The sequence below is a fragment of the Rhizobium deserti genome, assembly GCF_004358025.1.
Lineage (GTDB): Bacteria > Pseudomonadota > Alphaproteobacteria > Rhizobiales > Rhizobiaceae > Neorhizobium > Neorhizobium deserti.
Window position 1 is genome coordinate 1 of sequence record NZ_SMTL01000009.1, and the last position, 57,671, is coordinate 57,671.

51 protein-coding genes, 6 pseudogenes and 1 CRISPR repeat array (1 of these 58 running past the window's edge) are annotated in these 57,671 nt (G+C 57.2%); of the genes and pseudogenes, 31 read left to right on the forward strand and 26 right to left on the reverse strand.

Annotated elements, in window-relative coordinates; translation table 11 throughout:
* Positions 1-274: 274 nt before the first annotated feature.
* A pseudogene (locus tag E2F50_RS21610) lies at positions 275-1,699 on the forward strand (ISNCY family transposase); the annotation flags it as partial.
* Positions 1,700-2,248: 549 nt separating this feature from the next.
* Here the strand turns inward: E2F50_RS21610 and E2F50_RS21615 are convergent.
* Together E2F50_RS21615 and E2F50_RS21620 are read right to left on the reverse strand one after the other, a co-directional pair.
* Positions 2,249-2,674, reverse strand: a complete 426-nt coding sequence (locus tag E2F50_RS21615; RefSeq protein WP_202615498.1) for a BLUF domain-containing protein — start codon at positions 2,672-2,674, stop codon at positions 2,249-2,251.
* Between the two features lie 12 nt (positions 2,675-2,686).
* Positions 2,687-4,324: a sensor domain-containing protein gene (locus E2F50_RS21620; RefSeq protein WP_133318271.1), complete on the reverse strand. Its 1,638-nt coding sequence runs from the start codon at positions 4,322-4,324 to the stop codon at positions 2,687-2,689.
* A gap of 170 nt (positions 4,325-4,494) precedes the next feature.
* Between E2F50_RS21620 and E2F50_RS21625 the strand changes: the two genes are divergently transcribed.
* Positions 4,495-4,806 (forward strand): hypothetical protein, encoded by a 312-nt coding sequence (locus E2F50_RS21625; protein WP_133318272.1) that lies wholly within the window; start codon positions 4,495-4,497, stop codon positions 4,804-4,806.
* 456 nt (positions 4,807-5,262) lie between these two features.
* On the opposite strand, the gene E2F50_RS21630 is transcribed toward E2F50_RS21625, so the two are convergent.
* On the reverse strand, positions 5,263-6,186 hold the full coding sequence (locus tag E2F50_RS21630) for a sensor domain-containing diguanylate cyclase (RefSeq protein ID WP_133318386.1): 924 nt from the start codon (positions 6,184-6,186) through the stop codon (positions 5,263-5,265).
* A 368-nt stretch (positions 6,187-6,554) separates the two neighbouring features.
* Here E2F50_RS21630 and E2F50_RS23580 point away from each other — a divergent pair, with 368 nt between their 5' ends.
* The 3 genes from E2F50_RS23580 to E2F50_RS23040 all read left to right on the forward strand — a co-directional run bounded on the left by E2F50_RS23580 (position 6,555) and on the right by E2F50_RS23040 (position 9,907).
* Positions 6,555-6,683 (forward strand): hypothetical protein, encoded by a 129-nt coding sequence (locus E2F50_RS23580; protein WP_281029224.1) that lies wholly within the window; start codon positions 6,555-6,557, stop codon positions 6,681-6,683.
* A 216-nt stretch (positions 6,684-6,899) separates the two neighbouring features.
* Entirely contained in the window at positions 6,900-8,867 is a 1,968-nt protein-coding gene (locus tag E2F50_RS21635; protein ID WP_133318273.1) for a HAMP domain-containing methyl-accepting chemotaxis protein, read from the forward strand.
* Positions 8,868-9,760: 893 nt separating this feature from the next.
* Positions 9,761-9,907 (forward strand): hypothetical protein, encoded by a 147-nt coding sequence (locus E2F50_RS23040; protein ID WP_161974302.1) that lies wholly within the window; start codon positions 9,761-9,763, stop codon positions 9,905-9,907.
* A 104-nt stretch (positions 9,908-10,011) separates the two neighbouring features.
* Here the strand turns inward: E2F50_RS23040 and E2F50_RS21640 are convergent, their stop codons facing one another.
* On the reverse strand, positions 10,012-10,254 hold the full coding sequence (locus E2F50_RS21640; RefSeq protein ID WP_133318274.1) for a WGR domain-containing protein: 243 nt from the start codon (positions 10,252-10,254) through the stop codon (positions 10,012-10,014).
* A gap of 802 nt (positions 10,255-11,056) precedes the next feature.
* On the opposite strand from E2F50_RS21640, the gene E2F50_RS21645 reads away from it, so the two are divergent.
* The 4 genes from E2F50_RS21645 to E2F50_RS21660 all read left to right on the forward strand — a co-directional run bounded on the left by E2F50_RS21645 (position 11,057) and on the right by E2F50_RS21660 (position 15,943).
* Positions 11,057-11,299, forward strand: coding sequence for a helix-turn-helix domain-containing protein (locus E2F50_RS21645; protein WP_133318275.1), 243 nt, complete (start codon positions 11,057-11,059; stop codon positions 11,297-11,299).
* Between the two features lie 485 nt (positions 11,300-11,784).
* Positions 11,785-12,432, forward strand: a complete 648-nt coding sequence (locus E2F50_RS21650; protein WP_133318276.1) for a tyrosine-type recombinase/integrase — start codon at positions 11,785-11,787, stop codon at positions 12,430-12,432.
* Between the two features lie 1,271 nt (positions 12,433-13,703).
* Positions 13,704-14,633, forward strand: a complete 930-nt coding sequence (locus E2F50_RS21655) for a hypothetical protein (protein WP_133318277.1) — start codon at positions 13,704-13,706, stop codon at positions 14,631-14,633.
* Positions 14,634-15,034: 401 nt separating this feature from the next.
* Positions 15,035-15,943, forward strand: coding sequence for a hypothetical protein (locus E2F50_RS21660; RefSeq protein ID WP_133318278.1), 909 nt, complete (start codon positions 15,035-15,037; stop codon positions 15,941-15,943).
* 237 nt (positions 15,944-16,180) lie between these two features.
* Here the strand turns inward: E2F50_RS21660 and E2F50_RS21665 are convergent.
* The 3 genes and pseudogenes from E2F50_RS21665 to traI form a co-directional block, all read right to left on the reverse strand.
* A pseudogene (locus E2F50_RS21665) lies at positions 16,181-16,545 on the reverse strand (TrbC/VirB2 family protein).
* Positions 16,535-17,504: pseudogene (gene trbB / locus E2F50_RS21670) on the reverse strand (P-type conjugative transfer ATPase TrbB). The pseudogenes E2F50_RS21665 and trbB overlap by 11 nt, the downstream one beginning before the upstream one ends.
* Positions 17,501-18,139, reverse strand: coding sequence for an acyl-homoserine-lactone synthase (gene traI, locus E2F50_RS21675; protein ID WP_133318280.1), 639 nt, complete (start codon positions 18,137-18,139; stop codon positions 17,501-17,503). Before traI ends, trbB begins: the two are co-directional and overlap by 4 nt.
* A 376-nt stretch (positions 18,140-18,515) precedes the next feature.
* Here traI and repA point away from each other — a divergent pair, with 376 nt between their 5' ends.
* From repA to E2F50_RS21720, 9 genes are all read left to right on the forward strand, one after another.
* A complete protein-coding gene (repA, locus tag E2F50_RS21680) occupies positions 18,516-19,706 on the forward strand; it encodes a plasmid partitioning protein RepA (protein WP_133318281.1) in 1,191 nt (396 codons plus the stop codon).
* 84 nt (positions 19,707-19,790) lie between these two features.
* Entirely contained in the window at positions 19,791-20,786 is a 996-nt protein-coding gene (gene repB / locus E2F50_RS21685) for a plasmid partitioning protein RepB (protein ID WP_133318282.1), read from the forward strand.
* A gap of 156 nt (positions 20,787-20,942) precedes the next feature.
* Positions 20,943-22,187: a plasmid replication protein RepC gene (repC, locus tag E2F50_RS21690; protein ID WP_133318283.1), complete on the forward strand. Its 1,245-nt coding sequence runs from the start codon at positions 20,943-20,945 to the stop codon at positions 22,185-22,187.
* 216 nt (positions 22,188-22,403) lie between these two features.
* Positions 22,404-22,676 (forward strand): hypothetical protein, encoded by a 273-nt coding sequence (locus E2F50_RS21695; protein WP_133318284.1) that lies wholly within the window; start codon positions 22,404-22,406, stop codon positions 22,674-22,676.
* Positions 22,677-22,934: 258 nt separating this feature from the next.
* Positions 22,935-23,486 carry a hypothetical protein gene (locus E2F50_RS21700; protein ID WP_133318285.1) on the forward strand — a complete coding sequence of 184 codons (552 nt, stop codon included), beginning with the start codon at positions 22,935-22,937 and terminating at the stop codon, positions 23,484-23,486.
* 385 nt (positions 23,487-23,871) lie between these two features.
* Complete coding sequence (locus E2F50_RS21705; protein ID WP_133318286.1) at positions 23,872-24,162, forward strand: hypothetical protein; 291 nt, start codon at positions 23,872-23,874, stop codon at positions 24,160-24,162.
* A gap of 509 nt (positions 24,163-24,671) precedes the next feature.
* A complete protein-coding gene (locus E2F50_RS21710) occupies positions 24,672-24,923 on the forward strand; it encodes a hypothetical protein (RefSeq protein ID WP_133318287.1) in 252 nt (83 codons plus the stop codon).
* Positions 24,924-25,197: 274 nt separating this feature from the next.
* A complete protein-coding gene (locus tag E2F50_RS21715; protein ID WP_133318288.1) occupies positions 25,198-25,479 on the forward strand; it encodes a hypothetical protein in 282 nt (93 codons plus the stop codon).
* Entirely contained in the window at positions 25,476-26,102 is a 627-nt protein-coding gene (locus tag E2F50_RS21720; protein WP_133318289.1) for a Shedu immune nuclease family protein, read from the forward strand. Before E2F50_RS21715 ends, E2F50_RS21720 begins: the two co-directional genes overlap by 4 nt.
* A gap of 184 nt (positions 26,103-26,286) precedes the next feature.
* Here E2F50_RS21720 and E2F50_RS21725 read toward each other — a convergent pair whose 3' ends face one another.
* The 11 genes and pseudogenes from E2F50_RS21725 to E2F50_RS21775 form a co-directional block, all read right to left on the reverse strand.
* Entirely contained in the window at positions 26,287-27,237 is a 951-nt protein-coding gene (locus E2F50_RS21725) for a hypothetical protein (protein ID WP_133318290.1), read from the reverse strand.
* Positions 27,238-27,265: 28 nt separating this feature from the next.
* Positions 27,266-28,450: a radical SAM/SPASM domain-containing protein gene (locus tag E2F50_RS21730; protein ID WP_133318291.1), complete on the reverse strand. Its 1,185-nt coding sequence runs from the start codon at positions 28,448-28,450 to the stop codon at positions 27,266-27,268.
* 641 nt (positions 28,451-29,091) lie between these two features.
* Positions 29,092-29,745, reverse strand: coding sequence for a tyrosine-type recombinase/integrase (locus E2F50_RS21735; protein ID WP_161974304.1), 654 nt, complete (start codon positions 29,743-29,745; stop codon positions 29,092-29,094).
* Positions 29,746-30,057: 312 nt separating this feature from the next.
* Positions 30,058-30,327, reverse strand: a complete 270-nt coding sequence (locus E2F50_RS21740; RefSeq protein WP_133318293.1) for a hypothetical protein — start codon at positions 30,325-30,327, stop codon at positions 30,058-30,060.
* Positions 30,328-30,553: 226 nt separating this feature from the next.
* Positions 30,554-32,335, reverse strand: coding sequence for a hypothetical protein (locus E2F50_RS21745; RefSeq protein WP_133318294.1), 1,782 nt, complete (start codon positions 32,333-32,335; stop codon positions 30,554-30,556).
* Positions 32,336-32,739: 404 nt separating this feature from the next.
* A complete protein-coding gene (gene cas2, locus E2F50_RS21750) occupies positions 32,740-33,180 on the reverse strand; it encodes a CRISPR-associated endonuclease Cas2 (protein ID WP_133318295.1) in 441 nt (146 codons plus the stop codon).
* 3 nt (positions 33,181-33,183) lie between these two features.
* Positions 33,184-35,160, reverse strand: a complete 1,977-nt coding sequence (gene cas1, locus E2F50_RS21755; RefSeq protein ID WP_133318296.1) for a CRISPR-associated endonuclease Cas1 — start codon at positions 35,158-35,160, stop codon at positions 33,184-33,186.
* Between the two features lie 46 nt (positions 35,161-35,206).
* Positions 35,207-35,582: a CRISPR direct-repeat array (repeat unit 37 nt; unit sequence GGTTCAGTCCGCTGTGAAAGAAGCGGTCATGCTGAAC).
* Positions 35,583-35,720: 138 nt separating this feature from the next.
* Entirely contained in the window at positions 35,721-39,992 is a 4,272-nt protein-coding gene (gene cas13a / locus E2F50_RS21760; protein WP_133318297.1) for a type VI-A CRISPR-associated RNA-guided ribonuclease Cas13a, read from the reverse strand.
* A 310-nt stretch (positions 39,993-40,302) separates the two neighbouring features.
* Positions 40,303-40,430 (reverse strand): annotated as a pseudogene (locus tag E2F50_RS23735) (IS110 family transposase); the annotation flags it as partial.
* A 69-nt stretch (positions 40,431-40,499) separates the two neighbouring features.
* Positions 40,500-41,135: an IS110 family transposase gene (locus E2F50_RS21770; protein ID WP_161974306.1), complete on the reverse strand. Its 636-nt coding sequence runs from the start codon at positions 41,133-41,135 to the stop codon at positions 40,500-40,502.
* Positions 41,136-41,266: 131 nt separating this feature from the next.
* A complete protein-coding gene (locus E2F50_RS21775) occupies positions 41,267-42,412 on the reverse strand; it encodes a site-specific integrase (protein ID WP_133318300.1) in 1,146 nt (381 codons plus the stop codon).
* Positions 42,413-42,535: 123 nt separating this feature from the next.
* Here E2F50_RS21775 and E2F50_RS21780 point away from each other — a divergent pair, with 123 nt between their 5' ends.
* On the forward strand, positions 42,536-43,489 hold the full coding sequence (locus E2F50_RS21780) for a DUF1403 family protein (RefSeq protein ID WP_133318301.1): 954 nt from the start codon (positions 42,536-42,538) through the stop codon (positions 43,487-43,489).
* A 2-nt stretch (positions 43,490-43,491) separates the two neighbouring features.
* Positions 43,492-44,175, forward strand: a complete 684-nt coding sequence (gene scpB, locus E2F50_RS21785; RefSeq protein WP_133318302.1) for an SMC-Scp complex subunit ScpB — start codon at positions 43,492-43,494, stop codon at positions 44,173-44,175.
* A gap of 71 nt (positions 44,176-44,246) precedes the next feature.
* On the opposite strand, the gene E2F50_RS21790 is transcribed toward scpB, so the two are convergent.
* Together E2F50_RS21790 and E2F50_RS21795 are read right to left on the reverse strand one after the other, a co-directional pair.
* Positions 44,247-44,762 carry a hypothetical protein gene (locus tag E2F50_RS21790; RefSeq protein ID WP_133318303.1) on the reverse strand — a complete coding sequence of 172 codons (516 nt, stop codon included), beginning with the start codon at positions 44,760-44,762 and terminating at the stop codon, positions 44,247-44,249.
* Between the two features lie 245 nt (positions 44,763-45,007).
* A pseudogene (locus E2F50_RS21795) lies at positions 45,008-45,460 on the reverse strand (helix-turn-helix domain-containing protein); the annotation flags it as partial.
* Positions 45,461-45,954: 494 nt separating this feature from the next.
* Here E2F50_RS21795 and E2F50_RS21800 point away from each other — a divergent pair.
* From E2F50_RS21800 to E2F50_RS21815, 4 genes are all read left to right on the forward strand, one after another.
* Positions 45,955-46,443, forward strand: a complete 489-nt coding sequence (locus E2F50_RS21800) for a winged helix-turn-helix transcriptional regulator (protein WP_133318304.1) — start codon at positions 45,955-45,957, stop codon at positions 46,441-46,443.
* Between the two features lie 8 nt (positions 46,444-46,451).
* Entirely contained in the window at positions 46,452-46,676 is a 225-nt protein-coding gene (locus tag E2F50_RS21805; protein WP_133318305.1) for a DsbA family protein, read from the forward strand.
* A 78-nt stretch (positions 46,677-46,754) separates the two neighbouring features.
* Complete coding sequence (locus E2F50_RS21810; protein WP_281029225.1) at positions 46,755-47,039, forward strand: DsbA family protein; 285 nt, start codon at positions 46,755-46,757, stop codon at positions 47,037-47,039.
* A complete protein-coding gene (locus tag E2F50_RS21815) occupies positions 47,036-47,734 on the forward strand; it encodes an SDR family NAD(P)-dependent oxidoreductase (protein WP_133318307.1) in 699 nt (232 codons plus the stop codon). Before E2F50_RS21810 ends, E2F50_RS21815 begins: the two co-directional genes overlap by 4 nt.
* 49 nt (positions 47,735-47,783) lie before the next feature.
* Here E2F50_RS21815 and E2F50_RS23045 read toward each other — a convergent pair whose 3' ends face one another.
* A complete protein-coding gene (locus E2F50_RS23045; protein ID WP_161974308.1) occupies positions 47,784-47,930 on the reverse strand; it encodes a hypothetical protein in 147 nt (48 codons plus the stop codon).
* Between the two features lie 32 nt (positions 47,931-47,962).
* On the opposite strand from E2F50_RS23045, the gene E2F50_RS21820 reads away from it, so the two are divergent.
* The 5 genes and pseudogenes from E2F50_RS21820 (at position 47,963) to E2F50_RS21840 (ending at position 50,606) form a co-directional block, all read left to right on the forward strand.
* On the forward strand, positions 47,963-48,346 hold the full coding sequence (locus E2F50_RS21820; RefSeq protein WP_133318308.1) for a tautomerase family protein: 384 nt from the start codon (positions 47,963-47,965) through the stop codon (positions 48,344-48,346).
* Between the two features lie 320 nt (positions 48,347-48,666).
* Positions 48,667-49,261: pseudogene (locus E2F50_RS21825) on the forward strand (IS66 family transposase); the annotation flags it as partial.
* 189 nt (positions 49,262-49,450) lie between these two features.
* Complete coding sequence (locus E2F50_RS23765; RefSeq protein ID WP_483475618.1) at positions 49,451-49,675, forward strand: LysR substrate-binding domain-containing protein; 225 nt, start codon at positions 49,451-49,453, stop codon at positions 49,673-49,675.
* 257 nt (positions 49,676-49,932) lie between these two features.
* On the forward strand, positions 49,933-50,187 hold the full coding sequence (locus E2F50_RS21835; protein ID WP_133318309.1) for a type II toxin-antitoxin system Phd/YefM family antitoxin: 255 nt from the start codon (positions 49,933-49,935) through the stop codon (positions 50,185-50,187).
* Positions 50,184-50,606: a type II toxin-antitoxin system VapC family toxin gene (locus tag E2F50_RS21840; RefSeq protein ID WP_133318310.1), complete on the forward strand. Its 423-nt coding sequence runs from the start codon at positions 50,184-50,186 to the stop codon at positions 50,604-50,606. Before E2F50_RS21835 ends, E2F50_RS21840 begins: the two co-directional genes overlap by 4 nt.
* A gap of 317 nt (positions 50,607-50,923) precedes the next feature.
* Here the strand turns inward: E2F50_RS21840 and E2F50_RS21845 are convergent, their stop codons facing one another.
* From E2F50_RS21845 to E2F50_RS21860, 4 genes are all read right to left on the reverse strand, one after another.
* Positions 50,924-51,592, reverse strand: a complete 669-nt coding sequence (locus E2F50_RS21845; RefSeq protein WP_133318311.1) for a response regulator transcription factor — start codon at positions 51,590-51,592, stop codon at positions 50,924-50,926.
* A 30-nt stretch (positions 51,593-51,622) separates the two neighbouring features.
* On the reverse strand, positions 51,623-51,991 hold the full coding sequence (locus tag E2F50_RS21850; protein ID WP_245515540.1) for a response regulator transcription factor: 369 nt from the start codon (positions 51,989-51,991) through the stop codon (positions 51,623-51,625).
* 70 nt (positions 51,992-52,061) lie between these two features.
* Positions 52,062-53,945 carry a PAS domain-containing sensor histidine kinase gene (locus E2F50_RS21855; protein WP_245515542.1) on the reverse strand — a complete coding sequence of 628 codons (1,884 nt, stop codon included), beginning with the start codon at positions 53,943-53,945 and terminating at the stop codon, positions 52,062-52,064.
* Positions 53,946-54,102: 157 nt separating this feature from the next.
* Positions 54,103-54,981: a helix-turn-helix transcriptional regulator gene (locus E2F50_RS21860; protein ID WP_133318314.1), complete on the reverse strand. Its 879-nt coding sequence runs from the start codon at positions 54,979-54,981 to the stop codon at positions 54,103-54,105.
* 376 nt (positions 54,982-55,357) lie between these two features.
* Between E2F50_RS21860 and E2F50_RS21865 the strand changes: the two genes are divergently transcribed.
* Positions 55,358-56,395, forward strand: coding sequence for an alpha/beta hydrolase (locus tag E2F50_RS21865; protein WP_133318315.1), 1,038 nt, complete (start codon positions 55,358-55,360; stop codon positions 56,393-56,395).
* A gap of 50 nt (positions 56,396-56,445) precedes the next feature.
* On the opposite strand, the gene E2F50_RS21870 is transcribed toward E2F50_RS21865, so the two are convergent.
* Positions 56,446-57,348 (reverse strand): LysR family transcriptional regulator, encoded by a 903-nt coding sequence (locus E2F50_RS21870; protein ID WP_133318316.1) that lies wholly within the window; start codon positions 57,346-57,348, stop codon positions 56,446-56,448.
* 123 nt (positions 57,349-57,471) lie between these two features.
* Between E2F50_RS21870 and E2F50_RS21875 the strand changes: the two genes are divergently transcribed.
* A protein-coding gene (locus tag E2F50_RS21875; protein WP_133318317.1) for an SDR family oxidoreductase crosses the window boundary here: on the forward strand, positions 57,472-57,671 show its 5' end (the start). Its footprint extends 538 nt past the window's final position; 200 of the gene's 738 nt are visible here — the first part of the coding sequence; it begins with the start codon at positions 57,472-57,474; its stop codon lies off the right edge, out of view.

The window sequence follows — 57,671 nt, forward strand, 5'->3', positions numbered from 1 at the left end:
ACCCGCCCCGATCTGATCTTGCAACCGGGATCAGCCGCTCAGATCGGGGCTGATCCTCGAGCCGTAGAGCGCTGAAAGTGACATTTCTACTTTGCACCACGGCGGACAATTCAACCTTGCAGCCACAGTTATTGTAAGGGCTATTTAGTAATGCGACAGTTGGACCAGTTAGAGATGCGACAGTCTCGCCTCTCGACGCACTGGTCAAAGCCAACGTTGGGAGCAAGGATGACGATCTTCAGCCTGGTCGAGACCATGAGCGGTTGGAGTCGTCATGTCCTTTATGATCACCATGTCGCAGAAAGAATTGCATCGGCTCGAAGCCATCCAGAAGATCCGTGACGGACGCCTGAGCGTTGTCCAGGCTGCCGAACAGCTCGGCCTCAGTCGAAGTCAGGTTCATCGGCTGCTGCAGGCCTATGACCAGAATGGTCCGGCTGGCCTTGTTTTTATGAAACGATCGCAGCCGAGCAACCGGCGCCACAGCGAGGAATTTCGCAATGCTGCGCTGGACCTGGTCCGCGAGCGCTACCTGGATTTCGGTCCAACGCTGGCGCGTGAGAAGCTGATCGAGTTGCACCGGATTTCTGTCGCCAAGGAGACGCTGCGACAATGGATGACGGAGGCTGGCATCTGGGTTTCACGCAGAGAACGCAAGAAACGGATTTTCCAGCCACGCGGCCGACGTGATTGCTTTGGCGAACTGGTGCAGATCGATGGCTCGCATCACTGGTGGTTCGAGAATCGCGGGCCCAAATGTGCCCTGCTCGTCTATATCGACGATGCGACCGGCAAGCTTCTGCATCTGCGCTTTGCCGGATCGGAGAACACATTCGACTATCTGCATGCGACCAAGGCCTACCTGCAGCAATGGGGCAAACCGCTGGCCTTCTATAGCGACAAGCACGGCGTCTTTCGTTCGACCCATGCGTCGGACAAGGACCGGACGAGCGGCCTAACGCAGTTCGGTCGGGCGCTTTATGAGCTCAACATCGACATTATCTGCGCCAACACTCCGCAAGCCAAGGGCCGGGTGGAACGTGCCAACCAAACGCTGCAGGATCGGCTGGTCAAGGAGATGCGCCTCCGCGGCATCGATACGATTGAAGCTGCCAATGCTTATGCGCCTGAGTTCATTGCGGATTTAAACGCGCGTTTCGGCAAACAGCCGCGCAATCCGAAGGATATGCACCGGCCGCTCGCCGCCCATGAGAACCTCGATGGCGCCATGTGCCGTAAGGAAGTCCGCACGTTGTCGCAAGCCCTGACGCTGCGCTATGACAAGGTGCTGTTCATCCTTGATCCGACAGATCTTTCCAGGTCCCTGGCGGGTAAGAAGGTCGTCGTTTGCGACTATCCGGACGGGCGTCTCGAGATCATGCACGAGAGCTTTGCCCTGCCCTACAGAACCTTTGACACGTTACGCTCCGTGCATCGCGCGGATGTCGTCGACAACAAGCGGTTGGACGACATGCTGTCGGTCGTTGCCGAGATGCAGGCCGGGCGCGAGCAGCAGCGCAGCAAGAGCGGCCCTCGGCGCACCGGCCAGAAGGATCATATGTTCGGCATTCGCGACGGCAGCCAAAGCAACGGTTATCAGAAGCGTGGCCGCAAGCCCGGTCGGCGGACGGACTTCATGAACGATCCGGAAGTGATTGCCAAAAGGCAGAAGGCGCTGGCGCGCATGGAGGCCGCGGAACGATCGCCTGCATTCAAAGTCTCAAAGCTAAAGCCGAAGGCGTGCGTCTCACCCGCCCCCGCTCCGCCCTTTCAACCCGAACCAGCCGGTCGGACCGGGGGCTAATCGTCAGAGCCTGTGTCGCATTTCTAACTGGCCAGCGGCGTCGCACCTGCAATTAGCTTTGACAGTTATAGTATTAACGTTACGTCCAGGAAGTCATGCACCCAGTTCCGCCTTCTAGCCTAACTTTGCACTCACCTGCCGGAGCGCCGCGCACGATCTTCAATGATTAGCTCCGGAACGAAACTCCTGGTTTTGCGCAGAAAGGCGGTCACGTTGCGCGACTAAACAGATGTCTCAAAATTCCATGAACTTGTCACCGTGGGCACTGATATGAACGACGCTCTGTCTGACTATCCACCAAAGAGCTAAAAACTGCGCCCGGCCTGGTCCGCTCACGTATGCGACGCCTCCGAAGTAGGTTATCAGCAGTTTGAGACGCGACGCGCAGATGTCGCCAGTTCTATGCCAACGCTCAACGCGAACACCGAGAAGCGGCTGCAAGCCTTAAGCTGCAAGAGATGATTTTGCGACGAGCGAATGAAGTTTTGACAGCAACTCTTCGCCACTTACCGCAGACATGTTGAAGTCGGTGCTCTGCCACCCGTCGAGATCTGCGTCGGCAGGCTCACCCACAAAAGCCATGGCCCAGCTTTCAAACGTTCGAGTTGCTATTGGGACGAACTCCAACAGCGAGACGTCAGCGTGCCGAGCATCCTGCTGAATCCGCTCGAATGTCATCTCGATTGCAGCCTGCGGTCCCTCCAATACCTGTCCGAAGTAGCCAGCGCTGAACATCAAGGCTCCGGTTACGCCCACCAGCGCGTTGTTGCGGCGGCTTGTTTCCAGGATCTGGTCCACCTCTTCGCGGAGCCTGGCAGTCGATCCTGCTATCTCATTGGCACTGAAGTATACCAGGCGGTGCAATGACATGTTGATTTCTCCCTAGTTCATTTGTTCTACGAGAAGCGTTGCTTCGTGCTGTGGCACAGGGCGCCCTGTGAGGTATCCCTGAACCTGCTTGCAGCCGTCATGCGTGATTTGTCGCAGCTGGCTTTCGGTTTCGACGCCTTCTGCAATCGTCATCATTCCCAGGCTCTCGCCCAATGCCGTAACCGCACGCACGATCGCCGCGCTATCAGGGTTGGTTTCCAGGCTCCGGATGAAGGACTGGTCGATCTTAATCTTGTCGAAAGGAAACTTCTGCAGGTAGCTTAAGGACGAATATCCTGTCCCGAAATCGTCCATGGAAACCTTGATCCCCAGCGCCTTGATCTGCTTCAAGATCGCTACCGTCGCGTCGGTGTCGTCCATTAGCGCACCTTCGGTGATCTCGATGTCCAGGCGGTGAGGAGGCAGGCCCGCGCTCGCAAGTGCCGAAACGATTACGTCAATAAGCTTCTGGTTCTTGAACTGCAGTGGAGACAAGTTGACAGAAACTGAGATTGGTTCAGGCCATTGTGCAGCATCTTTGCAAGCCTTCCGCAGAACCCATTCCCCCAAGGAACCTATCATGCCGATGTCTTCCGCCAAGGGAATGAACTGTGCCGGCGATACGGGGCCTCGCGCCGGCGTCGACCAGCGAAGAAGCGCTTCAAAGCCAACGAGCCGCTTGCCGTCGATCTGATACTGCGGTTGGTATGCCAGCGAGAACTGTTCCAGCACGAGCGCTCGCTGCAGGTCTATTTCCATCGACCGTCGCGCTTGCATCTCCTGATCCATTGCTTCTGTGAAGAAACGGAAGGTCGATCGCCCTGCAGATTTAGCTTTGAACAGCGCTAGGTCAGCGCTCCGTATCAGGTCCTCCGGCGTCTTCCCGTCCAATCCAGCCAAAGCGATGCCGACACTGACGCCAACTTGCACTGAGTGACCCTGGATCAGGTATGTTCGCCCGATAAGATCGATCGCTCTCGATGCCAGAGCTTCAGCGGCGGTAGGCTGTTCGCCAGCCGCCTGAAGAATGACGAATTCGTCTCCCCCAAGACGTGCCAGAGAATCCTTTGGCCCGAGTATCTTGGACAGTCGGTCACTGACAAGCTTAAGAAGGGTATCTCCGATGGGATGTCCCAGAGTGTCATTCACCAGCTTGAAACGATCGAGATCCAGATAAAGCACGGCAATTTCATCATTGGCTGGAGAAGCCAGTCTCTCTTCCAGCTGACGAACAAGCTCCAGGCGATTGGGCAAGCCTGTCAAAACGTCACGCTGTCGACTGAGTGTCACCTGCATAACATAGGAAACATCTGTGAAGGACAGGACCTGCAATCCAGGGCCGTTGGTGAGGCTAGAGAGCAAAATGGCTCGGCCGTCGCGCATTTCAAACAGGTGCTGGGGTCGTCCCGCCAACAATGCATCGAAAATGGTGGACGCTATGCCATTGCTGAGGAACCCGAATTTCTCTGCCTCGTGCAACAGATCCTTGAATGACTTTCCTGGTGTGACCAGGCACGGAAAAAGCGCCCGCGCTGAAGGATTACTTGATACCACTGCGCCTTGTGGATCGAGGTGCAGCTCAGGTAGAGACGGAGAAAATGGATCTTCGCGCAGAGAAGCCGGCTCGATGATGTTGTTCCGTTGCAGCATTGCTTAAACTCGATCAAGTCACCGTTGCATTACGCCGCAGGTTTATTAACAAAAGCCAGTTGTGAGACGGTAAAGAATGAGTAAGCGCCGCATCCAACGCGCGGTCGCAATCTCAACTGCGCTTTCGGGCGGCACGGAAATGATCTTGGAAAGATAGTAGCAGGCAGGGCATGAGCAGCATTACCGACTTCATCGTGGAGCTAATCAAGGCAGCCAACGACGACTATAAGACCACAGACCAGGAGAAGAAGCGGCTGCTTGAGCGGTCTGTCTTGTTCATACGGGACATGAGGGACACCGTCGGTTTTCCCGCAGCTCAAACAGATGCTGACCGTGTCTATGACATACAGAAGGAAGTCGCGGCAATGGGAATGGGATCTAGTTCAACAGATGAGATCCGCCAGTGCCTCCTGCTTTCGGCAACGATGATCAGAGACCTGCGCGTCGTGCTCGATACAGGCACCGAAATCCGGATCGGTTAGTCGACAGCGTTGTTTCATCCTCGACTTCACGGTCTGATGCCACGATCATCTCACCACCGCTCCTGATGTGTCCGTGATATTATTCCTCGGTGGTAGATTTCTACATACTGATCGACGTTCATTACGCAGCTTCCGTTTGGTCCGGTCGCCATCCAAGATCACGACACTTCGCCTCGCCTGCGGCGATTGCCTCTCTGCGTGTGGCAAATGGTTCCAAGCAGGTAGTGAAACCTGCCTCGAAAGTCGATGAACGTGCTCTTGCTCACAACGTCGTAAAGGATGGTCATGCCTGACTCGTAGGTCTGCATGCGATATCCGCTCGTTGCCCTGTTGTCCTGAAATAACACAAGGGCACATAGCCAGCCACTCAGCCTAGGCTCGGTTCATGCGAAACTCCGTATAAGCCCAAAAAAGGTTCAAGGGCCGGGGCGGTCGCGCGTGCTGTGCAGATGATGGTCATGCACGGCGTTGAATAAGGCTTCGAGCCATTGGATCAACGGCGACCTGATCTCGTCCCCTCATCTTGGCAGCGTATAGCGCCAGATCAGCCCGCCGGTAAAGCGCACTTGCCTCTTCTCCACGCGTGAAACAGGCAATGCCCGCCGAGAAAGTATAACGAAAGCTTGCCTCATCTGGTAACGGCCTTGAATATCTGACAGACAGAAGCATTCGGCTAAGAACCGTTTCAGCCTCGGCGAGCGACGTGTTGGGCAAAAGGAGCACGAACTCTTCTCCGCCGACACGTCCGAGAACGTCCGTCTTTCGAACTTCATGTTGAATGGTTGCGGCAAAGTCCTTGAGCACCGCGTCGCCGACTGAATGTCCGAAGCGGTCGTTGATATATTTGAAGTTGTCGAGGTCGAGCACGGCGATACACCCAATCAGATCCTCGCCTTCGTGATCGTTCTGGACCAGCTCCTCAAGCTTTGACATGACGAAGCGACGACTAGGCATGCCAGTCAGCTCGTCGGTTTGTGCTGCTTTGACTGCATTATCACGGTCTTGCCGCAACGAGCGTTCGTCGGGTCGGATTGATGTGATGTCGGTTGCAATGCAGAGCATCCAACCATCCGCTTGCGTGGTTTCTGTCATCCAGACCCAGCGCCCGTCGTGGAGGTCGGTTTCGAATGCTTTGCTCGAGCTTTTCCCTCGCCGGGACTGCGTCGAAAGCAGCCAAGCCTCAAAGTCCGGCGTACTGATGACGGTGCCCCGCTTGGCATGAAAATTCCGGCGCATCAAATCGGTCCATAGGGGTTCTTCGCCGGCCTCTATCCACCAGGCGTCGCGGAAGGCTCGGTTGGCATACCGTAGCCGGTCGTTTTGGTCGTAAACGGCCACCATTGCGTTGGCGCTTTCCATTAGCTGCGCCGCCTGAACCATTGTTTCTACGTCACCCAAGGCTATGCTGTCCCAAGTTAGATGCAGTTACTCTCAATTACCTCCTCACGATGAAGAACATCTTACAGTCACCTTGCTGACGTGAGGCGTCCGCCAGCACTTTGCAGCAAGCTCCGCTCCAGTAGAGGAAGCTAAGCAAGAGATCTCGAACAGGAGGCGATCATGTTCTATGAGTGGGACATCCATCAGTTTGTTGAGCAATAGGCGAGGAAGCGAAGCACGACCGCAGCGCTGATCGTCATGCTGCTGCTATGCTACTTTAGATGGTTTTGAGCGGGCTGTTGCGGTCGTGCACTCGACTCGCTGGATGGTCTCCCACAGTCTCAGTTCCGGAGTACAGGAGGAGCGTTATGACTTACGAATGGGATGCCGTGAAAGCAAGGCGAGCGTATTTGATCAAGTTTGCAGTTGCTTGTGTTGCAGCACTGGTCATGGCCAGCGTTCCCGTATGGTTCGCCTTCAAGGCAGGTGCGATCTGATCAGCATCCGCAGGTTGGCTTCCGGTCTTGATAAACGAACACGCGGATAGCAAGAATTACCGGGTTCGAAGGGGCTCAGGGAACGCCACGGTCAATCCCTTTACGTCGTGTCAATGAGATACCCCTAAAAACTGAGGGGTCTGGGATGAAGAGCCAGGCTCCACAGCTTCCTCGTGAGTAGATGTATGCTCCGATGCGCACCGTCACGAGCACAAAATGACACGCCCCAAGATTAAGACCGCGCTGCCTGCGCTGTTTACTGCTATCGCCATAGTTCTTACTATATTCTCAGCGTTTGCGTTAAACCGCATGGCAGTGATTGATCAAAGCACTGCTGACATTGCAGGCGATTTGATGCCGAGCCTCGGGCTTGCCAAAGAGGCTGATAACGCCTTCACTGATTACAGACTTGGCTGGCGTAACCACGTCATAGCGCGCTCCCCAGAACGTATTTCAAAGGTAGAAAGCGCACTTGCGGAATCCAGAAGCCGCTTCACGAAGGCCCTCGACAGTTATGATGCCATGGGCCCGACGGCCATGGAACGGGCAATTACTGCTGGCTTGCGTTCAACATTGGCGGGGTATGATCTTGTTGCTGAGAAGCTCAGGAAAGCAAGCGATGCCAACGACGACGACGAATGCGAGCGTCTGCTTTTTGAGGAAATGACGCCAATTTCAGCCAAGGTTGATCAAGACCTTTCTAAATTGATCGAGTTCAACGAGAAGGGTGCGGCTGAAGCTTATACGTCCAGCCAAGAGGTCTACAGCCTCTCCATAAAAATCGCCGTTGCTCTCCTATCCGTTGCAGCCCTTATCGTGGCAGGTGCGATCTGGTATGCATTTGTTGGCATTGCCAAGCCTATCGAGAATATCACCCAGTCGATGAAGAACCTGGCCGGCGGCGACGCCGAAAGCGCCATCCCTTATCCCGGCCGCCAGGACGAAATCGGCGAAATGGCTGCCGCTGTGGGGGTCTTCCGCAGCAATGCGCTCGACAATCGCCGTCTTGAGCAGGAGACTTCCGCCCAGCGTCATCAGTCGGAAGAACAGCAGCGTCGTGCGGCCGAGCAGGATCGTGTTCGCGCCGAAGCCATGGCTCAGGCGACAAGCGGTCTCGCCGACGGCCTGAAGCAGCTGTCCGCTGGCAACCTCAGCTTCCAGCTCAGCCAGCCCTTCGCTGCCGATTTCGAAAGCCTGCGCGCCGACTTCAACATGGCCGTGGAACAGCTGCGCGGCACGCTGGGTGCCGTTTCCCAGGCAACCAGCTCGATCGACAGCGGTTCGCGCGAAGTCAGCCAGAGCGCCGACGATCTCGCCAAGCGCACCGAACAGCAGGCCGCCTCACTGGAAGAAACGGCCGCCGCTCTCGACCAGATCACCGCCAATGTGTCGAACTCCTCCAAGCGCGCCGAAGAAGCCCGCACGGTGGCCATCCAGGCCAATGAAAGCGCCCGCCATTCCGGCGCCGTGGTGGCCAATGCCGTCGATGCCATGGGCAAGATCGAGCAGTCCTCCAGCCAGATTTCCTCGATCATCTCGGTGATCGACGAGATTGCCTTCCAGACCAATCTCCTGGCGCTGAATGCCGGCGTCGAAGCGGCGCGTGCAGGCGAAGCCGGCAAGGGCTTTGCGGTGGTTGCCCAGGAAGTGCGCGAACTGGCCCAGCGGTCCGCCAAGGCGGCCAAGGAGATCAAGGACCTGATCCGCAATTCCTCCGTCGACGTGGAAAGCGGCGTCAAGCTGGTCAGCGAGACCGGCGACGCCCTGAAAACGATCGAAGGCTATATCGTCACCATCAACCAGCATATGGACTCGATCGCCACCTCGGCGCGCGAGCAGTCGGTCGGCCTGTCGGAAGTCAACACAGCCGTCAACCAGATGGACCAGGTGACGCAGCAGAACGCCGCCATGGTCGAGGAAGCCAATGCCGCCGGCGCAACGCTGGCCAATGAAGCCGCCCGCCTGCGAGAACTGATCGGCCGGTTCGATCTCGGCGCCGGCGCAAGCCTGTCGCAGTCCAACCAGCTGCGCCGCACGGCGCAGGTCATGGCTGCCTCGCCGCAGTCCAGGCCTGCCGCTTCGCCGGCCCGCAGCATGGTCGGCAAGATCGCCCAGGCCTTTACCGGCCGCAGCAGCGCCGCTGCCGCGCCATCGGCTGCCGCCGACAGCTGGGAAGAATTCTGATCCCGCACAGGCGGCAAACAAAAGAAGAAGGCGGGGCCGAAAGGCCCGCCTTTTCTTTTGGTTCGCTATCAACGATGGACTGCCAGTGTTACGGGGCGCGTTCTCGGCTACTTTGATCGCGCTTGCGGAATGTAGGTTTGGAGCATGTCCATCACGCCCTTATATACGGAAGGCTTTTGCCGGGGGAAGTCGGTCCCGGCTTCCGCTTTGCGTCTGGGGCGTGCCGGCGCTATACTGAAAGCTCCGATGCTCTTCATTTCTTTCTCGGATCGTGGCCTGACGCCGGATGATCCGAGCGGAAGGTGAGGCAAAGTAGACCTCGGAACTCCTTTAAACCCGACCATTTGGTCCGACAAGGGCTTGCTCAACGCAAGGGTTGAGGCTCTTGGGTCGAGGCGCTTGCAAATACTCGTGGCTCTCTCAGGCTTCCTGAGCGGGCACGTCTTTTTGTGAAGCTGCAGTGTTGGCATTTCAGGATGAAGCCACGTACACGATTTATTCTGGATCGCGGTCGTGCAACTGGCCTGGTTGGACAGAGCGGAGCCTGACGGGAGACATTCTCAACCGAACTCCCTGTCCTTGACCTCAGGTGGATGGCGCGGGAAAAGCCTATGCACAATCGTGCATGGTCGGATGATGCCATTAGCCTGATCCCTCAGCTGCCAGCTGGCACGTCTCCTGCGATCTCCATCAGGCATGTCTGATCGAAGATCACCAAGCTGAAGCTTGGCTCGACCGGCATCCGCAACGGCCGGATCGTTTTCTTCCCCTGTGCGCCTGAGCGCTCATTCCTCGCGGGACAAAGCCTCTCCTGTGGCCGCCTTCCACTGCGTTTCAGCCTTTCAGGTGCAGTCCGATCGTCGTCGATGTGTTCGACAGCCATCGAGACCGCGATGGACGCGGGTCGAGCAATCGCGAAGGAACAGAACAATGGCAATCATCGGCTGAAGGCGAAGAAGGCTTCACTGAAAGCTCGCAAGCGCGACGCGTCACTGACGCTCTTGGCGGTGGCCCTTGTCTGGTACTTTGGTTATCTCTGATCAAGTGTGCGCGGTAGTGCGTACGACCGCCGTTTCCTGGTGAAATCTCATCGACCGTTGGTCGGCATACATCTGCTTAGACTAAGGGCGCCATGTCGCGTGAGTCATCCAGGCCGGTACCCCCTCCCCTTCTTCTGCTTCATCATTCCAAGAAAGTGCTGAAGCGCGGCTTTCTCATCGGCGAACAAATCGATGCGCACACGGCCATGGGTGCCGATGCGTCCCCAGTTCCTCGCGACCGCGAAGTCGCCGAACAAGGACGGCTCGAGTGACAGGTGGTAGAAGCGTGCCATGCGACGGCTTCGATCAACCCGGACAAGATGGACCTGAAATTGCTGTGTGCTCATGCTTGACAGATTCAAAGGTCTTGATGCGCACGTCCAACAAGAGTTTTGAATCGAAAGCCGCTGATTGATTCACGCCGTGAATCGGTTTGGCAGCAGCACGACGCTTACCTTGCTATGTTCCTCCCCGCAACCAATATCACGAGCGGGTAACGCGCCGCGAAAGCTTTTATAGACGGGGGTGTTCACTGCCAGAATACGGCTAGTGGGGACCCTGAAGATTCATCCGGGTTTTTCAAAATTCTGGAGCAATTTTTGCTACCGGCTGGCGTGACCGTTCCTTATACAACATTGGAACCGTCAGGCAGTTTTCACTGCCCAGCGATAACCATAGTGGGAGGCCGCTGCATTTGCTGAGCCGCTGCTGGCATGGCTTGTGTTCGACGGTATTGCGGTCCCCCTGCCCTCACCGGCCTTCCCCTGCCCTGCCTCCAGCCGTTCAGCACCATGCAACGCTTGATGAACTCCTGGCGCCTGATTTCATTGCCGATGGCGTTGCCGAGTTGAGCACCCAGTACATAGCCAGGCGTCCCCATGGCGAACATGCCCTGCTCTGTTGAGGATGCCATCAGCTCACAGCGCGCCAGAGCGTATTTTAGCTCAGGACCAGGACCAATACGGCTATAGGAACAGATGTCTGGCAGCCGCTAAGACATGCAGCAAGTAGCAGCATCAGCGTCTTTGAGTTTCTTCCACCGTTTCTCATCGCGCGTCCCCATCACCTGTTGGGGACGATGCCGCAGAATATCGAATTTTTGGATAATCCGAAAACTGCATTAGCGCCGATCAGACTGATTGGTGAGTGATGACCAAGACGCTCTACACAAACAGGCACAAGAAGCTGGTGGAGCTCCTGATCGAGCATCGCAAATCTATGGGCAAGACCCAAGCCGACGTTACCAAAGCGCTGAACCGCCACCAGTCGTACATTGCCAATATTGAGAACGTGGACCGGAGGGTGGACGTGATCGAACTCTTGGACCTGGCAGAGGCTATTGGTTTTGACCCGCATCAGGTCCTGGACGCGGTACCGGTCGTCAAAAATTAGGACAGGAGGATGGTTCCTCCATTGCCCAGCCCGGCAGCAGCGGCTGATCTTGCAGCGCGCAAGCAGCTTGTGGCCCAACGTCTTGTGGATCAAGAAGTCTAGCGAAATCACGTGGTGGGACCCTGGAATTCAGCTCGGACTTCGAAAAATCCTTGGCAATTTTTATAGTCGGAGCTGAGACATCTAGAGCTAGCTTCGCGCCTGCATTGGGCGGACGAGCTGGGCGGGACGCGGGGCAGGTAGCGCCACCACCTTGAACAATTTCAAAGCGTGTAGTATTGTTGAGAAAATCTTGACACCTTAACCATACCGATTTAGGTTAATTCTCCATATTATATATTATAGAGCAATAGCGCGCAAATGCAATTGCTCATTCGGTAAAGCATCCATGCATAACAAGGCATTGATGATCATTAATTTTTCCGAGACGTTGATGGAAACCGTGTGACTTCACGGTTTTAAGTTTTAACCTCTGGGAGAATACCATGAGATTTCCGCCGAGACGTTTTCAAAAAACGAAGCCCCGCGTCACACGTCGCCGCTCTACGCACTCTGGGCCACTTGGCAAAGCTAAGGTACTGACGGCACAACAGTTCGATCAGGCCGCCGAAATGGCTCTTTCCAAAAGCCTTTATGGGCCACGCGATCAATTGTTCATCATGCTGTCTCGCTATGGCGGATTGCGTGCCCGGGAAATCGCAACATTACACGTGGAAGATGTTACAGACGCTACTGGAGCATTGGCTGACAAGATTGCCATCTCGAAGCGAGGTGCCAAATATGGTAAGGCTCGGACGGTGCGTATGCACCCCAACCTAAAAGCCGCCCTTGAGAAATATCTCTTGAACTCGAAGATCACTTCGGGCCCGATCTTTTGGAGCTACCGCGGTGGGCCGGCGACATCCAACATGGTCCAGAAGCAGATCAAGAGCGTCTACACCCTGTGCGGCTTTGAGGGCGCTCGTTCGCATTCCGGTCGTCGTTACGTGATCACGACGATGGCGCAGGCAGCAAACATGGTTGGCGCTTCCTTGGAAGATGTTCGCATCTTCGCAGGGCACTCGGACATCACGACGACTGCGGCTTATGTCGAAGAATCCATGTACGCCGACAAACTTGTTAACTTGCTCTAAACGAGTGGACACTTGAGGTCAGCAATGCCTCGCCTTAAGCTCAATCAGGAGCGCACCATGAGGCCGTCGCCTGCAGCTTTTGAAAGCTTAGGAACATATTCCATTGCTGAACAGGTTCTCGGCAGCTTTTGCTATTGCCACGCAAGCCATTGCCGCAGTTATTTATTTCTGGTCGCTGCGGCAAAGCTCAAATAACCGCATCCGTTGTCCGTCAAGCTGAGCATCTCCCATGCTCTTGGTAGCCGAACCTTTTCCGTCGTACGACACTGAAGCGAGTGCCGGCATTGAAGGGCGGAAATGCTCCATTGTGCGAGCAGGCTTTCCTCCCAAGTGGAACTACTCTCAGTGAAAGAGCTTGGTTCGATGGTCGCCCAGGCGACTCGTCGACGCCACTTTCACTCACACGCATTGCTCATCCCTGATCAACCGATGCTGGCTCCCGTCGCTGTTCGACGAGGGCGCGGCGGCATGTTGCAGCGGCCCCTATCTGCTCGGTCGCGCCGCCACGGCGTCGGATGTACATATTCGTTGGCAACGCTCTTCGCAATTCATGCTGCTTCGGACCTTCATCAGTCCGCCGCGCATCGCTATCCCTCAGGCCCTTACATCCTCCTCAAACGAATGATTGGCTGGCAGCAGCTCTGCGCATTCAAACCGCCTCGGCAACGATGCCTGTTCCCACAGTTGCGTAGAACATGCTTAGGTAGGTTTTCACCTAAGCATGTATAGACTGCATTCACTGAAGGTCGTACGAGCCTTGCGCTTGCGTATCCAGTATATAATCGACTGAAGGAACGGTGTTCCGATAACGTCTAAATATAAGTATCTATTTTCTATTTAAAGGCTGTCAAGAAAAACTTGACAGATGCGAAAACGATTATTGTGAATAGATTTTCTATTGACATCGGTGGGGCTGTCACTATTTTTCATTACGAAGTTGACGTGTCGGACGCCCAAGTCGTGGTTCTCGCATATGGCTTATGCGCTCTCCCCGCTTCAGGACGTCTGCATTAGACAGCGTGGAAATAAGATGTCTTTTCACCCGATTTAAATGATGCTGTTCGCGCACCATCATTCAGGAGGCTTAAATGATCCTAGCGAGCAGCGGAGACCGTAATGCCTCCTCGTAATGGGCGGATCGACAGCTTGTAAGTCGAGAAACCCGGTTCTGCAGGCCGCTCCTGACCTGCTGCCGCTCCGTTTAAGAATAGCGAGCGGTACTATCCATCGTCGTGAATGAAGCAACTTGCATCAAGCAGGAAGGAATTTCTATGACTAAGAGACCCCTCAACGACGTCGCAACCTTCGACCGGTATCACTTTACTGCCGAAGAGCATGTAAATGAGCTGAAGGCGGGCATGTACCCAACCATCGAAGTCCTTTACGAGCGGAATGGAATTACATCCAAACCGGCGGCACATTTGCTCCAACTCCTAAAACCATCATCTACCCGCTCAGGCATCTTTCGTCAGGATACCATTGCCACCTACTCGCTTTCTGGCTCAGATATCGATGCCCTTGGCCCGGTCCTTGAGCAAGTACAAGGCTCGCTCCCGGTGCGAGCAGCTTGCACTAATGAGCCATTTCCAGAAGATGTCGTACCAGTCACAGCGCATGAGTTGACGGAAGCCCTTAACGCCACTCGTCACCAGTTTCCGGAAATGCCGCCCCCAAGGCTTGGCACGAGGGAACTGCTGGTGGGAACACTCGACAGAGTATCCTGCTTGTCCCCTGGGACAGCCGAAGTATTCGACAACGGCGGGCGGCAGACGGACTTTGAGTTCCTAAAGAATGACCGTTTCGGAACTGACCCCGAGCAAAACATCTTCCTCAAGCTCTCGGTGAACGGGTGCGTTACAGGCATCGCGATGCCCTTCATGCTCTGGATCGAGAATGGCAACTATGCTGCACCCTCTTTCATAGTCGAGGGAAGCGTCGGGCCGGCATGGGTCGTTTTCCTTGTATATGGCAGAGATCAGGAACTTGACCGCATGAGGGAAGAGTTGGTTCAACATTTAGACCTTCCAGGAGCAGATCTTGCTGGCCTGATTTGCCCCCTCCCCTGCGGGCAATACCGTCTCTCAAAAGAAAGCGCACAAGTTATTGAGTTCGATTCTCCCTTCGGCTTTTACGCAGCCGACGAACTGCTTGATGTTTTTCTGCCTCCTGCCTCGACCATGAAAGCGCGGAACCGTCTGTAGCGACCGGCCGATGACGGACTAGATGGGTACGGGGTACATTTACAAGCACTTCGTTGTGGCAGCTGATCCTCAAAACCTGCGCTTGTTCGAGGACTTGCTCAAACTCACAGTCGCGAATTCGAATACTTGCAGGAATAACTGCAGGATCGAGCAAATAGGCTTCGCTTTCCAATCCCTGAAAACATGAGCAGCGAGACAGATTGTCTGGCCGAGGAGCACATGTGTGCCTGTCGTTTCGAACCACAAACTTTGGCCCTGCCGGGCCATTGCAGCCGCTTGCAAAGGCCTACGCTCTTGCAGGCATTCTGACGGATAGCTGACCGCCCTGAGGCGGCCATCAGCTTCACAACACACCAAACCATTGGAATGCGCGCGACTAGGCTCCGCGCAAAGGAGATCACATGACTGAATTTCGCCTGAACGAAAGCCGTTTCTACATTGATCCGCGCCACCCCTACCCCGCCTACACCATCGACGAGATCCTGGTGAGGATCATCTCTGAGGGGCTAAACACGCTGGAGATCACGCCGAGAGATATTGACGAGTGGGATCACCCTTCTGCCTTCTTCGTCAGCATCCTTCCCCCGTCGTGGTACCGTCCGGCCCGGCACTACGGTATCTCGACTTGCTGCTATCTTTTGCAAGAAGGTACGCAACCAATTGAGCTCGCTCAGCTGTTTTCACGCATGCAGCCAAAGCTCAACTGCCGAGTGAGCCGTATTATGTTTCCCGCAGATAAGGCTGTCTCTGTTGCTGAGCTTGACCAGACACTCAAACTCACTGAAGCGGGATTCCCCCAGTTCCTGGCGCCGGAAAAGATGTCAGGCGAAATGCAGATTCACGACTTGCATCGCACCGTCACACGCGATGACCCTGATGCAATCGAGTACTACACGGAAGCAGGGCAGCACATCCGCCATGTGATCCACGAAATATACCATGATGCCATGTTTCAGGACGTCAACGTGTACGGCGACATGGCGGCCTCTGGCTTTCCAATCGGATTTGCAGTTCAGCGGCCTCGTGGCACAGAGGGGTTCGCCTTGTTCCCCTCATTCTCACTGGAAAGCGTCGCAGAAGATGCCTGGGATGTATATCTTGTTGAAGACGATCATGATCAAGTCGCAGCTATCCAGGAGCGTCTCGAAGACTACTTCAAGGAGCAGAAGAGCGTCCGCGTGAAAACAAAGTTCCCGCTGCCGGTCTCGAAGTACCGTCTGTCAAGACAAAGTGCTGAGAAGCTCGAGTTTGAGGAGCCATACGCTGTCTACGATGCAGCCGATTTCGCTCGAGTATTCAGCAAAGCGTGATCCAGCCGGACAGAAAAATCGCTCGGAGACGCCCGCAGCCGTAAATTGCTGCGGGCGTTTCGCATGAGTGACGCTGCAGGCGGAGACAGATCCCCCAGGCAGCCGTCCAATTGGAAACGTTAACGGTTCAGCTGCTATTGCCCCTGCTGCGGGAGAGATTCTCAGCCATCTAACCGTGCTACTACTCCTAATCCCCAACCGATCGGTTCGTTAAGGCTACTACCGTGTAGCCTGGTGTTATCGTCTACCCGAAGCAACACCTGCCTCGGCATGAAGCTCGCCAATCGATGCGCCGGTTGAGCCGAAAAGGGCGACGATCTGGGTGGCGCCGAGCAGGACGCCGCCGACCAGTGCAACGTAGCAAAGGCGACGGGCAAAATCGTTGAGTTCCCCACCGAAGATCAGCATGGCGCCGGCGATCGCGACCGCGGCAAGCGCTATGAAGCCCGCGACAGGACCTGTAATCGATTGCTGGATCTGCTGCAGTGGCGATTCCCATGGAAGGCCGCCGCCACCTGAACCCGCGAATGCAGGCTCCATAAGGCTGAAGGAGATGGCAGCAGGCATGATCGCTGCGAAAGGGAATAGGTCTTACGCGACATGGCTGTCCTCGTCGATCTGGGCGTAATGTTCGGTCTGGTAGTGCTGTTGCGGTATCCCTCGATATGGATCACCTCACGGACCCGCCTCCCCTTCCCCGTCCGCTCGATAGAGACGACGAGATCGACTGCCTCACCGATTACTTCCTGCATCGGCTGTTGGCTGGCCTCGGCGGTCAGTTGCTCAAGCCGGCGCAGTGCCGACATCGCCGTGTTGGAGTGGATCGTGGTGACCCCGCCGGGATGACCGGTGTTCCAGGCTTTCAGGAGTGTGAGCGCTGCGCCGTCGCGGACCTCGCCGACGATGATGCGGTCGGGCCGCAGTCGCATGGTACTTTTCAGTAACCGCGCCATGTCGATCGTATCGCTGGTATGCAGGCAGACTGCGTGTTCGGCAGCGCACCGGATTTCGGCGGCGTCCTCGAGGATCACCATGCTATCATCCGGTGCGCTCAAAACGATCTCTGCGATGATTGCGTTAGCGAGCGTGGTTTTTCCGGAGCCAGTACCCCCGGAAATGACGATGTTAAGCGGGCGTCAATCGCGCTACGGATGGCAGACGCTTGCGCCTCCGTCATCACCTTAGAGGACACGTAGTCACCGAGCGGAATAAGACGCGAGGCGCGGCGTCGGATCGTGAAGGCAGGGCCGGATACGACTGGCGGAAGCAGACCCTCGAAGCGATGGCCACCGATCGGCAGTTCGCCGGAGATAATCGGGCGCTCGTCATCTGCCTCCGACTGCAGTGCGTGGGCGACACTGCCGATCACGACTTCCGCAGCCGCTGGCGTCATAACCCCGGCTTCGGCTACACCGTGACCGAGGCGTTCAATGAACAGCCGGCCGTCAGGGTTGAGCATGATCTCGACGACTGTCGGATCGTCGAGCGCTACGCAGAGCTGGTCGCCAAGTGCGTCCTGGAGTTTGCGGACAAGTCTTGTGTGGGAGCGAAGCTGGGTCACGCTGCGCTCCTCTCCGAATGGTCATCAGTACGAGAGAGAGCGGACCGATAGTTCGACGGGGGAACCTGTTCGAAGCTCTCCTGATCCGCTGGAAGTGTGCCGGCAATGGCGACAGTGTTGCCAATTGCCACCGGCTCACCCAACCGCGCCATTGGCCAGCCTGCCCGGTTCAGGATGCGCTTGAAGCGAAGATCAGTGGCGGTAACGATGCTGTCGTAGCCATTCGCCATCGACCATTCGATGATCGCAGCGAACATGGTGAGTGTTGCCAGGTGGAGCTGACCCCCTCCCCTACCCGCCGACAAAGTCGTATCGGCGCAGAAGCGCGAACTCTCGATCATGGCACTGGTCGCATCGAGCGAACCGTCCCTCAGGAGCTGCGGAAATGTCCGTTCCAGCATGGTTGGTCCCACTGCGGGAAGAAGGCGCCCGCAACCGACGACTTTACTGCCGCCGAGGGTGGCGAGGATATAGGTCGGGTTGAGGTCGTCGCACTGATCCCGCTCGCCACCATCAGTGACGGTGACGTCCCATTCGAGCCGCGGGCCAAATATGTCCGCGCGCAGCCGGTACATCTGTTTCAGAAGATTTTGATGCTCGACATATCGATCGGGCGAGATTGGAAGAAGCCGAATCTTTATCTCCGCGTGAGCTTTGTCAGCGGGATGAAGATCATCTCAATTCACGGTTGGCCATCTGAGATCTGCAGGCGGTGATTCTGGTGAGTCGGGGTAACCGAGTTGTGAATGAAGCCTTGGTCGGGGTGTGCGAAATGCACTGGGTTTCTGCAGATCTGCAGTTTCCACCGACTATACGCCACCAATGGAATCTAACTAACTAGCGGAAAGATAATGCAGATTCAGCGAGCGGACTGGATTTTTTCAAAATCCGTTAACTTGTTGTTAACCTTAAATGTCTTGCGGCGTGACGGGAATCGGAAGATAGTTTCGCAAATGATGGCCTTCAAGCCGCTTTTTCGAAAGTGACGACGTCCGGGAAATAGATCGCAAAATGAGCAATTCGCTGCCCAACCGATTTGATATCGAGATCGCCCAGCAGGGGTCGAAGATCTCAAGCGCGTTGCATATGTTGCGCAGCCAGCAATACCCGCCTGATGCGCGCAAGGGCCTGCGCAAGTTTCAACTTGCAGAAGTTGCGGACTTTATCGGCGTGACGCAGACTCACCTCAGACAACTTCATTCTGATGGAAAAGGGCCAGAAATCGAATTGGTCAGTGGACGCCGTTACTACACGGCGGACCAGATGCTTGAACTTCGTGATTATCTAGAGGCGAACAAGAAATCCGACAAGCGGTACTATGTCCCCAGGAGGCGCGAAGGCGAACCGATGCAGGTCGTCTCGGTCGTAAACTTCAAGGGTGGAAGCGGGAAGACTACCACCGCCGCACACCTTGCGCAGTATCTCGCTCTTACCGGCCATCGGGTTCTGGCGGTCGACCTTGACCCGCAGGCGTCCCTGACTTCCCTTTTTGGGATCCAGCCGGAGCTTGATGAGACAGCCTCTCTCTATGAGGCTCTTCGATTTGACGACGAGCGCAAGCCCATCGGCGACGTGATCCAGCCGACAAACATTCCGGGACTCGACGTCGTGCCAGCGAACCTGGTTCTGCAGGAATACGAATACGATGTGCCGCTCGCAATCTCTTCCAAGAAGGGTGAGGACGGCCGACTGTTCTACATGCGGATCGCCAGCGCTTTGAAGCAGGTTGATGATAAGTATGACATGGTCGTCATCGATTGCCCTCCTCAACTCGGTTACTTGACGATCACCGCACTCATGGCATCGACCGGGATCCTCATTACTATTCACCCTCAGATGCTGGACATCATGTCGATGAGCCAGTTTTTGATGATGCTCGGCGGGATCATGGGACCTGTCGCCGAGGCAGGCGCCGAAATGCGTGTTCAATGGTTCCGCTACCTCATCACACGATTTGAACCCACAGACATCCCGCAGGCTCAGATGGTCGGCTTCATGCAGTCAATGTTTGCACAGCAAATGCTCAGAAACCACGTGCTGAAATCGACCGCGATTTCCGATGCATCGATCAAGAAGCAGACTTTGTATGAGGTCGAGCGGGGAGAATTTGTCCGGGCAACCTATGACCGGGCCATGGAAAGCCTAAATTCGGCCAATGCGGAGATAGTTGAGCTCATCCACGGGGCCTGGGGGCGAAAATGAGACACTTGTCAGCCGTTTTTTTCAACGTTTTACTGAGTGTGTCCAACAGATTGTCGACGTTGACAGCAGGTTCGGAGGGTACTGATGTCCCGTGAAAATCCCTTTGCGAAGCTGGATATGGCATCCATCACGGCTAATCAGACGCCGACGAAGCCGGGTTACGGCATGACAGGAGCCGCCAAGACGGTTGTCCGTTCTATCGAGGATATGGCCGAGAACACCAAGAAGCTTATGGAAGGCGAGGTGATCGTGGATCTCGATCCGGGGTTGATCGACGTCTCTTTCGTCGCCGACCGTCTGTCTGACAATGGGGAAGAGTATCAGGAACTGCTTCAGGCGATCAGGGAATCTGGACAAACGACCCCAATCTTCGTTCGCCCCAGTTCAACAGATGCCAAACGATACATGGTTGTGTTCGGGCATCGTCGCCTGCGGGTTGCACGCGAGCTGGGCGTCCCCATCAAGGCAATCGTGAAGAAGCTCGACGACATCACCTCGGCGATCGTGCAGGGTCAGGAGAATGCGGCCCGCTCGAACCTGTCGTTCATTGAACGCGCCTATTTTGCTCAGAACCTGATCGCGTTTGGAATGACCAAGGAGACCGTTCGTTCCTCGCTTGCCATCGACGAGGCTATGCTCTCGAAGATGCTCGCAGTCGCCGAGGTAGTGCCGGCATCAGTTATCACGGCAGTGGGCGCGTCCAAGAAAATCGGGCGCGACCGGTGGCTAAGCCTTCGCCAGCTTGTGCTTGCCCCTGCCCTGTCAAGGGCGGCCGTGGAGTATTCGGAATCCGAAGAATTCCGTAAGCTTTCTGAAAGTGAGCGTTTCGACGCGCTCCACGACTACCTGAAGCGATACAAGACGAAGTCGGCCGCGAAAAAGCCGAGGGCTAAAGTCCCGGTCCGGGACTGGACGTCGACCGATCGCGCATTGAACGTCGCGATGAATTCGAAGGCAAAGAAGGTCGCCATCGAGCTTACTAATGTTGAAGCCAGACCTTTCGGCGAATGGCTGTCTTCACACATGGGTCGTTTGTACGAGGAGTACAAAGGATCGAAAGCCGAAACCAACGGAGACTGAACCGCGAAAGAAAAAGGCCCCCGAACGGCGAACCGTGGAAGCCTCTCTCGTCATCTCTAGCAGGATCGAGAATCGCATTTCCCGGAATCACAGTCAAGAGTCTTGGCGCCGATTTGGTGAGCGGATTTCTTTTGCCTGAAGGAAGGTGAGAGAAAAATGCAAACGGGACATGTGACGACGCCCTTTGGGCGGCGGCCGATGTCGCTCGCCCTGGTACGAGGCCAGATCGCGATCGAAAATCCGCAGCCGGACATGCGCGTCGCGAAGTGGAAAGTATTTCGAGACGTGTGTGAGGCACGGGAACGCCTGGGCATCCAGGACAGGGCACTTGCCGTCCTTGATGCTCTCCTGACGTTTCACCCTCACGCGGAGCTCGACCCTAGTCAGGGGTTAGTCGTTTTCCCATCCAACGCCCAGCTGTCCGTGCGGGCACACGGAATTACCGAGACGACATTGCGCCGACAACTCGCGGCACTTGTCGATGCCAGCCTTATTCTGCGGCGCGACAGCCCGAACGGCAAACGTTACGCGCACCGCAACCGCGATGGCGAGGTCGAGCAGGCCTACGGATTTGACCTGACACCGCTGCTGGCTCGATCCACGGAGCTCGCCCTGATGGCGCAGGACGTCGCCGCCGAACGCACTCGTTTTCGCCGCGCAAAGGAGGCCCTCACGATCTGCCGTCGCGATGTGCGCAAGCTGATCTCAGCTGCCGTGGAAGAGGGCGCTACAGGGAACTGGGAACATGCGGAATCCGAGTATGTCAGTATTCTCGCCCGCCTCCCGCGCTGTCCGAACCTTGCACAGGTCGAGTTTACGCTCTACGAGATGGAGCTCTTGCGGGAAGAGGTCCTCAACATCCTAGAAACACAGCTAAAAACTGAAAACGTGCACGGCAATGCCGTTCACAATGCCTGCCACATACAGAATTCAAACACCGAATCTATAAATGAACTTGAACCGCGCTCTGAAAAAGAACAGGGCGAGAGCTTGGCGAAAGAACCTCTGACGAGGAATGAGCCGAATGGACGATCGAAGACGAAACCTGAGCCGATCAAGGCATTCCCGCTCGGAATGGTCCTACGTGCCTGCCCTCAGATCGCTGATTACGGACCCGGCGGGCACATTGAGCACTGGCGCGAGCTCCTGAGAGCGGCCGTCGTTGTGAGATCAATGCTCGGCGTCAGCCCCTCAGCCTACGAGGAGGCGTGCAATGCCATGGGGCCGGAAAATGCGGCAGTTGCGGTGGCCTGCATTCTGGAGCGGTCGAATTTCATATCGTCGGCCGGAGGCTATCTGCGCGACCTGACTAGACGCGCTGAGCGAGGCGAGTTTTCGCTCGGGCCAATGCTGATGGCTCTTATGAAGGCGAACGATCAGGGAAATCGGAGAATTGCGTGATTTTGGCATGGCGCGGCGTCCAACAGGCGCAGCAATTCGGCTCCTGAGTCTTCGAAGAGGTCACTTGTCAGCCGTTTTTTTTAGTGATTTTCTTTTTTAGCACAGGGATTTACTGGCGCTGGGCGGCAGTTCTGAGGGGACATCAGGTGATGTGGAAAGCGAAGGAAAAGCAGATTGGCGTCGAGCGGATCAACGGGCACGCCCAGAAGGAACCGCTTGATCGTCGGTCGGGTGCCGGAGAACACCGAAATGCTCTTCACACCCGCCGAGCTGTTCGGGGCGATGGCGCAGTGCTCCAGCAGAGCGAAGATAGACCAGCGAGCCGCGAGGGCTCAGGTCCAGATGTGTCGCCATCTCATCTCAAGACACGTGGATGACAAGAACGATCGTTTTGCGCTGCTGGATACTGCCCGCACTCTGAAAGATTATGTCGGGAAAGCTATGACCGGCCTCGTTGGCGACGGCATTGCGTATCTCCAGATGGCTTGAGATGGATATCGCTGGGTGGATCATTTCGAAAACCATGAAGTCCATGGCAAACGTCCGACGACTCGCTCGCCAGATTACGTCTTCAGCCGCACTCAAAATATGTTTGTCGCCCTTACGGAGTCGAAAGCGACCAAGGGAGCGTCCAAGGCTGCTTTTACCAAGACTGTTAGGGAAGGCTACAAGGAGCAGGGTTGAGCCCTATCTGGGCGCAGGATCGGTTCCTGGGTAGCGTCGCATGGCTATGCCGTCGGGAGCTGGATGAAATCGGTGAAAAGGGCCGAGATATTCATCGACCACACGGCAAGTCAGGCATCACCCAGCGGAAACGACGACGACACTTCCGAACGTTCTGATCCACGAGACGTGCGCTTTGGCAGCTACTGCGGGGTGCTGACTCTCCTCTTCGGGCCGGAAGTCGGCGAGTCTGCGCGCGATGGCAGCTGGAGGCCTGCCGAGCAGAGCTTCACCACAGTCCAGTGGCTCGGCAGAACATTGATTGTCGGAGAAGATGCTGAGTGGGAGCCGCTGGTCGTCACTGCCAAGGAGCATCTGATTTCCAGATCTGGACTAGTGAGGTTCGTGAACGGCATGGCGCTGGATCTGGAAATAGCTCAGCGTGTCTTTGCCTTAATCGAGTCGAGCGAAGGTGATATTGACCTCATGGCAGAATTTCCGGAGTTTCCGGCGGATCTGGCCGAGGCAGCAAGGCGATCCGGAGGAGCAATCTTTCCAGACGGAATCGCGGTCTTGGGTCGCGATGAGGATCTGAGCCTCTATTCGCGGATCTTGGCGATCCGCCGGCGCAAGTAAAGCCTGCCCTGGTTGAAAGCGAGCTAGAGGCCGAGGGCGTTGTCGCTGAGGGAATTCCGGCGATCGATGCTCGCTCGTATGCCACCCCCCACACTGACGTCGTTGAGGAGAAGCAGGCGCTGCCTTACCTTACTCGGGAATAGGGTTGGGATTTGCCCGACCCCTTGTGGTTGAGGTGGTCGATCGTCCCGCCTGCGCTAAGCGGAAAAGGCCCCTCCTGGAACGATCGTCCAACCGTCGTCGCCTTCTGTGAGTTTTCGGTCGCTCGAGTGTACTCCTGTTGGATGGTGATTGACGCAGCGGACCGCGGACACGATTTGCAACTTTCTCGCGCAGATCAAAAGATGAGATTGATACAGTTGGGTTATCGGACCTGGAAGAAATTATGCCGCTCCTTTTTTGCAATATTGCATGGATGAAGAATTACGCAGGCCGCGATGCTAAAGACCCTCCGAACGGTGGGGGTGGCTACGTTGTCTCGGAGGGAAGAGCCGGGGAGGAGTTGAACTTCGTTGAAGCTGACGATGGCTATGTCTATGGCCACTTCGAAACAATAAAGGACGACGTCGATCGCGATGTCAAAATCGAAAAACTGGGCACGTCGAAGCCGAGTTCATCGATGGTGTCGACGTCGTCTGGACCGCTCCTGTCGATGGCAAGGATCCCCTGTGCGTAATCGGGTGGTACAAAAATGCGCGGGTCTATCGCAAACGCCAGAGGTTCGAAGGAGGCTATCCCTCCGGCCAACATGAGCTCGACGAAGTCCTAAGCTTCCGGGTGCGAGCGCGGGCCGAGGACGCGCATCTCATTCCTATGAACAAGCGCGATGAAGTCCTTTGCCTGGGGCTGGGATAAGGCTGGAGCGGGCAAGCGAGCTGGTGGTATGCGGACGACACGACCGATCCGGCGGCACGGAACTTCGTTGAAGGAATCCGTGCAATCATTGCGGGGGAATACCCGCGTTTGATCGACCGCCCGTGCGCAGCCGGGTCAAGCAGAGGGCGGGGCAGGCCACAGCTGACGGCTACACCAGGTATGTTGAACGTCATGAGGTGCGGGTTAGCCCTCGGCACAACAAGCTCGAAAAGCTATTTAAAGACTATCTACAAAGGACAGTCCGCGGTCTCCAATTCCTTCTACCTTCTGCGACGACCTGCGATTTACAGATGGAAAGGCCAGGATGTGATGGTCGGAGTCAAGCCAACAGAGGTTTCGAGTATTCGGTTCGCTATCCGTGCGGCCATAGGACAACTCTTCGACTATCGTCAGCAACAACGGTGGGAAGGGAAGCAGCTGATTGTGGTTGAAACGGAAGTGACCAGGGCCGACGACAAGGCCTTGGCTACCGAAAACGGGTTTGGGTTGGCTTGGCCGTCTGAAAAAGGCGATCTCAAGATCCTCTTGCCTTCAGCATTGAAGCCAGCAGATGGATGCTAAGGGGTAGGGTGGCGCGACCGCCTACATCATCGGACAGCTATGCAACGAGCCAAGCAACACCCGCTATTTCGCGCCAATCCCGATCAAGCTGCGGGTGGAGAGGAATCGTCCGCCATTTTCTTTGTGAGGGCAGCTCAATGAACTCGTTCCCGCCCGAGAACCGACCTTCTTCCCTGATCGCGATGTCTGAATCGCCGCGGTTGATAAACGCCTATTCACAGTTTCTCGATAGGTACATGGCGCAGCAAGCTGGACTTGCAACAGTGAGGAAGAGATGTCTGTAGCCCTCAGCAAAAGAGCCGAAATCGCTTTGAGATCGCTGAGCCAACTCGAGCTTAAGCGGGCACTGAAAGCACTTGATGAGCTTGACCGGCAGAGCCGCAATGAAAGCAGATTCCACGATGTAAGTCGCGTGAACGTGGGAAGTGAAAAGCTATTTGCCTACAAGGCGAGTGAAAGGCTGCGCCTCGTTTTCTCCGTAGCGGAGGGCCGCGTTTTTGTTGAAGACATATTGAATCCAGACCAGTACCAGCGAATGGTCGGGAGAAAAGCATGAAACCGTTGAAGGCTCATGTGTTCAACCCCGCCGCTTGCCGTCAAGAATGGCACGATTTCAAAAATTTGCTCTCGAGCAAACCGACCCTGTCTGAGAGGAAGGACATCTTACCGTTTTTCAGAAAGCGCCAAAATCTGTCACTATTGATTAGCAATTACTTTCCTGAGCAGATCTATAATTCCGATCGGGTTTCACACGAATACGAAATCGACAGCCATTTCGTGGCGGATCTCGTGGTCGGAGATTCTTTGCGCAAACAATACGTGCTTGTCGAGTTTGAAGAAGGCAAAGCCAACAGCATCTTCAAAACTTCCGGAAAGAAGGCGACGCGCGACTGGGCACGGCGCCTTGAGGGAGCCTATTCACAGCTGAACGATTGGATATGGAAGATAGAGGACAATCGGTCGACTTCTAACTTCCCTGCAGTGTTCGGCGGAAGCAACGCCAAATTTCACGGGCTCATCATTATAGGAAAGGGCGTAAGGTTGTCTCCACAAGAAGAGGCTAGATTGGATTGGCGTATGGAGAAAGCCCTAATTGACTCCAAAAAAGTCAACGTGGTCACATTCGATCAGCTTCTCCTAGATCTTGATAGCTTCCTCACCCGGCTTCATCATGTCTGACGGGAGGAGCTTAGACCCGGCCTCATCAATCTTTGCGGCGGGGTCAGGATATGATTAGGTTTCCCGGTGGCAACTCGACAAGGCTATCCTGACTCTGTTGGATTCCCGGGCTTCTAGCATCGTTGAGGGTGGTCGTCGGCAGACTTATTGAGGATGCCTAGGTCTGAAAATCGTCAACGCTGGATCACGTTGCGCTTTCCTGTACGTCTTGCGCCGAGGAGCTAGCGAGTGCTAGGCGCTTCAGTCCCTTTCCGAGTGGTGTTTTTGTTGCAAAAAAACCCGTCGGCTCGTCGTAGTAATCCCCAAGGAGGTCGAAACACCTCAAGTAGTGCTTTAGCCCATGAAAGCCTTGTCCGACATAGATAGAACGAGAATAGGGATGGGCCCAATTAGGTGCTATGGTTTTTGAGTCGGCGGCCGCCCAGGTCTGCAAGACCCGCAAAGCCCCCCAAATATCTTGCGGCCAACGCGGACTATCGAACTGTACGACTAGCCTGAGGCCTGGCCGATATTCGGGTTGCTCTTCGAATTGGCCGATGCCCGGAAACTCGAACCGGCTCACAAGCCCGAAAAGCTCGGGAAATTCCTTGGCAAATGCCCTGACCAATTCCGCAAATATCGAGACACGCCCACTCGGCAAATCAACCGTGACGCGGACGGCTTCTTTGAGGATACTGGGCATTGTCACGAAGCTTGGCCCAAGCGTCGAAATCAACTTTTCCCGCAACTCACTAATTTCCAGATTGGAAACGGTGAAAAGCTGATCAACAAAGCCGGGTCCTTGATAATGAAGCCCCCGTTTACTTTTCGCGCACCATTCCGAGATGATTTGTTTCGCACCGCTCTGAGCGCTCACCTCGTTATGGTTATCGGACCACATCTGGCAAAAACTGGAAGCTTGAGAATCGACATCGTTCAAAGCCGCGAAATCCTTGCTAAGACGGCAGTGAACGAACTCCTCTAGGTCACGGTCCAAGGGGACGACCAACAGTCTGCCATTATTCAGTATCACCGGATGGAAAGCTGCGCTGCTCTCAACAGCAGCGCTGATGGCCTTGTAATAGAGCTTGTCAGATCCCCGGAGGGATCCGACAAGCATTGCTAAAACCTCATGAGTTGAAGAGACACCGCTCATCGCGATTAATTCCAGAATGGGGACCTAGTCAATTTGGACTGCAGGCTTGATTCGGTGAACAATCGCGAAAGAGTTCGTCATGGTCCGGTTGGATGAAATTTGGCCCGCACGCTTGGTTCGGGGAACAGTCTTTCTCGGGTTGTGAATCATCAGGTGCAGGAACGCCGTCACTCTGAGGATCTTGGCCTGGAACTGCTACATTCGGTGCACATGCTTGGTTTGGCGAGCAATCTTTTTGCGGTACAGCCTCAGGGGGATCATCGGCGTTTTCCTCACGTGGCTTATGCGGATCCACGTCATTGGGTGTTGCGGAGTTTGGGCTGCATGCTTGATTTGGCGAACAGTCCATCCGTAAAGGATCCGAGAACACCAGAGAGGGGCGCCCGACGCTGACCAAGCTATCGGACAGGACCGGGAACCGTTTGCGAAAAGTCTTTAGCATGTTCCCACGCATGACTTCCGAGATCGAGTTTGACCGGATCGATCCCAAAGAGTTTCCTCGAGACATAATACAAGGATAGATTTCGCCATTGGGGGCGATCGCGATGCGGCCGTCCCCACACCGGCCACAGAGGCCTGCGGACGTTTCCGGCATGGGTACCTCATTGACTGCGCGACCAACAGAGATCTGGTGATTAGCTCTGATCGCGCTGACGCCCATCGACCTTAGCATGCTGGTTGCAGCAGCAAGATCGCCGATATTCTGCTTCATCAAAATTATCTCCGCGCGAATGTTTAGACCCGCCGCGATGATTCTGGTTATTCCGTTGACTGTCTTTTCGAAGCTTCCTGGCTTGGTTGTTATGGCATCATGAACCTGTGGCTTATCGGAGTAAAATGATGTTGCAAATCTCACGTTTAAGCGTTTGCAGGCAGCTAAGAGGGCCTCCGAAAGGAAGGTCGCATTAGTAAATATCTCTAGGCCTATCCCTCTCTCCCCAACTCGTTCAATTAGCGGAATAAGCTGCTTGTAGAGGGTCGGTTCACCACCGATGAACTGAATCTCCTTGCAGCCATAATCGGCGACGCTGTCAATTACAGTACAGTATTCCTCGTGTGTTAGCGGCCGAGCGACCCGGACATTGGGGCCAGCCTCGCAGTAACAGTGGACGCATTCCAGATTACACACATTAGTCAATTCTAACCAAACGAGATTGAGCCGATGTGGCATATCAGGGACTTGGTGATTGGCGACCACTGCATGCTGGTTCATACTAGACTCCTGCTGTTTTAGAGGAATTTTGGAAGTATGCCTGGGATGCTTACGATGCGGCGCAGCATTGCTGCGTTTTGCGACACTGAAACCAGAGAATGCCAGTACGGTTAGGTGAGTAGCCTTTTCGAGAATACACTTCGGAACGGAAAGCACAACTCGTTTGTTCAAGCGTTGGAATAGTAAAGATGTTACGATTGCATTTGTTGGGTTCGGCTAGTCGCGAATAATGTGGAGGGATACATGCAGTTGTCCGGTCGCGTCAGGACGCTTTTTCTCATGATTTTCAGCTGCCTTCTAATCGCTGAGCCGGGCTATTCGAGCGAAGTGGATACAATAGTCAGCGCGGCCCCAAGAACCGAAGATCGGGCTGGAGAGCGCATTACATATAGCCCCGCGTTCGCGGTAGTAGCTTCACTCCGCAAATCCCCTCAGAACATTTATGGCAATTGGTCAGGGAATTTGAAGCTTGCTTGTAGGAGCGCCACAAGGGACGAATTCGTCAGGCGAACCGACATCTTCAATCTCGAAATAGTCGGCCGCTGCACTGGGGGGATGAAGATAGTGAGAGCGAGGCTCGGCAGGCGTTGACTTGATTTCTCTTACGCCGCCGGCTAGCCGCCATTTAGGCACGATCGGCCCTACTGAAGAAGACGCGTTGCTCGTCCAGTGCGACGAGTCGCGCTGTTGTAATAGCTCGAAGCTTGCTGAACCGAACGGTGACGCGATTGCTCCATAGCCTTTGGCAGTGGGATGCCGCGATTGGCAGCTTCCGTCAGATAACCCGACCTCAGCCCATGAGCGGAAAAATCCTCCCGCTCTAACCCAGCCATCTCCGCCCGCTGCTTGAGGATCGCATTGATCGATTGCGGATCGAGCGCCCGCCGCGACACCGTCCCCCAGCGACCGATCCCTCGGAAAACGCTGCCCTTGTCGATCTTGGCGGCCGCCAGCCAGGCGTTGAGCGCCTCGACGGGCCGACCGGTCAGATAGACGACATCGTCCTGCTCGCCGATGTGGTTTTGGTGCGGCCGAGATGGATGGCGAGGGAGGGGAAGGGATGGCCGGTCGGGCACCTCGATCGGTGGCTCGACCGTCAGCTGTTCGCGTCGCAGTCGGGCGATCTCGCTGCGCCGGCGACCACCGGAGGCAAAGGCGACCATCAGTATGGCGCGATCCCTGACATCACGCAGACTGTCTGTCGCGCAGGTTGCCAGCAGTTTTACCAGTACGACGCCGGTCACCGCCTTGGCGCTCTTGCGGCGACGCGCCCGGGGCACCGCGCGAACCGCCAACCGGATCGCCTGTTTGAAGGCAAGGGAGGCGAAAGCGCCGTTAAGACCGCGCCATTTGGTGAGTGTCGGCCAACTGGCCAGCCTGCGACGCACCGTATCAGGCGCGTGCGGACCGATGGATTTAGAAAACCCTGACGCCTGAGATTCTCGTCAACATCGACGGGAATGCCGTGGTTGGGGTCGCGTGCGCGCTTTTCCGGATCCCACAGATGATGGGCGACGAATTTGAGCAATAGTGCTTCCGGTGCTGGCCATGGCAGGGACGTCCGGTTGCGGCCAGGCCCCGGGCCTCAAGATAAGTGAGATCGGATGTCAGTGCGCGCAGCGTAGTGTCGCCATGCCTCGTTCGACAAGGTGCTTCAGGGTCTCCACATCATGGTCGTTCAGCAGCTCCGCGAGCTCGTCGCGCCGTTCTATCGGCAGGACGGAAGCGATTGTGTCGAGCTCTTCGGCGCGGCGTTCGACGGCGGCCAGTGAAATCTTAGCTTTGGCCACGGGTGCCCCAAAATCGCGGTTTCCGGCGGCCGACAAGGCCGTGATTTGCCCGATTCTGCGCGATTGCGACTCCAGATCAACAACCATGGGTAAACGTTGGTTATCGATTGTTAGAAGCCATAACCGTAATCATCCTATATGAGGAACCCTATAATCGTATAGAGTTCCTATAAGGAATCATTTACCATAATTTCGATAGCTTATGATCTCCCGAAAATCGGCATAAGTACGAAAAACGACCGCTTGATCTAGCAATGCTTGCAGTTTTTTTGGTTGGAATTCAACTTCTTCGATCCTGCTTTCGCGGCCGTCATCAATCCATGCGCCAACTTGAGGCTTCCCGCCGCACTAGCCAAAACAAGAATGCTACTCCTGCGACTGTGGAACCGGCATAGGCTAACGCTACCGCGAAAGCCACCCCATTGAATTCGCCCTTTTCTCCGATCAGTAGCAGCCCTCCAAGAAGGTTTCCTGCCAAGGATGCCGGAAGACCGTAGATGGCCACCTTATTCAGCAGCGCATTGGCCCGCAGCTCGCTGGTCGAGACGATCATGCGCTCAAGCTCCTCGAGCTCGGAAATGACCATGTCAAGCTGTGCTCGACCCTGCCAGCGGGCTTCGCAGCATTCCCTGAACTGTCTGACGAGGCTGTCTGTTTCGACACGCGAGGATCTTTCCCAGATGTCGCGTGCTTTCAGCTTGGCCGAATAAATCGCCCGAAGAGCGCTTCGCTTGCTGCGGCCGTTTTCGTTGGCTGCAGATACGAGCGCGAGTTGACGAATCTCTGACTGGAGGCTCCGCTCCAGATCACGGGCGAAACCGACCACGGTCGCGACGTCGGAAGCGGCTCTTCGCAATTCTCGATGTGGAAAATCACTCGTTTGCGAAAGCTCTATCAGCGCGACCCCGTGCTTGCTGATGATCATGGTGCCGCCGCGTGCCTCGATCACATCAAAGTCGGAGGTGTCCGGAAGCGTATCGATTGATATCTCGCCCGTTGCGAGCATGGCCGCGAACATTGCCGACAATGTCGGTGACCAGATGATGGCATCATCTCCCTGGCTCGGCATTCGAACGCAATCGATGATCGTCGTGTCGCTTCCGTAAACCAGGGGCGTTGCAAGGGCACGCACGTTCGCCGAACTGTCGGAAAGCTTGATCGCGGTTGCGCGGTCCTTGCGGTCGCTGACACGCAGTCCCATTGTCGGGGCGTAGCATCGCCACATCGCCGCCTTGACATCGCCCCAGGTCAGCAGGGAGCCTGGAAAGCTGGCGCCATCATGAAGGACAGATCTTGGGGCAGCAATCAGGGTCCTCTTTCCCTTGTCGTCCCACCAGGGCTGGTGGCATGCCATGGCAGACCCGATGTTCTCGTCGTGGCTGACGAGAGCGCGGTCGCCATCATTGCCACGTGGTCGCTTAAAGCCACCGGGTGTGTCGGCAAACGAACGCCACCGTTCATCCTCAAGCCGTTCCAGTTCGGCCCACAAGGCCCAAAGATCCAGGCTCGAAGCGGGATTGGTCGAAATGGTAATGTCGTTTCCGGTGCCCTTCAGGGCAGGGCGGTGGAGTGCCTGAAGCGCATATCCACGACCGGTAAAGGTGGTCGGGTCGCTGCGGGAAAAGTGCTTCATCGCTCCGGTAAAAAGTATTTCGCTGAACAGTATGGCATCGACCAGTGTCTTGCGGCGGCTGCCGGCCAGGTGAATCGCAAGCTGAAGCTTCGCCGAAGACCTGGCGACCTGACTATAGGCTAGCCGCTCGTAGGCCAGTCGTGATCGTGCCTCTCGATGCAATCTGGTCAAGCCGGTGCCCGCCTCGACCAGATGCGGCGGAATCCGGCTGGGCTGCAGATCCTGTGAAATCAGTCCGCTGGCATATGTCATGCCCTTTCGCACCGCCGTGGACAGGGCATCCGAGCGAACCTCTGCGGACGGATCGGATGCCTGTTGAAGTTCGACATGCACCAGGGCGGACAGGAGTGCGCCAAAGGAATGTTCGGCTTCGCCGGTCTCCTCCGTGTCACCTTCTTCCCACAGCTCGGAGTAACTGCTCCAAAGGCTCGGGAATTCCCGTCCGATCAGCCGCGACTGCAATGCCAGCAGCGCCAGGCATGTGTCGGGTGATGCGTCCTCAACAACAATGACAAGGCCTTTCAGAGCCTTGTCTGTTTCAGGCCGGAATTCAAGAGCACACGCCCATTCATCGATTTCATCCCGCGAGCGTGACGTTACGTACTCGGTTGCCGAGCCAAAGTGCTCGTGTAACGCCTTGTGTGAAAGTGAAAGCCTGCCTTTGAAAAGGCCCGCAGCGTCAGACGTGCCAACCAGGACTGCCGCACACTCTGCGCGTCCATCCTGCCTGCACACTATTGTTGCACCCCAATCCATGGACTACTCCTGCCAATACCATCTGCGGATTACCGAGCGCTTCGCCGTTTATGTCATGGATTTTAGCCCGCTGTGAAAGAAGCGGTCATGTGTCTCCTCGTAATGCATTGTCACCGCTCGGAGAAATAAAATGGGATCTGAAGCAGAAGCGCCCACTTGACATGCGATCGCCTTGAGAATCGTATCATGAATCCTTTGGATGATTTTCTGCATATTGCTCGCGCCTTATGATGATCCGAAGCTGAATCCTCGGTTTTTCGCTCAAGAAGCCAATAGTTGGCGTCGGTTTCAATAGGCGCACCGTGACCATGGACAGCGTAATGTTTCTCGCCGGTCGTGTGGATCGTGTATACGCGCAGACTGTCGCCCATTGCCAGAATCGGTTCGATCCTTTCGATCAGGCGTTTCAGCTGGGCATTGTTCAGCCTTGTCTCGAAAACGGAAAACTGCACGCGGGACGCATTGTCCTCCAGGATCACCGCAACTCTTCTGCGAGCAGCATCATTGGAAATGTCGTAGCACAATACCCGCAGCGGCGTGTCGCGTGGCATGGATCAGGCCTCCATGATATAGGGTCTGAACAATGTGTGATCTTCCTGCCGCACTGCATTCGCCAATCCCCGTGCCTGATGCAGTATCATTGCGCGCCAAGTCAGTTTGGCACCGCCATCGGAGGGATTGATGCGTTTTGCGACCGCCGCTTCGTAGCCTCCAACGATTGCCCGGCGGGCGTCGTCATTCATCTCGATCGGTCGCTGCTCTCCCTTCAGGAACATTTCGGGTCGCAATCGATGGGCGTTAAAGAGATATATGGCGATACCCTCCGTCAGTGCCGCGCGAAAGGGTTCCATCATGTCGTAGATCAGTCCGTCATGGCGGTCCTTGCTGGCATGAAGAAAGCCGAAGCCGGGATGCAGGCCGACGCTTTGTATGGCCGCGCGGGTATCTCTCTCCAGGATAGCTGTCAGGTAGTTGATCGCAGCATTCAGCGGATCCTCGGCGGGGCGCTGTCGTCGAAACTCCCGCACAGGCTGGTTACTCAGCATGCAGCCTATTGCAGGCCAGTAGGCGGCGCTGGCCGAGCCTTCGATGCCGCGCAGGGCCTCTATGCTTTGCTGCTGGTCGATCTTGCGCAGGGATCGGAACATGACCTCCAGTGCAGCTTCTGCCCGATCAAGCTGTCTTGTCCGGTTGAGCCGCATGAGTTGAGTCCGCTGATTGCGAATGCGGGAAGCGACCAGTGCTCTTCCAAATGCAAGGCGCATTTCATCCGTCAGGATTGCCTTTGCCTGCGCGAGTTGCAGGGAAGCGCGTCGCCCCTCCGATGTCGATGCTGAGCCTCTGGTCTGACCAAAGCCATCGAGCATTGAAAATTCGATGCCGTGTTCAAGGGCAAGGTCCAGCGCCTTGCGCGAAAAATCAGGAAACGGGCCGATTTCTATGCGCCCGACGCGTTGATGCGGGATGGATATCAGCTCGGAGCCATCGTCCCGGCGGACGGAAAAACTGCGATTGCGCACACCGAGCATGTGGCGCGCGTCGAGGACATAGAGAACCCGTTTGCCGGGGTCGAAGCGCGAGCCCGTGGAATCCAGCGTGATAATGCCCTCATCTGTCACCTCCGACTTGACGGGCCTTGCCGCCGGGGCGACGGGACCTGCGTTCTCTTTCAGCGCCAGCGTTCGAAGAAACAGATAGCCGATGAAATCGAAACCCCTGTCAAAGCTGACGATACGCGTTCCGTCTTCATGAAGCCGCAGATTGTGCTGGCCGAGAATGGTCACGGCATGAGCCAACACCTTTTCGGCCTTTTTCTCCGATCTGCACAGAATGACGAAATCATCGGCGAAACGAACGATCTTGACACCCTGCGCCTCGATCTCCTCGTCCAACGCATCAAGATAGAGATTTGCCAGCAGGGGCGACAGCGGTGAACCCTGGACGATGCCTTGACCCGGTGTTCCAAGCACCTTGCCCTGTTCTTTAAGCAGTCTGCTCAGCAGCTCGAGCAGGGCAGCTGAGCCTGGCATGGTCGACAGGATGGAAGTCACCTTCTCCTTCAGGATCGATTGGTCGATATTGTCGAAATAGCTGACGATGTCTGCTTCTATGACAATGTCGAAGCCGCGCTTCCGCCATGTCTCAATGCGTTGCACTGCATGGACCACACCCCGGTTGGGTCGGTATGCGAACGAGCCGTCCTCGAAAAGTGGCTCGAAGAGAGGTGTGAGAGCATTTGTGATGCTGGTGTGAACGATGCGGTCGCGCACGCTTGGAATCGTCAGGATCCGATATCCTTGCTTCTTTTTGGGAACGCTGACCTTTCTGAAGGCACCTGAACGATAGCTGCCTGAAAGCAGCTCGACGCGCAGCTCGGTCAAATTGGCAAACAGGTGTTCGCCGAAGTCCCGAATGCTGATCCCGTCGCCTCCGGCGGATCCATCATTGTCAGCCACGCGATGCCAGGCCGCCTGCAAGGCCTCCAGGCTCGTCACTCGCTGCCACAAATCCTGCGGCTCTTGCACGGTCATCGTTCCCCTATTGCTGAAATGTAGTTCCTCGCGTGGACATGTTGGCGGTTCAGTCCGCTGTGAAAGAAGCGGTCATGCTGAACGCTCAACATAGCAGTCTCACCCCCCGTACGGGGTTCAGTCCGCTGTGAAAGAAGCGGTCATGCTGAACACGATCCACCCCTAACCTCACGAGGTTGAAGGTTCAGTCCGCTGTGAAAGAAGCGGTCATGCTGAACATCAACTCTAACCGGAACACCTAACGCCTCGAGGTTCAGTCCGCTGTGAAAGAAGCGGTCATGCTGAACGACAACAGTCACATCTTCCTCTTTATGGAGGGTTCAGTCCGCTGTGAAAGAAGCGGTCATGCTGAACATCATCCACTCAAACCCTTAGGGGCCAGAAAGGTTCAGTCCGCTGTGAAAGAAGCGGTCATGCTGAACTCACTCCTTGTAGACCATTGAAGGACCACAGACAATCGGCACACTATCTGAGCCAGACGGGTCGTATTGCGGTTTGTCGGCACCAATTGCAAAGGCTGGCCTCGGGTCGCCGAAATAAGCTTTAGATTACAATTGTTTTCACGAATCTGAAGCAGATTTGCCGCTCCCGAACAGTCTCGTTGGTGTCTTACGCAGCAAGCACAGTTTCGAGACGTGCTCCGGATAGGCAAGCAGCTTGCCGGTTGCCGTGTCGACCAGATATCCGGAATTGCCGAAATCGAACAATGCACGCGTCATGGAGAGCCGTCTTGGAGAAACCACCGGAAGGCTGAAGGTAGGTCTGGATCCGTCTTCAAAACGAATGAAATCGAGATGGGAATGGAATGCCGGTGTCAGCACTGCATTCAGCAAACGGTCCCGGTTGAAGGTCCAGGAAAGGCCCATCCCTTGCTTTTGAGCAATGTCGGCAATTGCTTTCGGAACAGCGTTTTTAAACTTTCGATCATAGCTCATCAATGCGCGCACCGCATTTATCACATATGTCAGATTGAGACTTCTTCTGCCGGAGTGCTTTCCCGGCTTCCTCAGGTCCGGCTGAAAGTCCAGCACATTGAAATGGGCCAGATCGTTGCGGATCCGTGAAACTTCAAACCTGTGGCCAACATTCGGCTTCAACTCCGTTTTGCCCTGCCGCTGAAGCTCCGGGTTAAGACGCAGCTGTCGCGCAACATCCAGCGTGTGTTCTGTGCGATGCCTTTCATTATCTCTTGGCAAACCAAAGAAACGCTGTAACCACGGCTGTTCCGCGCATCTCGCAAAAACAAGAAAATCGGACCGTCTGTGCATGCCGACAAACCCTGATTGTCTCCAATAGACCTGAAATGCCTCTTCCTTCCCTGGATCCTTCACGAAAACGTCACCCTTGCCGCTGCTGACGAACTCGAGATGCGGATGATGATCAAAGGCCAGAGCCAGAAGCAGGCAATCGCGATCTCGCTCCCAGATCGCCGTGAAATCCGCCAGTCTTCCCAGAATGCTTATCAAAAGATGATGGGTATTGGCAAAGTCGCTCAGGCGAGCGGCCGCGATGTCGAAATTGTAGCCGGCCACCTCTGCAGCCGCCTCCCGATATTTTTCAACATCCTGGCGAAGCAGCACCTCGTTACAAGGCTTTTCCTTCCATGCAGTCTGCAGTTTTGCATGCAGGTTCTGTTTTGCGATGAAAGGAGCCAGTTCTCCATCCTTGACGAAGTTTTTCAGGGCACGAGCTTCCTGCTGCGTGACCTGGTGTTTCGTGAAGGTACTTTTCAGCACGTTCAGCGTCCCCAGCCGCGCCAATTGCTGCAGCCCGCTGATCGTGCCGGGGAGCATGAGTGTTTCCTCCGCTTCAGCCGTTGCAAACAGCTCATCGAACACATTGCCATCCGAAAAGAACTGTTTGGCGATAGCGAATTCCTCGCCTGAGAACCCGGCGGCATGCACACGAGTATACAGGCCCATGACGCGGTCCAGGGCACGCAGGCTGTCTGCCTTGTCTTCATTAGCCTGCATGATGGCAAACATCTGGTCTCGCGCAGGCATTTCCTTGATTGCAGCGTTTTCGCCATTGCTGCTCGCAGGTACCCCTCCAGTGGGACGAGCGGCCGGGAACAGGATCGCGCGCTCGCGTTTGGCTTTCTCTTCCAGAATTTTCGTCTTGCGGAACTGGTGCTGCAGCAGCGCAATCTGGTCTGCCGGAACGAGATAGAGCCATGCATAAAACTGGCGGAGCCATGATGGCTGCTGGCCGGGATCGCGGGTGACTTCGGCGACGGCAACTTTTGTCGCTTCCGATCCCGCAGGCTCGGCCATGGACCATACCCAGCCGAAGTGATTCTCCTGAATGAACTGCGCAAAGAGATAGGCATAGACTTCGCATCGAAAACCTTGCAGTGCGCCGGTTTCGCCACTCTGCTGAGACCTGTCCGGCACGTAGGGGTTCGACGGGGGATGGGTGGGCGAGACAGGCTTGTCCGATGTCTGTGCCGGCTCGGTCAGGGTGTCATCGAGCTCACGTTCCTGGGAGGAAAGGGCCTCTGCCGTGAACGCTTCTTCAAGTTCGGCGATGGTGGTGGCCTTCCCCAGCAGTGTGTCGGCCAGAAGCTCGTCATCTGCAAGGACACGCTTTGTCTGTTTGAGATAGCTCTCTCGCCTTGCTCGCTTATTTTTGAGGATTTCCTTGAAGACTTTCACCGAAGCTTCTTCGGATTTTTCGATTTGCTCAAGCCAGTTTGGGAACGCGCGATTGTAGAGCAGGCGAAGAATGCCTATCCTGTCGTGATTGACGCTGCCATGGTCTTTCGAAAGGTCATGCAGTTGCAGTGCCGAGAACTGCTGCAGCAGATCGGGGACCAAATCTGCCGCGTCGTTTGACGCCAAATCCTTCCCCTTCTGTATCAGTGTCATGAACTTTGGCGTCACGCGATCGTCGGAGGCAGGAAGTCGGCCCAATGTTAGAAGGTTTGCGCTCCTCATCTCCGTCGGCACATGGTGATGGAATCGAAGCGCTGTAAGGGTCTGGGAAAGGATCTGTGCGTCAAGTTTCAGATCGTAGTCGAGAAGGCTTTCAAGTCTCATCAGAGCCGGGCTGTCGACAATCGAGCCATCGCGATCTGAAAAGGGCTTCCGGTCCCCCTTGTTCGCCGGCGCGCGCAAAAGACCGTTCTCCAGTGCGCTCAAGAACCTCTTCTTGGTGTTGAAGTGATAACTGCGGTTGCGCACCAGGGCCGCGAGGCGTAGCAGCCCCCACAGGACTTCCTTGTCCTGTTCGCTGCCATCGAACAAAACGTCCGTTCGGCTGCGTGATTTCCGTGCCTCCTGAACTGAGGTCGAATCGAAAGCGAACTCATAGACGCGGGATCCAAAGATAAGCCGCGCGTGGGGTATGATCTTGTGCAGCGGCGTGTGCAGAAGTGCACCCGCTGCCGTATCTCGTTCCGACAGGTCTCTGCTTGCCTCCTTCGATGCGACCGGTCTGTCACCCGTGCCAAAAGCCTTCGCCTGTTGATCCAGACCCTCCTCAAGCCAGGTTGCGTGGGTCCGCATCGAAAACGCGACAGCATTTCGCAATATGCGGACAAAGGCTTCGTTTCGCTTGATGTCCGACTGACCGACGCTGGTGGTGTAATAATTCATCGCCTCATGGACCAGGGCGTTGAAATTGCTTCCACCATAGCCGGCAGAAAGATCAATGGAGTGCGCAATGATCTTGCCAAGTCTGACTTTGCGATTGAGGCGGCTTGCATTACGCTTGCCGACAACTCGGTCAAGAAGCTCCTCGCTGTTCTTTGGCAGAAGAAAGCGAAGCTTATTGGTGTCATCGCTCCTTAAGGCTTCTAGCAAACGTCGGCTGCCTGCTAGCGTCCGATAAAAATGCCGAATCCGGTTATGGAGGTTCCAAAGCTCCTGCCGTTTTTCGTCCGGAATCTTTGAATCCTGCAAAACCTTACCAAAATGTTCGTAAAGCGCCGCTCCAATGCGCTGTTTTGGTTTCCCGGCCTTTGGCTCGTTCTTAAAGCCAGACGCAATCTGTCGAGCGACGTCGCCGTACTGGAAATACAGCTCTTCAAGCTCTTCTGACCAATTCTTGTATCGTTCAAACCTATCGCAATCGCGTGGGTCTGTTGCATCCAGCGTGATGATCTCCCCACGCTTGTTCATGAAGCCGTAACCAGAAGGATGTCTTTGGCTTTCTCGCTCATCGCCCTGGATCGTCAGTTCCTGAAAGAGAAGATGTTCGTGGATTTTGCTCGCCGCCTCTCGGTAGGCATCCATCGTCGATGCTCCGACGGGGACGCCGAATACCGAAGTCCAGCGTGTCGTCGACATCGCCAGATCAGGCTCTTTGCATGGGGTGCCCTGAGTTTGGTTGATCTCCTCGGCGTTCCCATCTGTCTCTGGTTTCTGCCAGTTGACTTCGTGACGCGCGTAAGGATGCACCTTGGTCTGCCAGCGCGTCAGATACTGTTTGTAAATGGGATCATCGGGCGTAGAGTCTTCGAATTGAAGCTCGGCAAACAGGTCCCAGAGGCAAGTCCCGAGATGCGTTCGAGCGACGTAGGAAGGCATGTCTAGAAGCCTCAGATTGCGGGGCTTTTTTAGAGCCTTGTCCAGCCACTGGATGTATTGCCGCAGCGCGAGATCACGATCCCGTTCCAGTTGATCGGGGAGCGATCGGCTGTCCCAGATTTTTTCTGATAAGCTGCGAGCTCCTCCGCTGGAGGCTGCTTTCGTCTTGAGCAGCAAACCGCGCGACGGTAGCTGTCTGAGGGAAGGGTCCTTCTCGTGTGCCGGGTCTGAGAGATCCTTATGTGACTGACGCCGCCCCTCGAACCTCGTGTAACTCGTCCCCTTTGACCTCAAAATGCGCATTTTTGCTCCTCAAAGCTTTGGCAAGATCAGGCAAGAATTCAGCACATGGTTGTGTTGCATGGCAACCTATTTCGGGCAGGGCTTTCGACGACGGTCTGCATACTCTTATGCGCGGGTTGTTTCCCGCGTTTCCGTAGGTTCGTGTGGGGCTGCCTCCGTCTACGCTCGGACATGAGCTTAGCGCTTGCCACGGGTATTTTGTCGAGATTTCCCACCGGGGCTCTGCCTCCAAGTTATACACCAGCAGATGTATGCGAGTGCTGATTAGCTGCTTCCTTTCATGTGTCGAGTTTGGCGTTGATCATCATGCTCATGCGGCGGGAGCGACCTCTTGACCGATAGCCCACAGGGACGCCGCCGTTCCCGAGCAATCGCGATGATGGCGACTGCCTTGAGCTTTCCCGCGCTGATAAGCTGACGGTAGCGTGCGCATAGGGTCGCCGACTGCTGCCATGAAGCTAAGGGCCCTAACATATCCGACGCCTGGAACACTCATGAGGCGGGTGGTTATGGCGTCTTAGTTGGCGGACCTTCGCACCCGTCGATCAAGCTCGAGGAACGTGTCTCCAGGAGCGTCCGCCTGGCCTCTAGCACCGGCAAAAGCGCATGGCTCAGCGCTGGGTCGTTTTCGATCGTGCCGCGAACGGCCTCTTCGAACGCACCGCCCCTGAGGCGTATGGGCAGCTTGACCCCGAAGACCTTGAGCAGTCCAGGAATTTCATTTTCGAGGTCGAGGCACTTTCGCTGCATCACCTTCCGGCTTGTGAGATGTGCCCTGGTGTAGTGTCTTTCGACGCTCTTCACATGCACCCGGCTGTACCACCCCGATTGAAGCAGTTGGGCGATGCCACGCGCGTCGTTCTTGTCCGTCTTATTCCGCATGGCCGAAAGAGCAGCATTGACCTGCCGCGCTTCCATGCACACGACATCGAAGCCTGGCTCCGTCAGACCGTAGGTCAGGTGTTGTGTGAGCGTACCAGCTTCGAGCCCCACTTGATGGATAGGTTGGCCGAACTCATTGAAGCAGCGCACAATATCAGGCACGTCCGATGGGACTGAGCGCTCAAGCCTGACTTTCCCAGCCTCGTCGATAATGCAGATTGCCACTGAGCGCAGTGACACGTCCAAAGCAGCATAGAACATCGTCATCTCCCTTCATCTCGGTTGCACCGGGATCGTACTAGGAGCTTGCCTCATGTGGGACCGCCCGATTACGCATGCTTAGGGCCGAGACCGAAATTCGATGGCTGGCCGAACTTAGTGACAATTCGCGGTCAAAGCCCTGCCGCTTTGGTGAGGTTTACCCGAAACCGGTCCCGCCGCCGCTGATAGCGCCTGGTCATTTCTGCGGAAGCGTGACCCAGCTGTTTCTGGACGTAACGCTCATCGACCTCGGCGGATGATGCGAGACCCGCGCGCAGCGAGTGGCCAGAGAACTTGAACGCCCGCTCAATCTCGCTTAGATCGCCGCGAACACCGGCATCCATGGCGGTGCGTTTCACGAGCCGAGCGACCTCCTTGTCGTTCAGTCGCTCCGACCCGACAGCTTTCCCTTGCCCCGTCACGCGGCGAAACAGGGGGCCATGAGCCAGCTTGGCGAACTTGATCCAGGTCTCGATTGCGGCGACCGGGCAGGTCGCATCGGCCGAGCCGCGGCCGACCTCAACCTCGCGCCACCCAGTTTTACCGCGCAGGGTCATAAGCATGCCCTTGTCTAGGATCTCGATCCAACCGCGGCCATCTTCGGTTTGATCTGCTTTGAGGTCGAGGCCGACGATCTCGGAGCGCCGCAGCCCGCCGGCATAGCCGATCAGCAGCATAGCCCGATCGCGCAAGCCGCGCAGGGTGCCACGATCCAAGGTTTCGATCATGGCAATGATGTCCTCTGCCATGACCGCTTCCTTCTGAACGGGAGGGCGCGCATGGCTGTTGCGGATGCCAGACAGCACGGTGGCGATATGCCGGTCTCTTCGGTCGAGCGACAGACCGCGCTGGGCATAGTTCCACGACAGCGACGAGAGGCGTCGTTCGATGGTCGAGACAGAGTTGGCCTTGGCGCCCGACCCAGTCGTGCCCGAGGCACTGCCGGAGGCACAGGCGGTGATGTAAAGGCCGACTGTCTGCGGATGCGGCGGGAGGGGGGTAAGACCGGAGCGCCGGCACCAGGCGGCAAAATGCTTCCAGTCGGCGGCATAAGCTTTGCGGGTATTGGCGGAGCTGGCGGCTTCGACATAGCCACGGGCGCGCTCAGTGAGGCTGGTGAGATGAGCTGGTGTCTGCCCCTCTGCGGTAGGGGAGGGGAGGGGGCTATCACCCGACACCTCCGGCGCGGGAACATCACCGCGGGAAGCCATGCTGTGAGGCGGCGCTGAGGTCTTCACGACGTCATTTTCGGTGTTTCGCTCGTTGATTTGGGCCATTTCTATATAATGAGGATTATGTCCGATAATGCAACATTATCGGACATAATTGACGCTGGACGGGCGGTGCAGTTGATAGCGACTTAGCTAGCATAAACTGCGCACCTGATTTACGGTTGCGGCATGGATTCGTTCACGCTCTCCGCTCCAACCACCGCTGCCTGGCCACCCCGCCTGCCGGCCTGGGCGCTCTCGCGCGGCCGCGACTTCAGCGAATCCGACGCCGCCTTCGCCGCCGGTATCGCGCTGAAATCGCTTGACGATCTAATCCGCGCCGACCCGCCGTGGATTGGCTGTTGGCGCGATCGCCTCGCCCTCACATCGGCCGCCGTCGTCGCAAAAAAGCTAGGCCGCAGCGAGGAAGAACCCGCCATCCGCGACGCCGTTTTGCTGACTGTCCCTGGTGATAATACGGGGCCGGCCGGAAAGCTGTTTCTGGCAACTAGAATGCTGACGCACCGATCCGGGCCCGTCACCACCTCATTCGTCAAAGAGGTCGCGGATCTTTTCGGTCTTCGATGGGACGATGGTCTTGCCTCGGTCCCCGATCTCGTCGATACCGCCACCCAATCCGGGCGAGCGGCACCCCTCGCGCTAGCCGATTTGATATCTGCCATCACGACCGTTCGCCCGGATGCCGAAGTGCTGGTGCTTGGGCTGGCGGAGATGGTGCTGGCGCATAAGCTGAAATGGCCAAAACCTGTACCACTGCTATTGCCTGAACGCTATGGGCCGGCATTTCGCATGCTCGGCGGCAGAGGCCGCGTCCGCCCAGGAGAGCCGGCCTATGCGAAGGCGATCTGCCTGGCATTGGTCGACGGCGTCGACGCAGCACTGCGCTCGGCGGCCGGGATTGACCGCCGCTCCGCCCGGCTGCTGGCCGTCGTGCCGAAGTTGCGCACCAAGGGCGCGGAGCCTGTCATTCGCAAGCTGCTCAACGAGGACGCAGTTCCGGCCTCGGCGCCCGGCAGCAAGCTGTCGCGCTGGGCCGCCAACCGGCTGTTCGAGCGGCTCGAAAGCTTTGAGGCGGTGCGCGAGCTTTCCGGCCGCTCCTCCTTCCGGATCTTTGGACTGTGACGATGGCCGGATCAATTGCAGCTAGATCAAGCCGCAGCAAGACGAACGTCCGGGACGAAGGTCCCTTTGACCGGGAGCTTGAAGACCTGCCGGCGGAGATGAGGTGGCGGGAATGGATGATGCGCGTCGAGGCGGTGATCTTTGCATCAACAGAGCCGGTTTCCCGCGAGACGCTGGCACGGGTGGTCGGCAAGGACTGCAGCATCGATCTGCTGATCGACGATCTCATCGAGGAGCTACGAGACCGGCCTTACGAGCTGGTGTCGGTTGCCAGTGGCTGGCAGCACCGAACGCGTTCGCGGTTTGCCGAGACGATCCGGGCTTCTTCCGCGCCGACGCGGGGAGGGGCTGCGGCCCTGTCGGAGTTCGAGGCGATGGTGCTGATGGCGGTAGGATATTTCCAGCCGGTCACACGCGGCGAGCTGTCAAAGATCTTTGGCAGGGAGGTCAGCCGCGACACGATCGGTAACTTGCGCGGCGCGGGGTTCATCGGCTCCGGGCCGCGTAGTCCGACGCCTGGGGCGCCCTATACCTATGTGACGACCAAACACTTCCTCTCAGCATTCGGGATGGAGACACTGCGGGATCTGCCGGATGTCGAGGCTCTCGAGGATGCGGGATTGCTCAGTCGGCGAGCTGTTCAGAGTGAGCCGCTTTCGGCCGAAGTGGAGAGCGAGGAGGAGTAAGCGGAAGGCGCCACTCGGCCCGAACCGGACGACGAAGAATGATGTTGTAAAGGGTAGGAAATGGATCGTCTTCACTTTGCGAGCGGAGTCACTCGGACGTCTGTCATGCCGTCCGAAAGCGGAATGATTCGGACAGTGTAGGCGTATGCCTCTGTGGGAAATGACATGAACTCGTTGACCACCACGCCGCATGGTCGAGCGTTTGCAATGCAGGTAGCGGACACGGTGTATTTTGCTCCTTTTAAGGAAAGAGATGCTGCGTCGATCGACGCTCCGCTAAAACCATTGGCAGTCAGAGTCGCGGCAATCTCGCCGGAGCCGAGATTGTTAAAGACTCTGCTTAGGCAGACCTTGATGGCGGTACGGCTGCCTAATTCCGCCCAGCGGAGAACTCGCTGGATAGGATCGGCCAAGCACGCGGAGCTATCGGGCCACTGTTTGATGGCCCAGATGAGGGACATCGGAAGGGTCCCAATCGGGTCACTACTCGTAAATGTGCCGATTTTGGTACGGATCCCCTGCACCCGGTTCTCTTCAGAAGCCTCATTGTAGGAGCGGAGAAATGCATCCAGGCCGCCAATGAACATGAGTAAGGCAGCGCCCAAGCACCACAGCGCATAACGCGGTATTGCTCTCTGAACCCGCCTGATCATCACGATCTCAGTGTCACCAACTGAAATAACTCCTGCCTAAAGGCACCTAAACCAACCATAAATCGTTCTGATCGAGGCACCCAATATAGCGTACAGCTTATCCTTCTTCCTCAAGATAGCTGAATATCTCAGAGGCGCGATGTCAGCTTGTGGCGTCAAGCAAAAACGGCTCTTGGCCTATGCGGCAGATCGAACACGAAAAAGCGCGCCTTCTGCTCGACGCCGCCGATCACCACCGTCGCCTCACCGAAATCGGCCTGCGCATGGCCGGGAGGATGCGACAGCGGCACGAACACTTCCTGGCGGCGCTGATCCCGCTCACGCATGTAATCCTTGATGATCGTGTAGCCGCCGGTGAATCTGCACTCGTCACGCAGACGGTCGAACACTCGCTTGGCCGTATGGCGCTGCTTGCGCGGCACCTTCATATCCTCTTCCAACCAATGCTCGATCGTCGAAACGAACGCATCCAGCTTCGGCCGCCGGATCGGCAATTGCCGCTGATAGCCGGGCGTTGTCGAATACGACAACATCTTCGCGACGCTGTCGCGCGATATGTTGAAATGCCTTGCTGCCTGACGCTGCGTCATCCCTTCGGAAACAGCCAGGCCAACCCTCAAATAAAGTTCCACGGTGTAGATCCCCTGTCCCTCCTGCGCTCATTGCAGAAAGGAAATAGGTGGCCGGATTTTACTCCGCCCGCGGCTGGATTATTCCGCCGCTACCGTGGCCGACTTTTGCACCGCCGCTCTCACTAGCCTGCGCCGCCTCTCAGGCGTCCGCCAGGTAGCGAGCGTCGCGGGCTTTCAGCTCCAGGCCCTTCCACGCCGTGGGATGCTGCTGCCATTATCGCATTCCTGCCATCTGGCCTGGCATTTGCCAGCCTTGCATTTCGTACACACCATGCATATAACTTCAATTATTGAAGTAACCAGGATGCTCTGACGTCGGGTGCTCGAAAGCGGTGGAGATTGCGATGCGCTGGTTCGATAGGTTGCGGGACTTGGAGCGTGGGATGGAGGACATCGCTGATCCCCGCGGCAGCGAGGTGCGTGATCTTCGTGAAAGCGCGCGGTCTGCAGACGCAAGCGTCGGCCCAAACCGCTCCATTCAAGGTAGCTGAGCAATGAAACCGAAGTCGTTCATAGGGATGCGCTGTTCGATTGCCGGCGCGCTGGAACTGATTGGTGATCGCTGGGCGCTGCTTATAATCCGCGACCTTTCGCTGGGTTTGAGCCGTTACGACGATCTTCGCGCGAGCACAGGCATTCCCGCCGCGACGCTCGCCGCTCGCCTCAAGCATCTGTGCGTGTCCGGTATTGTCGAGCGCGTGCGCTACCAGGAACGCCCAGCCCGCGATGAGTACCGCCTGACGCCCAAGGGGCATGACCTGTGGAAGGTCAACGTTGCGCTGCGCGAATGGGGTGATCGCTGGGATGCCAGCGGCTTCGGCCAGCCGACGACAGAGATGGTCGATCGCCAAAATGGCAGGCCGCTGATCCTCGCACTTGTTGACGCCGCAACGGGCGAGGCGGTGCCACGCGAACGCTCCCGGCTTCGCGCGGGGCCCGGTGCCACCGACACCACGCGCCGTCTTCTCGAAGCCGACATGTGAGCCAACGTATGACCCAGCCAATCGAATTCTTCTACAATTTCTGCAGCTCTTACAGCTATCTCGCCTTCACTCAGCTGCGCGAGATGGACGTCGACATAGCGCTCAGACCAATGAAGCTCTCGACCGTGATGGAAAAGGTAGGCAACGTGCCGGCGTCGCTCACTTGCCCGGCCAAGGGGGTTACGCCCGAGAGGATTTGGCCCTTTGGGCGCAGCGGTACGCGTCATGCTTAACCCGGCGAACATGCGCGAGGTCTCCGGCGACGCCTGCTCGCGCGCCGTACTGGCATCTCGCCTGCAGAAGCGGCAGCGATAACCTTGGCACTGTACCGAGCATGCTGGAGCGAGGGGAACACGCTCGCCACAAAGGTCGCCATTCTAGCCGCAATCACGGCGGCAGGCCTCGACCCCAGCGCGATCGCGGAGCGGATCGACGCGCCCGATGTGATCAGGCAGCTCGATGCGAATACCGACGAAGCCTGCGAGCGCGGCGTGTTTGGCTCGCCAACAGTCTTTGTCGGCGACACGATGTTCTTCGGCAACGACCGGCTCGATTTCATTCGCGAGGAACTCGCGCATCTGGAGGAAGCAGCATGACCGATACGACCAAGCCGCTAGCGCTGGTGACTGGAGTGGGGCCGGGAACCGGCGCCGCCCTGGTGCGGCGCTTTGTCGAGGGCGGATACCGTGTGGCGATGCTGGCGCGCGATGCCGACCGGCTCGCAGCGCTGGAGCAAGAGATCCCCGACACAATCGCGGTGGCGTGCGATGCCAGCGACGCGGCCGCGCTTGAGCGAGCAGTGGCTGACGTCGGATTGCCGAAGGTCGTCGTCCATAATGCAGTCGGCGGTGCGTTAGGCACGTTCATGGACATCGAGCCCGAGACGCTACAGCGGAACTTCGACATCAATACGATGGCGCTCTTCCACCTTGCCCGGCTGACCTCGCCGGCAATGGTCGATGCGGGCGAAGGCGCACTGATCGTCACCGGCAACACGTCTGCCCAGCGCGGCAAGGCGGGGTTCGCCGGCTTTGCACCGACCAAGGCGGCGCAACGCATCCTGGCGGAGTCGCTGGCGCGCGACCTGGGACCAAAGGGCGTCCATGTCGCCTATCTCATCATCGACGCGGCGATCGACGTGCCGTGGCAGCGCGAACTTCAGCCTACCAAGCCGGATGACTTCTTCATCTCGCCGAAGTCGATCGCGGCCGAAGTGTTCCACCTTGCGCACCAGCCGCGAGACGCATGGTCGTTCCTCGCCGAGGTCCGCCCGTTCCATGAACCTTGGTGAGCGCAGTGGCTGACGAGAAAGGCATCAGCTCCGATGGCCGGGCACAGCTTCAGGTGATGCTGGGTGGAGGTTTGAAGGCGCCGATCGGGCGATGCTTGGCTTCGAGCTGGTCGAAGTCGAGCGCGGACGAGTGGTGTTCGAGGGTACCGCCGCGGGCAGCCGGACCGCCGGCTGATTGCACGGCCGCCCAAGTCACATATTTCCTGACCTTAAACGGAGAAAGCTTCGATGCCGTATGTTCGCCTGTCGCTATTGCGTGGTAAGTCCGACGAGTATCTCAAGAACGTTTCTGACGCGATCTATGATGCGTTGGTCGAGTCGTATGAGATGGCGGAAAATGATCGGTTCCAGATCATCAATCAGCTTGAACCAAACGAGTTGATCTTCGACCGAAATTACTTCGGTGGTCCGCGATCGGACGATTTCATGGTGATGACCATCACCGCGGGGAAAGACCGCACGATCGCTGTCAAGAAGGCATTCTATAAGCGTGTCGTGGCTTTGCTTCACGAGCGAGCGGGCGTGCGTCCCGAAGATGTCTTCATTATGCTGGAGACGAACCCCCTCGAGAATTTCTCATTCAGCAGCGGAATGTCGTTGATCCCGGATTGAGAGGCATCGCGCAAGGGCGTGTGGCGGGACCAAATATGACATCACAGGTCTTTGATTAAATCATCGTCGGCGCAGGATCTGCAGGTTGCGTTCTGAACCGCCCGACAGCAGATCCAGCTGCAAGGTGCTTCTCATCGAAGCCGGCGGCTGGAACTGGGACTTGTGGAACAGATCGCATTGGGATGTGAATCGGCGTCGAGTCGGTACCGCTGCTGTCATCGGCACAACTATTTGGGACAACTGCAGTTACGCCATATTGGTGGGTCCCGAGGCTGGCATCTGGGGCGCCATCCGCCATCCGCCATCATGGTCTGGTCGACATCCGCCATCATGGTCTGGTCGGCAATGCGGTGATCGTCTCCGAAGATGCCGGACAGTTCCGCGTCGGCACTCATGCGCTGCGCTGGGTCCATGCAGAGCGGCTGCTGCACAAACTGATGCCGGCGACGCCCGGCCAGGTGAAACAGGTCGGAACCCTGCGCGAGCTGATCTGGCACTTCTACAAGGCCCTGAAAATCTATCGGCGAAGTCCTGATCCGCGTGCGGTCCATGGGTTCGAGACCCGGTTTGATCGAATTTTTTCAATTCGCACCGGTTATGCGGATCTCGACAAACTGCTGTTTCGGCTCAGGCGCCGCAAGGCGAAGTTGCTGCGGGTTCTGGAACGCCCCGAAATCCCGCTCCACACCAATGCGTCGGAAAGAGATCTGCGCGGCTTTGTCATCAAAGCGAAAGATTTCCGGGGGCACGGTCAGCCGCAACGGGCGGCAGGCGCGCGACAGCATGCTCGGCCTGATGAAGACCTGCCAGAAGCTCGGCCTGTCGTTCTGGCACTATCTCGGCGATCGGCTGGGGATCAGCACATCGCGCCCAGCCATTCCTCCGCTGGCCACCATGATCGTTGCCAGGTCCTGAGCGCATCACCGACGTTCTGGTTTTGGGAAGGACACGACCTTGCCGTCGTCGGACGGATCTCACCCTCCGGGCGCGGCGCGAGGACATATCCAATTAGTCCTGACCGACAGATCGCCTCTCACTCAGAGCCACGAGTTCGCTGATGTCGGGAACCATACCTGGCGGCTCGCCGATCTAGGCGCGAAGCATATGCTGCTCAAGGAAGGCATTGGCTGGGGCAATATGCCTGAACCAATGGTGAGAGATGATATAGAGACAGGGCGCCTGGTGCACCTTGATCTTCCTGACTGCAAGGGCGGTCCTTACCGACTTCAGGCTGTTTACCGAACGGACACACCTCCAGGACCGGCCGCCCGCTTTCTGATCGACCACTTCCAGAGCCAGGACGTTGATGTTCCAATAGCGGCCGGCTAGACCCTCGGAAAACATGCCTGCATGTTTCATGATCACGATCCGCCGGACCACGACGGTGGGGAGGTGTGCAACACTGCGCCCACCACGACGTTCCCGCAATACCGCAATATCAAGCGCTTAGCGGATCTGAAGAGTGGGACGAAGGTCGTATCCCTTCAAGAGCTTAATAGCCTTGGAGGGCCATACAGTGCCGAGAAGGCATTGCGTAGTGCGACTGTGGGCGCTATATGCAGGTATGTTCCTACATGGAGGCACATATGGCGACTACCAGCTTAACCAGCCGCGAGTTAAATCACGACGTCGGCAGAGCAAAAAAGGCTGCTGAAGCAGGACCTGTCGTTATCACTGATCGAGGCAGGCCGTCGCACGTGTTGATGACATACGGTGAGTTTGAACGCCTGACAGGCAAGCGTCGTAATCTTGTCGATGCGCTCTCGATGCCCGGATTATCGAATTTCGATTTTGATCCGCCTCGATCGATCATTGCAACTCGCGAAGTTGATCTGTCTTGAGATATTTGCTCGATACAAACGTTGTCTCTGAGCTCCGGAAGGTAGGCGATGGTAAAGCTGATCCGAATGTCACGGCTTGGATAGGTGCGCAGGATTCCCGTGATCTGTATATTTCTGCCATAACAATTTTAGAGCTTGAGCGCGGGATACTCAGCATCCATCGGCGTGACATCGAACAAGGTTCTCGCCTACGAGGCTGGATGGATAGCCGAGTTCGCCCCGAGTTCGCTGAGCGCATCATCTCTATCAATGAAGCAATTGCGACGCGATGTGCCCACTTGCATATTCCGGATCGACGCAATGAAGCTGATGCACTCATCGCTGCCACGGCGATCGTGCACGGGTTAGCGGTCGTCACAAGGAACATTCAGGATTTCCAGCGAACCGGCGTCGTCCTCGTGGACCCATGGCGTGCCTGAGAACAGGCACGCAGGGCGCCTCGAAAATGTCTTTTGCTAGTTCGGCAGGGTAGTTGAGCTCTTCGCAGTATAGAGTCGACAGTTCGAAACCTATAAGGCGAGGAGACCTGAACAGATAGTTTTTTGGTCCTTGATCAGCACCATGCTGATAACCTGAATTGCCTGTGCGACCATTTTTGCAAGTATAGAACTCATCCCGTCGCTGCCGGCGGGAGCGCGACTTTAGATTCTCGTCGCCCTAACGAGGTGGCGCGTTAGCTACTGCGGATATATGTCAAAATGCACGGCAGTATTGTGCTTCCGGCCCGCAGCAGCGCTTAAACGGCTCGGTATCCAAGCCCGTGGTTGTAGCGACTGACGGCCTCCCGGACGCCAAGAACCTCTGCCATTCGAACCAGGTCCGCGACGGAGTCGCCCTTCATCTTTTTGACCATGTTGCCGCGATGTATCTTAACCGTGATCTCGCTAATCTTTAGCCGTCCGGCGATCTGCTTGTTCATCAGGCCCGCCGTCACGAGGCCGAATAGTTCGCGCTCACGGGGAGTGAGGCTCTCATACCGGTCTTGGACGCTTGTCAGCGCTGCCATTTCTCGCCGGCGCGCGCTATTACTTGCCACGGCTTCTTCGATGGCGGTGAGCATGGCATCCTCGTCGAACGGTTTGGTCAAGAAGGTGATCGCCCCCGCCTTCATCCCCCGCACCGTCATGGGCACATCGCCGAAGCCGCTGATGAGTATGACCGGTACGGCGGTTGAGTTCTCCCGAAGTGCTTCCTGAAAATCGAGGCCATTCGCGCCTCCCAGGTTGATATCAAGGATGAGGCACGCCGCGCTGTCGGCCCCATCGCAGGCCAGGAACTCCTCCGGGTCGGCGAAAGAGCGCACATTATAGTTGGCCGAACGCAGCAGCACTTCCAGCGAATCCCGGACGTCCTCATCGTCATCAAGCACGCAGATTAGGCTGCTGCCAGTGCCACTTTCCATCATCGTTCGCCTCGTCCTTTCTGCGCGTCTTGGCTACGAGCTGAGCAGCGCTTCTACCTTTTCAAGAAGGGTCTCGGGATCAGTCGGCTTTGCGACGAAGGATGACACACCCTGCGTCTCCGCCCGTTCCCGCGCCTCGGCGCTCGGGTAGGCTGTCATGAGAATGACGGGAACTTCGCTACCCAGGCGCCTGAGTTCGCGATGAAGCTCTAATCCGTCCATGCCCGGCATGGTTAGGTCGGTGATTAGGCACCGCATCGTCGGCAGGTTTGGCCAAGCGAGAAGATCTTCAGCATTGCGGAACTTGGCGACCTTTACGCCGGCCGAGCGAAAGAAGGTGCCGATGCTTTCGCGCACTTCATCATCGTCATCGACGACACAGATCACAGCTTCAGGCGACACGTATTGCTCCTCAACGGTCCTTTCGTCTTCGAACCCATAAAAGATCATTCACGTCGCCATCGATATCATATCAAGATATGGGTTCGAGTGTTTTCGCCGCCTGCGGCACACCGATCGGGAGCGTGAAGGATACCGTTGCGCCGAACACCTCATTGTTCGCCGCGCTTATACGCCCGCCCTGATGCTCAATGATCGAGCGACAGATCGACAACCCGATCCCCATGCCGTCCGGTTTGGTCGTGTAAAATGGCTCGAACATCCTGGCTTCACCGCCCATTGGGAAACCGGTCCCGCAGTCGGCTACCGCCACCCGCACCATTCCGTCCGGCGTGACGGTGGTGTCAATACACAACTCCCGCGCACGATTGTCCACCTCGCGCATGGCTTGGATGGCGTTCATGAGCAGGTTTACAAGCACCTGTTGCACCTGGACGCGATCGGCGACAACATTCGGCAGGTCGCCGGAGGACCGCTGCCGCAATCTTACGCTTTGCGCGCGTGCCTCGCTCTTGATCAACGCTATTGCGTCCTCGATCAGGTCGGAGAGATTGATCGGGTCGGCTTGCGGGGCGGCCTTACGCGCCAGCTTGCGGACCCGATCGACCACTTGAGCGGCCCGCGTGCCGTTGGAGATCATCTTGTCGACGCAGGATCCCACGTCCTCCAGGTCCGGTTGAGGACGGCGAAGAAAGCGTTTGGCGGACTTGCCGTAGTTGATAATGGCGGCCAGCGGCTGATTGACCTCATGCGCGATTGAGGCGGCAAGCTGACCGAGCATGGAGACACGCGCAGCATGCGCCAACTCGGCGGAAACCTGCTCGTATCGGGTCCGGGCCTCGTTGCGCTCGGTGACGTCGAACGCCATCACGAGGACATGGGACCAGTTCTGCCCACCAGGCAAGATCGTGACTCGGAGGACAACGTCGGCGACGCGTTCGCCGAACGTTTGCATTCGCACTTCGGTCTCCGCCATTGTCTCTCCAGCGGCCAGCGCCACGATGACGTCGGAAAGAGCGCTCGCGCCTCTCGGCAGATAGCGTCCGCACAGGTTAGACCCTACCAGTGTCTCGCGCGCGTCGGCTTCGAACAGGTCCACCGCCGCGGGGTTAGCGTCGCGGATTACCGCGGCCGCGACCGCCTGCTGGGTGATCTCGGGATGACTCTCCAGCCACGTGGCGAGCTGCTGTCCATCCGGGACGCTCGCGAGCGCGACACGCATGGTTTCCGACCAATCCGATTCCCAAGTTGCGAAGCCGGCGGAGTCGAAGATAGTGCGATACTTGCGCTCAGAGGCCAGCGACTGCTCATCGGCCCGGCGCTTCTCCGTCAAATCCGCACTGGACTCGATCGTGCCGATGGAACGCCCGTCGGGGTCGCGGCGTCGCAGCCACCGGCTGGCCAGAACGAGGGGCGTGCCGTCTCGCCGGGTCCGGACGACCTCGCCCGACCACTGACCTATCTCATCCATGACTGTCGCGATCTCTTGCGCGGGGAACCGGCACTGGAGCAGTTCGCCGCAGTTCCGGCCAAGCGCCTCGCCGCGCGACCAGCCATAGAGCTTCTCCGCACCGTCATTCCAGTAGACGATCACGTCGTTCGAATCGCGGATGATGACGGTGTCGTGCGACAGTTCCAGAATGCGCGCCTGCTCACCCAATGTGGTTCGGGAGGATCGGTCGCGCATTGACATCAGTGTCGTAATCGCGATCGCAACTAGGCTGACGACGAAGCGCGACGCGGCGCCGTCAGACGCGTTGGTCAGATGCCCGAACGCGAAGGCGAAGACCGTGAGCAGCGCGGTAATTAGCCCGCTCGCCATCACGGCGCGGCGGCCGGATGGAGCCAGCAGCAGGATCACGCCGATGTAGAGAACGGCGATCGCTCCATCGAATGGCGTGAAGACGTCGATGGCAAAGATGCTGGCGGTGAGACAGATAGCGAGCGCGATCAACACCGCGCTCCGACGCCTTCGGGGCTCAAATGGGGCCAGTTCATAACCTTTGTGCGTATGCATCCGCGTCTGACGCCTCCGCATACACTTCTAATCTTGCAAACGCCTCTCTGTCGCTCGCGAGCTTGCTCTGGATGTACGCGCAATTGCTGCCGGCGGGTCACCGAATGCTCCTGCGGTACTCCCTCGGCGACAGCCCGAACATCCTGCGGAATGCCGTCGCGAAGTGCGTCGGGTTTTCATAGCCGCACGCGAATGCGATGACAGTTATGGTATCGCGGGTCGAGGACAGCAGACGGCGCCCTTCCTCCATTCGGTATCGGTTCAACCGCTGTGCAGGCGTTTCGCCGTAGCGCCGCTTGAATGAGCGCAAGAGATGGAATTTGCTAAGGCCAGCCGCCCCGGCGAGTTGGTCCAGCGTGACCTGCCTGTCCAGGCTCTCACGCAGCTGGCCATCGACAATGATCAGCCGACGGTCGTCGACAGAGGTGTGGGCCGGCGGATGCCTTCCCGCATGGAACTGCAGCAGGTGGCTGGCGAGGAAAGTCACGGCGGACTCGGCATACAGCTCCGACGTTCTGATCTCTGCCGCTCGGCGCAGGCCCAGCATGACGCCTGCTACCACTGGGTCGGGACGGAGAAGCTGGTTCGGCAGACGGGCGTTTGCGGCGCGCGTCGGATCGAGATGGACGACGTCCGCCAGTATTGCAGAGGAGAGGTGAAGCTGGAGCGTCTGCAGTCCGCGGCCCTTATGCCAGCGCAGTTGAACCTCCTCGTTGGGAGCGGTCATGCCTATATCGCCCAACCCATAGCGCGACTGATGCCATCGGCCCGCATATCGCCCTTCGATATGGCAACTTCCGTTCGTGACCAGGACGATCAGTTGGTCGGTGGTCGGCGCCGTGACCAGGTCATCGACCTCCTCCGGCTCGTCATAGGCGCGCAATAGCATCGATCGCCAACCCGTGCGCCAACTACAAAGGCCAAGGGATCCCTTCAGGCGCTCATGCGCGCCCAGGCTTGTCGATGCGATCGTCACCTTATCTCCTGCAAGTGCATCCGCTGTCCTTCATATCGTTGGCCGAAACGGTCCATGAATGGGAGCGCCTCCCACGCAATAAGCATAAACGCCATTTCATTCATGGCGAAGTCGTTTTGACTATTCGCGCCTATAGGCGGGGGGATATCATACTCAGGTATGAACCTGCAGCTCACACCTGAGCGTATCTGGTTCGACGTCATGATCTCGGTAGTCTACCGCGCGGCGGCGCCGATTAACACCTTCGCATGAATTCCGCCGAGCCGGCCTTCGATCATAGCTTACTGGAAGTCGCCGAGATGTCCGCAAGACACGTCTCGATGATTGTCGGGCCAATGCCCGGCCATTCTTGAACTGTAGTGTCGGAGAACAGGACATGAAGCGCCTCAACCAGATTTCAGCCCTCTTGATCGGAGCAACAATGATGACCCAGACTGCCTTTGCACAAACCGCCGATCCTAAAACGGATCCAAACCTCGATCCGAAGGTCCGTGCCTTCCTTGCCGAGGCCAACAAAGATCCAAGCCCGTTCTGGGAACTTCCGCAGCCGCAGCCGCAAGATGTGCTGACGGATCTCCAGAACAAGACCCCGGTCGACATGTCGGGCGTGACGACGACGACGCGCACGATCACTCAGGACGGGCGTACTGTGAAGATCTACATCATGAAGCCCGACCATGTCGTCGGCAAGCCGGGTGTCGTGCTGTTCATCCACGGCGGTGTATGGATCATCGGCAACTTCGAGAACCACAAACGGCTGCTGCGCGACATCGTCGTCGGCTCGGGCCAGGTCGGCGTCTTCGTCGAATATACCCCGCTTCCGGCGGCCAAGTTTCCGACCCAGCTCGATGAAAGCTATGCTGTGCTCGACTGGGTGTCGAAGCACGCCGACGAGTTCGGCGCAGACGGCAGCCGCATCGCGGTGGCTGGCAATTCGGTCGGCGGCAACATGACCGCGGCGATCTCGCTGATGGCAAAGGATCGGAGCGGCCCGAAGATCAGCTACCAAGTGCTGCTGATCCCCGCGACCGATGCCAGCGTCGACACGGCCTCCTACCGCGAATTTTCCAGCGGCTTCTTCCTCGCGCGCGCCTTCATGAAGTACGGCTGGGATCTGTACGCGCCGGACGCCAAGACCCGCGACAACCCCTATGTCTCGCCGTTGCGCGCCAGTGACGACGAACTGAAGGGTCTCCCGCCGGCGCTCGTCGTCACGGCGGAGAACGACCCGTTGCGCGACGAAGGCGAGGCTTATGCACATCGCCTGATGATGGCCGGCGTGGACGTCGCAGCCGTTCGTTACAATGGCACAATCCACGATTTCGTAGCGCTCAACGCCCTGCGTAACGTGCCGTCCACCATCGGCGCGCTGCAGCAGATCTCGGACGGTATCCGCAGTCACATCGGGCGCTGACGACGCGAGGGGCCGGCCATGGGGTCGGCCCCTCCGCCTGGCAGTATGCTTCAGCCCGTGATCTCGCGGACGAACTCCAGAAAAGCCTGAACTTTCGCCGGCACGATGGAGGAGGCATGATGATACGCATAGAGCGGAAAGGTCTCATCGGACCATTCGGAGAGGAGCGGCACCAGACGCCGCTGCGCGATGATGTCTTTGGCATAGAGCTCGAGGAGCTGAGCGATACCTGCACCGCCAAGGCAAGCGCCGAGCAGGGATCCGGTGTCATTGACCACGAGCGATCCGTTCGCCGCGACGGGAATGACACGCTGGCCCCGCTGAAACTCCCATTCGTAAGGGCGCCCCGTGACCTCATTGCGGATCAAAAGGCAGCGGTGCCCGTCTTGCAGGTCCTTCGGGCTCTTTGGCTCGCCATGGCGACTGACGTAGGACGGCGAGGCGCAGGTCACGACGCGCGTCCTGAGCAGCAGCCGCGCCTTCAGCGACGAGGATTCTGGTTCGCCGAACCGCACGGCGACGTCGAACCCGTCCCCAACTAAGTCGCCCATCCGATCGCGTACGCCGACATCCACGGTCAACTCGGAAAACCGCTCCAGGAACTCGCCTATTCTTGGCGACAGCAGGTGATGACCGAATGTCCCGTCCACGTTGACGCGAAGGCGGCCGCGAACCTCCGAGCGGGTTCCAGCCGCCCGCACAGCGGCATCCTCGATGCCCGCCAGAAGGGGCGCAACGGCTTCATAGAAACTGCGTCCCTCGTCCGTCAGAGAGATCGCACGGGCTGTGCGGTTGAAGATCCGGATACCCACGCGCTCCTCCAGCCGCGCCACGGCGCGGCTGATCGCTGGCTGCGTTAGACCCATCGCCTCACCGGCCCCTGCGAAGCTCCCAGCCTCGACCACGGCGGACACCACACCGATACCACTCAGCAAGCGGCTGTCGAACGTCATTGAGCCATACTTTCAGTCATGCACATACTGAAACCTATGTATTATTTTAATGGAAGGAAATCTCCTAAATTACTTCCTGTAGCAGCCGAAATCGCTCGGCGGCGTGAGAAACAGGAGCAAGACATGAGCAAGAATGACAAGGTTGCGCTAATCACGGGTTCGTCACGCGGGATCGGCGCGGAGATCGCGCTGCGCCTAGCGGCGGACGGTTTCAAGGTGGTTGTGAACTACGCCGGCAACGTCGGCCCCGCCCATGAAGTTGCCGACAAGATCAAGTCAGCAGGCGGCGAGGCCATCGTCGTCCAGGCAGATGTCGCCGATCC

Coding starts and splice junctions, on each gene's coding strand:
- cas1 (WP_133318296.1), bottom strand. CDS start 35,160: ATGACCGTGCAAGAGCCGCAGGATTTGTGGCAGCGAGTGACGAGCCTG.
- E2F50_RS23040 (WP_161974302.1), top strand. CDS start 9,761: ATGGACGCGGGTCGAGCAATCGCGAAGGAACAGAACAATGGCAATCAT.
- E2F50_RS21780 (WP_133318301.1), top strand. CDS start 42,536: ATGGATTCGTTCACGCTCTCCGCTCCAACCACCGCTGCCTGGCCACCC.
- E2F50_RS21870 (WP_133318316.1), bottom strand. CDS start 57,348: ATGACGTTCGACAGCCGCTTGCTGAGTGGTATCGGTGTGGTGTCCGCC.
- E2F50_RS21730 (WP_133318291.1), bottom strand. CDS start 28,450: ATGAACCAGCATGCAGTGGTCGCCAATCACCAAGTCCCTGATATGCCA.
- cas2 (WP_133318295.1), bottom strand. CDS start 33,180: ATGCCACGCGACACGCCGCTGCGGGTATTGTGCTACGACATTTCCAAT.
- E2F50_RS21815 (WP_133318307.1), top strand. CDS start 47,036: ATGACCGATACGACCAAGCCGCTAGCGCTGGTGACTGGAGTGGGGCCG.
- E2F50_RS21640 (WP_133318274.1), bottom strand. CDS start 10,254: ATGAGCACACAGCAATTTCAGGTCCATCTTGTCCGGGTTGATCGAAGC.
- E2F50_RS23765 (WP_483475618.1), top strand. CDS start 49,451: ATGCTGCTCAAGGAAGGCATTGGCTGGGGCAATATGCCTGAACCAATG.
- E2F50_RS21635 (WP_133318273.1), top strand. CDS start 6,900: ATGACACGCCCCAAGATTAAGACCGCGCTGCCTGCGCTGTTTACTGCT.
- E2F50_RS21800 (WP_133318304.1), top strand. CDS start 45,955: ATGAAACCGAAGTCGTTCATAGGGATGCGCTGTTCGATTGCCGGCGCG.
- cas13a (WP_133318297.1), bottom strand. CDS start 39,992: ATGCGCATTTTGAGGTCAAAGGGGACGAGTTACACGAGGTTCGAGGGG.
- E2F50_RS21775 (WP_133318300.1), bottom strand. CDS start 42,412: ATGGCCCAAATCAACGAGCGAAACACCGAAAATGACGTCGTGAAGACC.
- E2F50_RS21720 (WP_133318289.1), top strand. CDS start 25,476: ATGAAACCGTTGAAGGCTCATGTGTTCAACCCCGCCGCTTGCCGTCAA.
- E2F50_RS21865 (WP_133318315.1), top strand. CDS start 55,358: ATGAAGCGCCTCAACCAGATTTCAGCCCTCTTGATCGGAGCAACAATG.
- E2F50_RS21645 (WP_133318275.1), top strand. CDS start 11,057: ATGACCAAGACGCTCTACACAAACAGGCACAAGAAGCTGGTGGAGCTC.
- E2F50_RS21705 (WP_133318286.1), top strand. CDS start 23,872: ATGCCGCTCCTTTTTTGCAATATTGCATGGATGAAGAATTACGCAGGC.
- E2F50_RS21790 (WP_133318303.1), bottom strand. CDS start 44,762: ATGTTCATTGGCGGCCTGGATGCATTTCTCCGCTCCTACAATGAGGCT.
- E2F50_RS21615 (WP_202615498.1), bottom strand. CDS start 2,674: ATGTCATTGCACCGCCTGGTATACTTCAGTGCCAATGAGATAGCAGGA.
- E2F50_RS21715 (WP_133318288.1), top strand. CDS start 25,198: ATGTCTGTAGCCCTCAGCAAAAGAGCCGAAATCGCTTTGAGATCGCTG.
- E2F50_RS21655 (WP_133318277.1), top strand. CDS start 13,704: ATGACTAAGAGACCCCTCAACGACGTCGCAACCTTCGACCGGTATCAC.
- E2F50_RS21740 (WP_133318293.1), bottom strand. CDS start 30,327: ATGGTTGTTGATCTGGAGTCGCAATCGCGCAGAATCGGGCAAATCACG.
- E2F50_RS21710 (WP_133318287.1), top strand. CDS start 24,672: ATGGTCGGAGTCAAGCCAACAGAGGTTTCGAGTATTCGGTTCGCTATC.
- E2F50_RS21650 (WP_133318276.1), top strand. CDS start 11,785: ATGAGATTTCCGCCGAGACGTTTTCAAAAAACGAAGCCCCGCGTCACA.
- E2F50_RS21625 (WP_133318272.1), top strand. CDS start 4,495: ATGAGCAGCATTACCGACTTCATCGTGGAGCTAATCAAGGCAGCCAAC.
- repB (WP_133318282.1), top strand. CDS start 19,791: ATGTCCCGTGAAAATCCCTTTGCGAAGCTGGATATGGCATCCATCACG.
- repA (WP_133318281.1), top strand. CDS start 18,516: ATGAGCAATTCGCTGCCCAACCGATTTGATATCGAGATCGCCCAGCAG.
- E2F50_RS21820 (WP_133318308.1), top strand. CDS start 47,963: ATGCCGTATGTTCGCCTGTCGCTATTGCGTGGTAAGTCCGACGAGTAT.
- E2F50_RS21700 (WP_133318285.1), top strand. CDS start 22,935: ATGAAATCGGTGAAAAGGGCCGAGATATTCATCGACCACACGGCAAGT.
- scpB (WP_133318302.1), top strand. CDS start 43,492: ATGGCCGGATCAATTGCAGCTAGATCAAGCCGCAGCAAGACGAACGTC.
- E2F50_RS21770 (WP_161974306.1), bottom strand. CDS start 41,135: ATGTTCTATGCTGCTTTGGACGTGTCACTGCGCTCAGTGGCAATCTGC.
- E2F50_RS21620 (WP_133318271.1), bottom strand. CDS start 4,324: ATGCTGCAACGGAACAACATCATCGAGCCGGCTTCTCTGCGCGAAGAT.
- repC (WP_133318283.1), top strand. CDS start 20,943: ATGCAAACGGGACATGTGACGACGCCCTTTGGGCGGCGGCCGATGTCG.
- E2F50_RS21835 (WP_133318309.1), top strand. CDS start 49,933: ATGGCGACTACCAGCTTAACCAGCCGCGAGTTAAATCACGACGTCGGC.
- E2F50_RS21630 (WP_133318386.1), bottom strand. CDS start 6,186: ATGGTTCAGGCGGCGCAGCTAATGGAAAGCGCCAACGCAATGGTGGCC.
- E2F50_RS21845 (WP_133318311.1), bottom strand. CDS start 51,592: ATGATGGAAAGTGGCACTGGCAGCAGCCTAATCTGCGTGCTTGATGAC.
- E2F50_RS21805 (WP_133318305.1), top strand. CDS start 46,452: ATGACCCAGCCAATCGAATTCTTCTACAATTTCTGCAGCTCTTACAGC.
- E2F50_RS21660 (WP_133318278.1), top strand. CDS start 15,035: ATGACTGAATTTCGCCTGAACGAAAGCCGTTTCTACATTGATCCGCGC.
- E2F50_RS21725 (WP_133318290.1), bottom strand. CDS start 27,237: ATGAGCGGTGTCTCTTCAACTCATGAGGTTTTAGCAATGCTTGTCGGA.
- E2F50_RS23580 (WP_281029224.1), top strand. CDS start 6,555: ATGACTTACGAATGGGATGCCGTGAAAGCAAGGCGAGCGTATTTGATC.